The organism is Pseudomonas retamae (assembly GCF_043496865.1).
In the GTDB taxonomy this organism is placed as follows: Bacteria; Pseudomonadota; Gammaproteobacteria; order Pseudomonadales; family Pseudomonadaceae; genus Aquipseudomonas; species Aquipseudomonas retamae.
Genome location: NZ_JBIEIL010000001.1, coordinates 1 through 56,383, shown reverse-complemented (window position 1 = coordinate 56,383; position 56,383 = coordinate 1). Strand labels below are relative to the sequence as shown.

The window sequence follows — 56,383 nt, the reverse complement described above, 5'->3', positions numbered from 1 at the left end:
TGGCGCACAACGACGACGGCCCGGGCAAACCGGAAAGCATCGATGCGGTGATCGGCAAGCGACCGATCCTCGCTTTTGGCAATTCCGACGGCGACCTGCAGATGTTGCAGTGGACGGCCGCCGGGCCGGGCAAACGCTTCATGGGACTGGTGCATCACACCGACGCCAAACGCGAATGGGCCTATGACCGCCAATCCAGTATTGGCCGGCTCGACCTGGCCCTCGACGAAGCAAAATCCCGCGGCTGGACCGTGGTCGACATGGCCGCCGAATGGCGGCGTATCTACCCCTTCGAACCGCTGGCCACCGAGCAGGTGCAATAAAAGAAAGCGTGCTGCAGGACTGCAATAAACGTTTGTCGCAAAAACAACCACCCCCGCGAAAGGAGCAAGTCATATGACTCGCATACGCAAGTGGCTACCCAAGCTCGCCCTGGTGGCGACTTCGGTGATGGCGTTGTCGGCAACCGCCACAGCGGCTGAAAAACCCAACATTCTGGTGATCTTCGGCGATGACATCGGCCAGACCAACATCAGCGCCTATTCGATGGGCGTGGTCGGCTACAAGACCCCCAACATCGACCGTATCGCCAAAGAAGGCATGATCTTCACTGACTACTATGCGGAAAACAGCTGCACGGCCGGACGATCCTCGTTCATTACCGGGCAGACGCCATTGCGCACCGGCCTGTCGAAAGTCGGCATGCCCGGCGTGCCGGTCGGTTTGCAGGCCCGCGATGTGACCATTGCCCAGGCGCTCAAAGCCCAAGGCTATGCCACCGGCCAGTTCGGCAAGAACCACTTGGGTGATAAAGACGAATACTTGCCGACCAATCACGGCTTCGACGAGTTCTTCGGCAACCTGTATCACCTCAACGCCGAAGAAGAACCGGAGCGTCCGTACTGGCCCAAGGATGACGCCGAGTTCGTCAAGGCAGCCTCGCCACGCGGTGTGATCCACAGCTTTGCCGATGGCAAGATCGAAGACACCGGCGCGCTGAACAAAAAACGCATGGAGACCATCGACGACGAAACCACTGCGGCCGCGCAAGCCTTCATCGAGAAACAGGCGAAGGCGGACAAGCCGTTCTTCGTCTGGATGAACACCACACGGATGCACGCGTTCACCCACGTACGCGAGTCAATGCGAGGCCAGAGCGGCATGATCGGTAACGATTACGCTGACGGCATGCTTGAGCATGACGGCGACGTCGGCAAGCTGCTCAAGACCCTTGATGACCTGAAGATCACCGACAATACGATCGTGGTCTACACCACCGACAACGGCCCTAACCAATGGTCGTGGCCGGATGCCGCCACCACGCCGTTCCGCAACGAGAAGAACTCCAACTGGGAAGGCGCCTACCGGGTTCCAGCGATGATTCGCTGGCCGGGCAAAGTCAAACCGGGTGAAGTGTCGACGCAGATGGTCTCGGGCCTCGACTGGTTCCCGACCTTGCTCGCGGCGGTAGGTGATACCGACATCAAGGACCGTTTGCTCAAGGGCACGGACCTGGGCGGGAAAAACTACAAGGTGCATCTGGACGGCTTCAATCAGCTGGATTACCTGACCGGCAAAACCGACAAGAGCGCACGCAGCGAGTTCTACTACTTCAACGATGATGGCGAGTTGGTCGGCATGCGCTACAACGACTGGAAGATCGTGTTCTGCGAGCAACGTGCCCCTGGTGGTTTGCAGGTCTGGAGCGAACCGTTCGTGTGCCTGCGCGTACCGAAAATGTTCAACCTGCGCATGGACCCGTATGAGCGCGCCGACGTCGTGTCGGATCAGTACTACGACTTCCTCACCAAAAACGATTATCTGATCTTTGACGGTACCCGGCGTTCGGCGAAGTTCCTCCAGACCTTTGTCGATTATCCGCCGAGCCAGCGCCCGGCGAGTTTCAGCATCGACCAGATCCGTGCGGACGTAGACCGGCGTATCGAGGAGAAAATGAAGAAAGCCCAGTAAACCTGCTGCATCGCCGCCCGCCGGTATCGGTGGGCGGCCCTCATTGACTTGAGACCGTGTCGCCTCCTTCGCGGGCAAGCCCGCTCCCACAGGTATCTCTGTGGTTCACAAAACCGGTAATCACCGGAGTTCCTTGTGGGAGCGGGCTTGCCCGCGATGAGGCCGGCACTGTCATGATGATTTTCGAATCGAACCAAGGCCTCGCAATGTCCACACGTATCGCCAGCAAGCCCTCGGCCATATCCGACTCGCCCAGCACCTCTGTGACCCTGCTCATCCCTGCCCTTTTGCTGTGCATCTCCGGCGCCGCCGCGCTGGTTTATCAGGTGCTTTGGATCAAGCAGTTGTCGCTGGTGGTCGGGGTCGAGGTGTATGCGATCACCACCGGTATCAGCGCTTTTTTCGCCGGGCTGGCCATCGGCGGCTGGCTGTTCGGACGCTGGGCCGACCGTTTGGCGCAACCGCTGTTGCTGTACGCCGGCCTGGAAGTGCTGGTGGCGATATTGGCGGTTGGCACGACTGTCGCCATGAGTGTTGCAGCCAGTGCGTTTGCCTGGCTGCAAGCGCATGTCGGGCTATTCGCCTGGCTGCTGCCGTTCACACTGGTCGGCATTCCGGCCGTGTTGATGGGCGGCACTCTGCCAGTGCTGGTGCGCGCACTGGCGAGCAATCCGGGCAAGGCTGGCGGGCAGTTGTATGCCGCCAATACACTGGGGGCGATTGTCGGTACCTTGCTCGCAGGGTTCGTGCTGATCGCCAGTCTTGGCGTACGCGGCAGCGCCCTGTTTGCGGCGATGCTCAATCTGCTCGCTGCAGTCGGTGCGTTGTGGTTCGCCCGTCAGCATTCAGCGCCTGTAGCAGTGCCTGTCAGCCATCACCCGGAAAAAGCCCCGGATCGCAGCGCGCTGTGGCTGTATTCCATCGCCGGTGGCGTTGCGCTCGGTTATGAAGTGGTGTGGTCGCAATCGATCGTGCAGTTCATGAGCACCCGCACCTATGCCTTCGCCGTGGTGCTGGCGACCTATCTGGCCGGCTTGTTCATCGGCAGCGCCCTGCTCGCCCGCCGCGTCGAGCGCATTCGCGATCCGTGGGGCGTGTTCGGTCTGTTGATTGCCGGCGCCGGGCTGGTCGCGTTGCTGGAAATCGCCCTGCTCGGGCGCTGGCTGGTGCTGGCACAGAGTCAGGCAGAAACCTGGCTGCTAAGCATGGGGGCCAGCGAACTGGCCGGTATGAGTGCGCGCTTTGCCGTGGCGGCGCTGAGCATCGTGTTTGTGCCCACCCTGTTGCTGGGCGCGGCGTTTCCATTGGCGCTGCGTTTGAGCGTGGGCCAGCAACGCGTCGGCCGGGATGTTGGCGCGGTGGTGGCGTTCAATACGCTGGGCGGGATTGTCGGGGTGATGCTGTGTGGCTTTCTGCTGATTCCGTTGCTGGGATTGGTGCATACCTTGGGACTGCTGGCGATTATCGCCGCGCTCATCGGTTACGTTGCCGTGCGCAAAGGTCACCACGTCAAGAAGGGCCGGCGTCAGGCCGTGGTGGCATTGGGATTGGTTTCGCTGGCTGTGGCGCTGCTGACCCCGGTCGAAAAATTCGCCAGTCTGTTGCCGGGGGCGCGTAACGGCACCCTGGCGTTCTACGAAGAAGGTCGCGGCGGTACCGTCGCGGTCGTCGCTCAGGGGCGCGGCGCGAACACTTTTCACCGTTTGTACATTCAAGGCGTATCCAACACCGGCGACGCCATGCCGTCGCTGCGCTACATGCGCATTCAGGCGTTGCTGCCGCTACTGATTCACAACGGCGAGCCGCGCTCGACCCTGGTGATCGGTTTCGGCACGGGCATCACCGCCGGCGCCCTGCTGCGTTATCCGGGACTGCAACAACGGGTGGTTGCCGAACTACTGCCGTCAGTGGTCAAAGCCGCGCCACTGTTCAAAGGCAATTTCAACGCCGCCAGTGATCCGGGCGTAGATGTGCGCCTGCGCGACGGCCGCCAGGAACTGCTGCGCAGCGCGCAGCCCTACGACCTGATCACCCTCGAACCGCCACCGCCGTCAGCGGCCGGCGTGGTCAACCTGTATTCGCGCGATTTCTACCAACTGGCCGCCAGCCGTCTACAGAACCAGGGCATCGTCGCGCAATGGCTGCCCCTGCCCACGCAGAACATCGACGACTCGCGCTCGCTGGTGCGCAGCTTCCTCGACGTCTTCCCCTACGCGTCGCTGTGGACCAGCGAATTCCATGAAATGTTGCTGGTCGGATCGCTGCAACCGATGACTCTGGACGCAGCGAAAATCACTGCACGTTTCCAGCAAGACAGCGTACGCAGCACCTTGCAGGATGTCGGCATCGGCTCAGCCGCCGCGCTGCTCGCGACCTGGGTCACCGATCGCGCCGGGCTGGAACGTTTCGCCGCCGACGCCCCGGCCGTGACTGACGATCAACCACGCATCGAATACGCGCCCTGGGTGCGCAGTCAGGAAATTACCCGGGTGCTGCCGGCGTTACTTGATCTGTACCAGCCGCCACCACTGGTGAATGCCGACGCCGGATTCAATGAGCGACTGCAAGCGCACCGGCATCGCCTGATGCAGTTTTATCGGGCGAGCCTGCATGCCTATGACGGTGATCGCGATGCCTGGGCGCGGGACATTCGCGAGGTGATGCAGGGGGATGGTGGGAATCCTTATTTTCGCTGGTTTGTCGGACAGTGATGCGGCGCCTGTTGGCGATGGCGGTGGTACAGGCAAATGTTTGACTCAGTGTGAAAATCAAAAGCCCCTCACCCTAGCCCTCTCCCGGAGGGAGAGGGAACTGACCGAGGTGAATGTAAGATATACGCCGACCTGGGATATAGAGTCGTACGCAATTTTCAAAGCAAAAGCAGATCGGCTCCCTCTCCTTGGGGAGAGGGCTGGGGTGAGGGGCAACCCCACCACAAACCTAAAGCCAACCCCCCCGCTTCTAACCACTCAACAATGAGCGTTAGCTCGAGTGATCTTGATCTTGCCTAACCAGCGACATCGGAAGGCTGAGTGGAGGGATTGATCCGGGCGTGGGAGCGTAGCGACCGTACGACGAAGTCGTACACAGCGGAAGGAGGTGCAGCGAAGCAAACCGTAGCCGCTGCGCCCGGATCAGTCCCGGAGCGAAGGGACCCGAGCCTGCGAGGGCCGAACGCAGGAGCAAAGCCTTTTGGTTCCTTTTTGGCGTCTGAAAAAGGGACTCGCCGTAAGGGCGAAACCCTAAGCAGCCGTTACCGCAGCAACGGATATGTACCCGGTCAAAAACCAGATTGCCTGAAAGAAAGTCTTCGCGAGCAAGCTGGCTCCCACACTCAAATCCTCAGTGTTCACGAAACGGGAGCCAGCCTGCCGGCGAAAACACCTCAAACCTCAGCGCATCACTTGGCCTCAGCCTTGAGCTTCAGATAAGTCTGATGCATATCCACCGCCCAACCATCGATAACCTTCTTGACGTCATCAGCCTTCATCACCTGCGAAGAATTCTCCAACGGCGTCCCGGTACCCTTGCGCACCACCTGCGCGACCACCTTGTTGCTACTGCCATCAAGAAAAACCGCTTCGGTGGCCAACGTCGTTTCCTGATCACGAATACCACTGGCAGTGCTGACCGCCGCCGCAACCAGCGCAATCGGAATCACTTCATAGGCATGCAAACCTTCAGTCTTGCTGCTCACCGCCGTAATCGCCGGACGCACCACAATCACCCCCGGCCCAGGCCCGGTCGCCAGCGGCAACGACTTGCCGATTTCACGCTTGAGCGCCTGATCGTAATAACTGGTGATGCCATTGAGGGTCTGCTGCGGAATCTTCGCAGTCGGCTGCGGCTTGGGGTAGAGCTGACTCGGTTCGATGTACACGCTGGTGAACTTGTTGATATCGAGCTTAGGGTCCATCCAGCGCATCACTTCCGCACCGGATGGCGATTTGGCCTCCTTGAGCTGGCTGTAGTCCTTGAGAAACCCGGAGTATTCGTCGGGAGCGACGGTCTTGCTGGAACAACCCACCACACCGAGGGTGGCAATGCACAGCGTGCCCATCATCACTGCTAGCTTCATGCTGTAACTCCTGTCAGAAGGCCAAAAACTTTGCCTGGGGGAGTTACAGGTATAGCTAAATCCTCGGTAATTGCGCTGGCAAAGCACAAAATTCACACAAGGCTGCGCAACGGCTCACACGCCTTATTTGACAGACGCCGGCCATCCGGCAAAGCTGCAACAAGCTGGAACGCGCGCCCGACGGCAAATGCCCCTGGACTACGGAAGTCGCAATGCCCAAGCATAAAAACAACGCCGCACGACCCGACCCTGATTCGTCCCGTCCTTCGACCTCACGCTATCTGTTCCCCGTCGCCATCGGCGTGCTATTGGCCGCCGTCGCCGGCATCGGCTGGTTTCTGTTCAGCCCTGCTCCCGCGCCGGTAAAGCCCATGCCTGTCAGCGCGCCCGCCCCCGCCCAGCCGCAAGCGGTCGTGGCGAAAACCCCGGCGACCATGGTCGATGAACAACAATGCCAAGGCTGTCACAGCGAACAGGTCAAGGACTGGCAAGGTTCGCACCACCAGTTGGCGATGCAGACGGCAAATGCCGAAACCGTGCTTGGCGACTTCAACAACGTCACGTTCAAAGCGGAAAAAGAGACCACGCGCTTCTCCCGCAACGACAGCGGATTCTGGGTCAACACGCCGGGCATCGACGGCAAGAACGCGGACTTCAAAGTCGCCTACACCTTTGGCATCGCGCCGCTGCAGCAGTACCTGATCGAGGTAGGCGATGGCCGCTTGCAGGCACTCGGCGTGGCTTGGGATAGCGAAAAGCATCGCTGGTTTCATCTGTATCCCGGCCAGGGCGTCAACTTCAAGAACCCGCTGCACTGGAGCAAACCCAGCCAGAATGCCAACTTCATGTGCGTGGAGTGCCACACCACCGGTTTCAAGCGTAACTTCGAGGCAGCCAGCAACACCTTCAACAGTCAGTGGAACAGCCTCGGCGTCGGCTGCCAGGCGTGCCATGGTCCAGCGTCGAATCATGTGCAATGGGCGGGGCAAAAAACCGATCTGCTTCACCACGGCTTTGACGTGAACCTGGAAGACAAGAACGCCACCGTCGAGATCGAAACCTGTGCGCGTTGCCATGCCCGTCGGGCGCCGCTGGGTGATGGTTTCACGGTCGGCAAGCGCTTGATGGACGATTATCTGCCCAGCGTCCTCACCCGCGAACTGTACGAGCTGGACGGCAAGATCAAGGATGAGGTGTTCGAGCACGGGTCGTTTCTGCAAAGCAAGATGTTCGACAAGGGCGTGCGTTGCAGCAATTGCCACAACCCGCACAGCACCGAACTCAAGGCACCGGGCAACGCGGTGTGCCTGCAATGCCATAACCCCGCCGGCAAGACCTCGGTCGAAGGCGTCGACGGCAAAGGCCTGCAAGCAAAGAACTACGACTCCAGCGAACACACCCGCCATACCATGGGCCAGCCCGGTTCGCAGTGCGTGGATTGCCACATGCCCGGCAAGTTCTACATGGGCAACGACTTGCGGCATGACCACAGTTTCAGCATTCCCAACCCGGAACGCGCGCAGAAGCTCGGTACGCCGGACGCCTGCCTGACCTGCCACCAGGGCAAGGCCGGCGACAAGGTCACTGCGCAGTTCAAACTGTGGAGCGCCACCAGCGCAGCGCAAGCGCCGCGTTATGACGAGAGTCTGTGGCTGATCCGCAACGGCCAGCCCGGTGCCGCAGATGCGCTGTACACGCAGTTGCAGCGCAGCAACCTGCCGGCGATCCAGCGCGCGACGTTACTGGCGGAGCTGCCGCTGTATCCGAGTGAACAGGCGTTGAAACTGGCGACCCAGGACCTGCGCCATGCCGACCCGCAAGTGCGTGAAAGCGCAGTTCGAGCGATCAGCGCTTTCCTGCCGCCGGCAGAGCGTGCGCCGTTGCTTTCGCCGTTGTTGGGCGACCCGGTGAAAGCCGTGCGCATCGTCGCCGCGCGGGACCTGCTCGGCGCATCGCGCAACAATGGTCTGGGCTCAGCGCAAGCCAACTGGAACGCGGCGATTGCCGAATATGAAGCGGTGCAGAAGAGCCTGCTGGAACGTGCCGAGGCCAATCTGAATCTGGCGATGCTGTACCAGGCCAGCGGCCGCACCGCCGAAGTCGAAGGCTTGTTGCGCTCGGCGCTGCAACGCGACCCGGACTTCTATCCGGCACTGGTCACGCTGGTGCAATGGCTGGAGGCCAATGATCGGGCCAGCGAAGCGCAGAAACTGCTCGCCGACAGCCTCAAGCAACACCCGGATGCTGCATTGCTGCAACACACTCAGGGCTTGTCACTGATCCGCGCCGGCAAGACGGCCGAGGCCATGTCACCGCTGAAAAAAGCCGCACAACTGGAACCGCAGAACGCGCAGTACGGTTACGTGCTGGCGGTGGCGCTGCATGAGAGTGGCAAGGTCGATGAGGCGTGTGCGTTGCTGGAGGGGTTGCTCAAAGTACAGCCGGCGAATCGCAATGCGCGGTTGTCGCTGATTCAGTGGTACCTCGACAGCGGGCAGGAGCCGAAGGCGCAGGTGCTGTTGCAGGGGTGGAAGAGGATGAATATGGGGGATCCGGCGCTTAAGTGATCGGCTCGGGACTGTCCTGCCCTCACCCCAGCCCTCTCCCGGAGGGAGAGGGGGCCGACCGAGGGATATTCAAGAAATCCACTGACCTGAACTAACTGCATTGAATCCATAATCGACTGGATTTTCAGCGCGACGCAGCTCGCCAGACACCTCGGTCAGTCCCCTCTCCCTCCGGGAGAGGGTTAGGGTGAGGGTGCTTTTGATCTTCAACCCGATTATCACCAGGACGTCTCACCACTACGCATCGCAATCTCGCGCCGGCTATTGATCCGCATCGCCTTGATCAGCGACACCGTTCCCACCAGCAAAATCACCGCACCAAACAAAAAGTCAATGTTGTACAGGCGGAAGTCCTGCACCGGCCCAAGCAGCAGCCCACGCACCAGCGCTACGCCCACCAGCGTCGCAAGAAAGTCGATCCCCGGCAGGTCGCGATAGAACACCAGCATCAGCGGCAGACACAGCACCAGCAACAGCATCAACACCACGACTTTGAACGAATCCTTGCGCTCGACACTGAAGGCACACTCATGCGGACCGTAGGGTTTGTAATCCTCGTCGCGGATCATCGAAGTGTTCTCGTTGATGTAGTCGACGCGGTTGTACTTCTGGATCGGCGTGAAGGTATTGGACATCTCCATCAGCGTGGTGATGTTCTTGAAGCGCAGGTCGATGCGCTCGCTGCCCTTGAGGTAATACAGCACCGGTTTGTAGCCGTAGCGATAGGTGTCGAACGGAAACGCAGTGGCCTGGCCCTGCACGCCGATCGGGCGCGGTTCGAGTTCGGCGTAGGCGCTTTTGTTGCTCGCCGACAGGTTGCGGCTCAGCGGCTGCACCTTGACCTGTTCAAGGAAGATCGGCGTCGCGCCGTATGTCCACTGCAACGGCTCGAGGCGCAGGCGCAGTTCATTGCGGCTGAGATCATAGCGATTGAAAGTGCGTTCGGAGACCACCAGCGAACCGCTGAGCATGAACTCGCCGCGCAGGTTGTTGGTGACGCGCAGGGTCAGTTGATCCTTGCCCAGCGCCGCCGCTTCAGGGGACGGTGGCGCGCCGCACCACGCGGTGCTTTCGCCGACACCGCCGAGCTGGCCGTCGCGGTTTTCGTTGAACAGATAAACGTAACTGGCCCACAGCGTCAGCAGCAAAAGCAACGCCGTCAGACCGAGGATTTTTTTGCCCGGACTCACTGATCAGACTCCCTTCTTCGGTTCCATCGTCCAGCCGAAAACCCGCTGGCGAGCGCGACTCTACCAAAAGGCCATCAGTGACCCAAGGAAAAATGCCCAATCGCTGAGGATACTAAGGGTTTCCCCGGTCCCGGCATTTCGACTTGTAGGACTGAGCCTGCTCGCGATAGCGGTGCGTCAGGTTCAGATGTGTTGACTGGTACAGCGCTATCGCGAGCAGGCTCACTCCTACAATGGACCGTGGCAAGGAATAGAAACTACAGAGAAACCATATCAGCCCGCGTCAAACCGCCACAGCCCTGCCCCGGATCTGATCCGCACAAACCAGTCATCGCTGAGCCTGTTTTGTTTTCCGCGCAATTCCTACAGTGCAGCCCATGCCAGACCAGGAGGCCTGGCGCGACTTGGCAACCGTGGATGAACTGACCATGAGCACAGCAACAATCGGGCCGGCCTATAATTACAAGGTCGTGCGCCAATTCGTCATCGCGACGGTTTTCTGGGGGGTGATGGGCATGGCGATGGGCGTGTGGATCGCCTCGCAACTGGTCTGGCCCGAGATGAACCTGGACCTGCCGTGGACCACCTTCGGCCGCTTGCGCCCGCTGCACACCAGTCTGGTCATTTTTGGCTTCGCCGGCAGCGCGCAATTCGCCGCCAGTTATTACGCGGTGCAGCGCACCTGCCAAGTGAGGCTTTACTCAGATGCCCTCGCCGCTTTCACTTTCTGGGGCTGGCAATCGGTGATCGTGATCATGCTGGTCACCCTGCCGCTGGGCTACACCACCACCAAGGAATACGCCGAGATCGAATTTTCCGGCGCGGTGTGGATGGCCGTTGTCTGGGTGGCGTACGCCGTGGTGTTTTTCACCACCGTAGTGCGGCGCAAGACCAAACATATCTATGTCGGCAACTGGTTCTTCGGTGCGTTCATTGTGGTGATCGCCATGCTGCATGTGGTCAATCACCTGTCGATTCCGGTGGACTGGTTCAAGTCCTATCCGCTCTATTCCGGCGCCACCGACGCCATGGTGCAGTGGTGGTACGGACACAACGCCGTGGGCTTTTTCCTCACCACCGGGTTCCTCGGCATGATGTATTACTTCGTGCCGAAACAGGTCAACCGGCCGGTGTACTCGTATCGGTTGTCGATCGTGCATTTCTGGGCGCTGATCACCCTGTACATCTGGGCCGGCCCGCATCATTTGCACTACACCGCCCTGCCAGACTGGGCGCAGTCGCTGGGCATGGCCATGTCGCTGATCCTGCTGGCGCCAAGCTGGGGCGGGATGATCAACGGCATGATGACCCTGTCCGGCGCCTGGCATAAATTGCGCACCGACCCGATCCTGCGCTTTCTGGTGCTGTCGCTGGCGTTCTATGGCATGTCGACGTTTGAAGGACCGATGATGGCGATCAAGACCGTCAACGCCCTCTCCCACTACACCGACTGGACCATCGGCCATGTCCACGCCGGCGCGCTCGGCTGGGTGGCGATGATCACCTTCGGCGCGACTTACCACATGGTGCCGAAAGTCTTCGGCCGCGCGCAAATGCACAGCACGGCGCTGATCAACCTGCACTTCTGGCTCGCAACCATCGGCACGGTGCTGTACATCGCCTCGATGTGGGTCAACGGCATCACCCAAGGCCTGATGTGGCGCGCGATCAACGAGGACGGCACACTGACTTACTCCTTCGTCGAAGCGCTGCAAGCCAGTCATCCCGGGTTCATCGTGCGCTTCGCTGGTGGGGTGTTTTTCCTGACCGGGATGTTGCTGATGGCCTACAACGTCTGGCGCACGGTGCGGGTGGCGGATGTCGCACTGGCGCAGCGTGACGCGCAGATCGCCTGAGGTGCCAGTGATGGAAATGTTCTTCGATGGGTTGGGTGTGGTGTTTTTGTGGCTGGCGGTGGAGTACTGCTTGCGGCCGGAGACGGCGGACAGTCTGGATGAGGCGAGCATGGTGCCGTTTGCCGACGATCCGGAGGTGGCGCGGCGGGTGGAACTGGCGACCGGGAAACCGGTGAAGGCGGTGGCGCCTGAAGAGGTCAAGCCGGGCTGGGTCAACCTCGATATGTGAGGCGTGCCAATGGAGCTGCCCTCTGGTGGTTGATTGATCGTTCCCACGCTCTTCGTGGGAATGCAGCCCGGGACGCTCTGCGTCCCATGGAACGCGGAGCGTCCCTTGAGGCATTCCCACGCGGAGCGTGGGAACGATCAAACTCAGGCTTTGAACAGCACTCGATCAGCTCCCTTTCCCCCTCGCCCCCCTGGGGGAGAGGGCTGGGGTGAGGGGGTAGGCTCTTGATCTTAACCGCGATCCCGAGGAATCAGGCTTTGCAGTTGCTGAGCAAGAAAATTCGCATCAAACACAAACGTATCCGGATCCTTTAACCCGTTGGTCTTGCGCCACTGCCACTCGCCATTGGGCAGCCCCACCAGCGAAATGCTGCCATACCGCGCCGCTGTCAGCCCCATCACCGCCAGTGAAATCTGCCCACCGCTGCCCATCACATCCGGCACGAACTCCACCGGTTTGCCGGCAATCACAATGCTCAACTTTTCCGTCTTGAACGTCGACGTCTCCACCGGCACGCTCGGCCCGGACGCGACGTAAGCCTCGCGATTCACCTCCAGCAGATTCGGCGCCTGCACCGGTTCCAGCCATTGCTGGATATCACCAAACAGCGCGGTAATGCGCGTGGCCCACGCCGCCGATTGCGTCTCGAACAGTTGCTTCTTGTGCGCTTCACTGTCGGCGTAATGGCGAAGCATCTCGCCCAGTTGCTGTACATCGTCCATAGCGGTGTTCCTCGGAAAGGACCTGCGAACCTCGATAGTGGCAGATCGAAGCCTCGGCGTACGTTAAAGCTGTAGCGAGCGGAACACTTGCATGGAAAGTCAGCGGTACAGTCAGTCGGTGCTGGCATCGGCCCGCAAACAAATGGACACTCCAGTCAGACCCGAACCCTCGACACACCTCACTGCCCGAGGACATCCAATGCGCACCATCGGCCTGATCGGCGGCATGAGCTGGGAATCCAGCGCCGAATACTATCGCCTCATCAACCAACAGGTCCGCGATCGCCTCGGCCCTTTACGCTCGGCACAACTGCTGATGTACAGCGTCGACTTCGGCCCCGTCGAACAGGCCCAGCACGCCGGGCGCTGGGATGATGCCGCGGCCATTCTGGTCGACGCCGCGCGCAGGCTCGAGGCCGGTGGCGCCGATTGCGTGGTGCTGTGTACCAACACCATGCACAAGGTCGCCGAGCAGATTCAGGCGGCGATCCAAATTCCGTTTCTGCACATTGCCGAACCGGCCGCCCACGCGGCCTTGTCGATCGATGCGCGCACCGTCGGCCTGCTCGGCACGGCGTTTACCATGGAACAGGATTTTCTCAAGCAACGCCTGATTGCCCAGGGCTTGACAGTGCTGGTGCCGGACGAAGCCGAGCGCAAGGACGTACACCGGATCATCTACGACGAACTCTGCGTCGGGGTGATCAGCGATCAATCGCGGCAAATCTACCAGCGGGTGATCGAATCGCTGACCGCACGCGGCGCGCAGGCGATCATCCTCGGCTGCACCGAAATCGGCCTGCTGATCAAGCCCGAACACAGCGCCCTGCCCCTCCTCGACACCACCGAACTGCATGCACAGTCGGCGGTGGCGTTCGCCCTGGGCGACTGACTCAGGCTTTCGAGGAACCGCGCAGACGGGCCATGCTCAGGGTGTCGACCCACTGCCCGTCGCGCACTGCGTAATCACGAAACAGGCCTTCAGTCTCGAACCCGAACTTGCGGTAGAGACCGATGGCCGCTTCGTTATCGGCGTACACCGTCAGCTCAACGCGGTGCAGGTTCATCCAGTTGTCGGCCACTTCCAGCGCCGCCGCCAACAGTTTCGAGCCGACACCTTTGCCCTGCCACGCGACCGCAACGCCCATGCCGAAACTGCCAGCGTGTGCCCGACGCATCGGCGAATACGCCTCAAGTCCAAGACTGCCGACCACCACGCCCAGGTGCAGCGCCACCAGTTTCAGCGCGCGTGGGTTATCGGCCTGAAGCCGCTGGCGCCAGACTTCGATGGACTGAAACGGCATCTGCAACACCTGCCGCGCCACGGCCGGGTCGTTGTAGAGCGCGGTAATGCCTTCGAGGTGGGACTCGTTGGAGCGTACGAGGTGGATGGCGGGGGTTTGGTCTGACATGGGATCGGTCCGTGATCGAGGAGTGGCTGATCACTGTAAACCGGCCGGAATCTATCTGGCGAGTGCAAACATTGTGGGAGCGAGCCTGCTCGCGAAAGTGAATTCAGCCACACGCGCAGCAACTCGAACACCATTCGCGAGCAGGCTCGCTCGCACAACAATTTCGGCCAGTCCAGGTGACCGCTCATCGGAAACCAGGCCGTACCTGTCAGATCTGACAGGTGCGCAATGTCCAGATAAGCGCTTTGATAACTCCTGTCGCTCACCAGCAGGAAATCAGGCCATGACCTCCGAACCAAACAAACCTCTGCAGCTTTATGCTCCAAAAATCGATCTGCAAACCAAGGACATCGTCGGCGCGGACATAGGTGTACCGCTGCACGCGGTGATTATTTACCCGCCTGAACTGGTCTTCAAACGGGCGCGGGTCTCGATTGATCCAATTCAAGCCGGGACTGTGGAGAAATACGACGACTTGAGGCTATGGGCGACACTGGACTCTGCGTTTGTCGGCCCGGTCAGGGTTGCGGGCTCGCCCGGTTCGACGAAGGCGCCATGGTTATTGGATGCCACAATCATCACCGACGTAGATGCGACGATCGAGATGCATATCAAGGAAAGTCAGTTTGTCACCGGCACGGTGATTTATCTGTTCTATACCGTCGAGCGCAACAGCCAAAACGTTGGCACTTCTCTCCCGCTCAGTTATATCTACAACCGCATCCGCCCGGGGATGAAGGATGATCTGACCGTCCCGGGCGGCCACTCCAAACTGAAATTGATACTGCCGGACGAAATAAAAAACGGTGTCGGCCCAGGCTTCACCACGGCGAAAGTCGCCGTGCAATATCCTTATGCCCGGGCGTATGACCGTATTAGCTTCATGTGCAATGGCAAGATCCTGGAAGTCACCGTAAGCCCGACCGAAGCGCCTCAGCCACCCGATCACGGGTCCGAAACGCCGACCAGGGTTTATTTCGACGTAGACCGGGCCTTTCTGCTCTCTGCCAAGCAAGAGAATCACCAGCTGGCTTTTCTGTTTACCGTCTACGACCAGCTAAACAACTCCGCTGACCCCGACGCTCAGTGGTCCCCACCGCAGATCGTCGATGAAGATCTGGACGGCAACCGTCTTGCAAAACCCGTCCTGCGCGAAAAGTTGAAGGATCCAACCGATACACCGGAAATCGATCTTGGCAAACTCATGGACAAGCCGCTCCTCATCGTCATTGCGCCGACGGACATTCGCTTCGTCGCCGGCTACAAGGTCACCACGTTCTACACCGCAACCCACCCTGATCACCCCGACGTGTTTGATGAACAAAGCTGCACAGTTGTGGAAGACGAATTCGAGCTAAAACAGCTCATCGTAATCGAAGTGCCAAACCACAAGGTCAGCATTCCGGGCAGAACGGTCAGTGTGTTTTATGAATTGAGGAAGCCCGACAATGCGGACGGCTCCCCCGGTGCGCTGGTGGGTATATCCAACACAGCAACCGCACTGGTCATCGGTGCTGCCCTGGAACTGAAACCGCCGAGTGTGTTGCAGGCCACCGGCGCGACACTGGCGCCGCTCGACGCCCTGACCCGACTTACCGTCATCGTGCCAGCGGGCACTACCCAGCCTTCCGACCTGCTCAGCGTCAGCTGGACGGCCGCGCCCGGCACCCACGCCGAAGGCTCGCACACTTCCACGCCTCGGCCCATCAGCGAAACCGGTTTGAACATCGATATCCCGCCTGCGCTGTTGGCGTTTTGCCTGGGCAGCAGCGTAACGGTGAGCTACAGCATCATTCGTAGTGGTGGTGATCCGGTCCCGTCCCAGACTTTCACGCTGAACGTTCAAAATTTGCCGCCAGAAGAGCTTCGCGCGCCACGCTTGAAAGAAGCGGCGGATGCAGGTGAAGGACCAGACTTGAACCTCCTAGACGTGACGCCCGAGGGGAAAATGTGGTGTCCGGGCTTTTCCTTAATGGCTGTGGGGCAACCTGTCTGGTTGTTGTTTAAAGGCACTAACGCCAATGACACGCCTTATGAACGATATGTGTGGGATGGATCGTTTGCGTACGTGAATGCTGATTGGGTTAGGGAGGGTTTCTTTGAAGCGACTGCGCCTTATGAAAATTTGCAGGGGTTGAAGGATGGGACGTCACTGACCATTGAGATGAGTGTGGGGTTTGGGAAATGTCCGGATATTGAGCTGGCGAAACCATTTTTGATACGCAGCTATGACGTCGAAGCGCTCGTTGAATTCAGGCCAACGATTACTAGTTTATGCGACTCAAAGGGAATTGAAATTACCAACGGCGGGAAAACCAACGACACCTCCGTCACATTTAGTGGCAATGCAAGCATCAATCAGATGATCAATCTCTATGATGGTGAAGCCCCTCTAGGGCCCAATATAAAAGTCAATGAAAAGGGTCACTGGAGTCACACGATAAGCGAACTAACGCTTACAACATATAAAATTACCGCGATGGCTTTATATGGCAGTGGAATGTCATCCACTCCTCCATGGATCTTTGAAGTGATCGAAGCGTATGACGAAGAAAATTTTGACCAACTTCATGACCAACCCATTGGAGTTGGCAAAATAGAAACGCCCATACTCACCTTGGAGAGAGAATCGAATCGTCAACAAATGGAGATTCGCTCAGCGGACGCTCCTGAAACGGGTAAGATAAGCGGAAAAGTAATTTTTATGCGGCTAGGGGAGGAAGGGGCGAGCCCTTTGATTATAAATTTAAAAAAAAACTATACAAAAGTTACATTTTGGCTAAGCCGCAAAACGCCATCCGGCTTCGGCGACAACATGTACTTTAAAATGGGCACCTCTACGGTGCACACCGAAAGAATATACAAAAACGAGCAAGCAGACACTCCAGTTTTTGTCGAAATAACCTCACCTCGAGAATTCAATAAGATCATATATGAACAAGACTTTTACACATCGCTTCAGCTAGATCATTTCAGATTCTATAAATAGTTTAACTTACGCAAATTGCCAAACAATTAAAGGAGCCGGATTTACTCATCAGGGTTATTTAGCAACTCAACCAAGAATAGATACAATTACCTTCGCCTCCTGCGAACACGCAGTTGCGCATGCGACGGAAATGTTGTTGCGTGGTGGGTGCGATGTGAGGAATGTGTTGGGCGGCTGTTCGGGAGCTATCGCGATCAGGCTCACGCCGACATTTGGATTGGATGCATAAAGCGGGAGTATGGTTTTCCGGGCGGGCCTCATCGCTGGCAAGCCAGCTCCCACAGTTCTACAAGGTGTTCAGACTGTACGGATTCTTCACAAATCCGTGTGGGAGTGATCAGATTCCAATTTCCAGTCAGCTTTACCCTTCTGAGAGCTGGCTTGCCAGCGATGGCGTTGGGTCAGTGAGTGGCAATGCCAGCTGTCAGGCCACCTTCGCGAGCAGGCTCGCTCCCACAGGAGATTGACGTCAAGGCTGAAACCATTCGCGCCGTTCAGCAAACGTATGTTGAATAAGCTCGGTAATCGCCTGAACCTCAGGCAACTCCCCAGACTCAGCATTGACCGCGAGCCAAGCCTGCAATCGCATGGGCTCAACAAACAACCCAGGCAACGCAATCAACCCCCGATCAAACCGGCTCATATACGCCGGCAACAACCCAATGCACGCGCCGCAGCGAATCATCTCCAGCATCAATTCATACGACTGCATCTGCACCACCCCGGCCAGGCGCTGCTCAACCAGCTCATTCCACGGACGAAAGCTGTCAATCTGCCGATCATGCTGCCACTGCACCAGCATGAAATCGGCAAGATCGTCCGGCGTTTCCGGGCGCGCGGTCACGCGGGAATAGCGTTTGGCGATGTGCGGCAGGTAATCCAGACAGGCCAGCCGCTGCGGTTCGCAGGTGGCAAAGGTCGGGCCAGGATGCGGGGTTGAGCCGTGGGCGAGCCAGAGAACAATGTCGGCACTGACCGCGCGCAATGACAATTCGCTGTCCAGCGCGATGATTTCCAGACGCACACTGGCGTTGCGCCGCAGCAGCGCGATGAGGTCGCGGCCGAGAATGTCGTGGAGGATCGATTCGGCCACCGCGAGGCGAATCAGCGGCTGTTCGATTACGGGGAGTTTGCGTTCGTTGGCCAGGGTGATCAGTCGCGCCTGAAGCTGCTGGCCTTCGCGGGTCAGGCTGAGGGCGCTGCCCTGAAAGCTGAACAGGCTGTGCTGCAATTGTTGTTCGAGTTGCGCGAGCTGTTTGCGCAGCAGCGTCGAGCGCACATTGAGACTGCGCGCCGCTTGCATGAAACAGCCGCAACGGGCGCTGACGAGGAAATATTGTGCAACGTCGCTGTCGATGGCGGCGGCGTGGCTGAGCCAGGTTTCGGGCTTGTTGTCGGGCGAGCGGTAATCGCTGGTGCCGGCGCGTCCTGCGGGTTCGGTGAATGACATTGATGACTCCCTGTCGATCTATGTGTATGGATGTTCAACATTCCCCTGTGGGAGCGAGCCTGCTCGCGAAAGCGGTGGGTCAGTCAGTTACGTGTGGGATGTGCCGACGCCTTCGCGAGCAGGCTCGCTCCTAAAAGGGGAGACGGTGATACTCAGGTCAGCGTTTTTCCTCGAGGACTTTATTGAGTTCGGCGCCGTCGATGCTCAGCGTGGCGGTGTTGAGCATGCCGTCCAGGTACGCCTGGGCGACCTGCTCCTGGCGTTGCGCACGCAGGGCCTGGGTCAGTTGATCGCGCAATTCGTCCAGCGTCGCGGTGCGGGCCGGTTGTTGCTCGGTAAGTTTGATGACGTGGAAACCGGCGGCGCTTTGCACGGGATCGGAAACGGCACCGACTTTCAGCCGAGCGACGGCGCCGCGCACTTCCGGCACCAATTGCTGCATCGGTTGCAGCCCGCTATCACCGCCCCGCTCCGCCGTGACGCGATCCTGTGAATATTGCGTCGCCAGTGCGGCGAATTCCGCCGGTGAGGCCTGCGCTTTCTTGCTCAATTCAGAAGCTTGTTTGCGCACCGTTTCCAGCGTCGAAGCATCACTGGCGCCAAGGAAAATCTGACTGACCCGATACAGCGCCGGCGTCTGCCAGTTGGCCTTGCCCGCGTCGTAGGCCTGCTGAATTTCAGCCGCACTTGGATACTCCGCCGGCACCTGACTCACCGAGCGCAGATAATCGCGAAAGACAATCTGCTCAGTCGCCGCACGGGTCTGGCGCACGATATCCGGGCGCTGCGCCCAGCCCTGCGCGTCGGCCTGTTCCAGTACCGCTTTCTCGGCCAGCCGCGCACGAATCCAGCGCTCCAGCGCCTCGCGATTGCCGCGCAGTTGCTCGCGAGCTTCGGGCGCAACGGTCGCCAGCAACGCCTGAAGTTCCTCTGGGCTGACTTGCTGATTACCCAACCGCGCCACCGCAGGCCCCGCAGCAATCGCGGCGACAGGCGACGGTTGCTGGGCGGCAACCGGGTCAGAGCCCGGGCGCAGCACCAGCGCCACAGCCACCACCAACAGCGCCACCGCAGCGGCGCTGATCACCATGGCAGGCTTTTTCACAGCGCGACTTCCTCATGCTCGGCGACTGCCGCTTCGGTGGTCGCGGCCTGTGCGGCCTGACTGAAGTCACGCAGGTAGACGATGAATTCCTGCAACAGTCGATCCCACAATTCCAGGTTGCCGCGCAGATGATCGTTACTCACGCCGGCGGCCAGCACCACGTCCATTTCCATCACCAGAAACTCGCCCTGCAACGACAACCGCGCAAAGCGCCGGGTGGCGTTCCACTGCTCGGCCACACCCGGCGGCAACTCGCCTTGCACGCGCAGCGCACAGCTGAAGGTGAAGTCGACGTAGCTGCCCTGCTCCGCTGCCGGATTGCCGAACCGCACGGCGTAGCCGATGCCCTGGCTGGCGCTGAGCAACTGGACGATGCCGTTCTGCTCGGTCTGGTTGACGCGGTAACCGGCGGCTTGCAGCACCTCGGTCAGGGATTGTGGCGATACATGGCTGATCAATTGAGTCATGGCTTCTTCCTTGTCTGTCAGTGGGCGCGCGCGGCTTGCGGCGCGTCGAATTGGGTTTTGTAGAGTTCGTCGCCAAAGCCTTGAGCCAATTCATCGAACTTGACCCGCGCACTGCCCGCAAAGGGCTGGCGGATTTTCATCACCTCAGCGACGTCGATGTTTTCGTAGGCGGTGAGGATCTGCTTGGCGACGCCGTACATCTGCTGATTCTTGGCTGAACATTGCTGCACTTGTGTGTCACGTTCAGTCAATTGCGCCTCAAGCCTGGCGCGTTCCGCCTCTTTGCCCCGGGCCATGACCAACAAATCGTCGTAGGCCTTCTTGAATTTGCCGGTCTGCTCGACGCTGGCCGCCACTTGCGCCTGGGCCTGGCTGTGCAGGCTCTGTTGCTGGCCGGCGAGCTGTTCGGCAAGGCCTTGGGCCTTGGCCAGTTCCGCCGTCAGTTGCTTGATCTGTGCCTGCGCCGCCTTGGCTTCGTTCTGCGCCGCCAGTTGCGCGGCGCTGGCCTGGGCCTGCTGACTTTGCAGGGCCTGAAGCTGTTGAGTGGTGCTGCGCAATTGCGTGCGCAGGCGTTCTTCCATGCCTTCGGCATTTGCGCCAGTAGCGATCAACAGGCCGAGCCCGAGCAACACGAATCGCGATTTCATAAGCCTCTCCCGGCGCCTTAGAAGCGCGTGTTGATCTCAAGCTGCAAGACGTCAATGTCGTACGGCGCGCCGTACACCGCCTCGGTGCTCATCCAGCGACCGGTGGCATAAACGTTCTTCGCCAAGCCGTAGTTGCCGCCGAGGAAATAGCCCTTGGCGTTGGTGCCGCCAAGGTGGAACGACGAGTCGTTGAAGCCGTCCGGCAAGGCGTCCGGCTGGATGTATTTGTAGCCAGCGAACATGTTCCAGTCGCCCTGCTTTTTCAGATCCAGCGCGCTGCCGAGAGTGAACTGCACCATCCACGCGTTGGCGCCGCTGTCGATGTCGCCGTTGCTGTCGAGGTTGTTGACGATCTGCCCGGCCGAACGCCTGCGCATGTCGCCTTCGTTGTAGGCGAGGTTGTGGATGTAGTTGCCCTGGCTGCGCAGTTTGAAGTCTTCCGGCAGGTCGGCATCCCAGACCACGTTGAGATCGAGCAGATTGAATTCCGAGGCGAGGCCGACAAATTGCGGTTGCGGCGTGGTCGTCGGGTTGAGCGGGTTGGGCGTAATGTCGCGCAGCAGGAACACGCTGTTGCCCTTCTGCATGAACGCCGCACGGCTGCCGTCGCTATCACAGCCGGGCGCGCCGGCCCACGGTTCGCAAGGCGCCGAGCGCTGGCCTTCAATATCGTCGAAGCGGTAATAGGCCAATGCGCCCTTCAAGCGGTTGTTGCTGTTGATCGCCCATTTGGCGCCGATCTGCGCACCGTACAGCCACTTGTTGTCGCTCTCTTCCTTGTCGAAGCCATTGCTGCTGGCGGTGTCGTTGGTGTAGTCGACCGGGAACGCGCCTACGGTGCCGAACACGCCCCAGTCGCGGTTGAGCTTGTGATCGAACAGCGCTGCGACGCCGTCGAAATTGAGGTCATTGGAATAGAGCATGTCAGTGGACATGAACGGGTTGGCAAAGCGCCCGCCGGTCAGGGTCAGCTCATCGCTCGGTTTCCAGTTGAGGTAACCCTGATCGAGCCAGATGTCTTTCTTGGCGAAACCGCCGCCGAGGTTTTGCGTGGTCGAGACCGGGTTGTTGTCGGAGCCGGTGCCGATGCGAATGCCGGCGGTCCATTGCGGTGAGATCTCGGCTTTCATGCCCAGCCGCGCGCGAATGCGGAACTGGTTGGTGCGGTCTTCGCGGGTATTGAGCAACGGCGGCAGGCTGGTGCTGCTGTTGGGATTGACGTCGTACGGGCCGTTGTTGTTGAGCTTGGCGAAGTCGACGATCTCGTTGCTGTTGCTGTCCGAGTAGTAGCGCGATTCGTTGCGCAGGCGAATATCACCGTCGAAGCTGATGCGCGCAGCCCATTCCGGGAAGCTGTTGGGCGCGGCCCAGTTTTCCTGTTTCGCGGTGGCCATGACCTCGGCTTTGACCTGATCGCGGATCTGATCACGCACCGCCGCCGGCACATATTGCACCCGGACATCGCCCGGCGCCGCCACTGGCCCGGCCGCCACGGCGGTGGATGCCGCCGCCTGTTTGGCCTGAGCGGCTTCGTTCTGTGCCTGAGCGATCAAAGCATCGGCCTTGTCCTGTTTCAAAATGCCCTGCTCGACCAGCAAGCGGATCAGATTGATCGTGGCGTTCTCCGAGGGTGCCGGCGCGGCCACGGCCTGACCGACCAGGGTCGCGACGACCATGCCGACCGCCAGGGACAATCGATTCACATTGGAAATCATCTGCACACAACTCCTTTTGGCCAAGCTCGAGGGCTTGGCAATAAACAGGCTGGGTTAACCGGGGCGCCGTCCTTGCAGGGACAGGCGCACGGGCAAAGTGATCGAGGCCGGAGGCCGTTCGCTGAGGGCCGGCGCGCCACGCAGCGCGGCCAGCACCTGGGTATCGATTTGCGGGTTGCCGCTGGACTTGATCAGCTCGACGCGTGTGATCTCACCGACGCTGCTCAGCCACACATCCGCCTGCAGCGAAAACGCGAGGTTGCGCAGCTCGGGGTTCTCTCGCAGCAAGCGCTGGAAGGTGAACGCGAGGAACTGGCTGTACGTGCCGGTGCCCAAACGCCCGCCGCCGGCCCCGGCCATGCCGCCGCCCTTGCCCGCGCCGATGTTGAAGGCGTCATTGCCGCTTTGCGCATCGCCGTCCATTTGCATCGGGTTGGCCAGATCGTCCGCCGGCGATGGCGGCGCTTCTTCCTCGGGCTTGACCTCTTGCGGCTCGGGCGTTGGCTCCGGCTCGACGACTTTTTCTTCCACCGGGGTTTCCGGCTCCGGCGGTTTCTCCGGCGGAGGTGGCGGTGGTGGCAACGGAATGATCGTCGGCACCTTCGGCGCTTCGCGGCGCACGCCGGCCATGTCGTTGGCCCACTGCCAGAGGAACCACGCAGCCACTGCAGCAATGAGCAGACCAGCGCCCCACTTGGCATAACGCAGCGGCGACTTCTTCACCGGCAATGGCTCGATCGGAAGTTGTGCAGTCATGACTCAGCCCTGACTCGGTTTGCCGGTGACGAGACCGACCTGGGACAGTTCCAGCCGGCGCAACAGATCCAGCACCTCGATGACTTTCTGGTACTGCACCGTCGCATCGCCGCGCACGATCACCGGGAAATCCGGGCTCTGCGCTTTCTCGATACGCAGGCGCTCTTCCAGCTCGGCGAGGGTCACCGGGTAGGCATCAAGAAACACCTGACCGCCATCATTCACCGAAATCGCCTTGGTCTTGGCCTCCGACAGCGACACCGAGGCGCTGGCCTTGGGCAGGTTGATCTGAATCCCGGAGACCTGCGCGGTGGCGGTGAGGATGAACATCACCAACACCACCATCAGCACGTCGACCAGCGGCGTGATGTTGATGCTGTCCACTGCGGCATCTTCGTCATCGTCATGGGAGGCATTTACGGACGCCATGTCAGTGCTCCTCAGGCCGGTACGGAATGGTTGGCGTGATGGCCGCGCGCATGCGTGGATTCACTGAACTGGCTCTCGCCGTGCATCTCCGCCAGACGGGTGATGAACTCGTCGACGAACACGCGCATGTCGGCGCTGACTTCCTTGTTGCGGGTGATCAGGCGGTTGTAGCCAAACAGCGCCGGAATCGCGACGAACAGGCCCATGGCCGTGGCCAACAGCGCGGCAGCCATGCCCGGTGCGATGGCATTGATGTTGACGTCGCCGGCCATCGCCGTGCCGAGGAACACCACCATGATCCCCAGCACGGTGCCGAGCAGGCCGATGTACGGGCCGCCAGCGATGGCGTTGGACAGGGTCGAGAGTTTCGAACTCAGTTGCTGGTTTTCGCGGGTACGCACGCCGTCCATCGAGCAGCGGATGGCTTCGATGGTCGCGGCAGACACCGACGAGGTGTCGGCGCCCTGCTCGCGGCGGGTGCGGATTTCTTTGACCGCCACCAGATACAGGCGCCACAGCGACGAATGTTGCAGGCGCTGAGCGAGTTGCGCGTCGTCGGCGAACATTTCCAGGCGCGTGCCGACCTTGGCGAAATGCGTGCGAAAGTCTTCGTTGGCTGCGGTAACGCGGCTAAGGGTGCGGTTCTTGCGCAGCATGATGATCCACGACTGGAACATCATCAGCACCAGCACGGCGATGATCACCCAGGCGTCCACCGGCACCGCATTGAGCAGGAAACCGAGGCTGCCGAAACCGAAACCGGACTGTTCTTCATCGACGCCGTACGCCACCAGTTTCGACTCGGCGCCCTGCGAAGTGGCGTCGGCCAACAGCAGCGCGGCGGGACGGGCGACCTTCGACAGGCGCAGCTCATCGATAGCGCCCACGAACGGCTGGAACGGCCCTTCGTGAAGATCCGCGCCGATAGCCATGACCGAATTGAACGCCGGCATCGCCTGGGCCAACACGGCGCTTTCGCGACCATTGATGTACAGGGTGACTTTCGAACCTTCGGCAGTCAGCGCGACGTGTTGCCATTGCGCCGGGGTCAGTGCTTGCGTGGCAGCGGCGCGCTGGCCGTCGATTTCCACGAACGGCAGGCCTTGGCTGATACCAATCAGCAGGCTTTGCGTGCCTTCGCGGCGAGCCAGAATCAGTTGCTCGCCACTGGCCTGATCCACACGCAGCCAGGCGCTGAAAGTGAACGCACTGCCGGCGTTGTGCTGCAGCGACGGACTGCCCGGCAGCAGCAACGGCTGCCCGCTGAACTGCAAGGCACGCCCGACCACACCATCAATCGCCGCACCGGTCGCGCTCTGCGCGGTGTTGCCGTAAGCAGTAGTGTCCTTGGCCGGCGTGCCGGTGGCGCCGTCGAAATGGTAAAGCGCGGTGTAATTCGGGTCGAAGGTCAGTTGGCCATTGCCGGTCGCCGGCGCCTTCTGATTGCCGTAGTACATCCAGATGTCCTGACGCTGCCCGCCCTCGACATTCGGCACGTCGACCCAGATCAGCGCCATGCCCATCAGCGCATCGAAGCTTTCGATCTGATGGTTGAGCACGGTTTTGTCGTCGGCGGCGACAAAGCGCAGGTCCGAGCCGTCCTCCTTCACGCCGTCGAAGCTGAAGTTGCCGGTGTGCAAACGCACCAGCAGCGCCGTGCGACCGAGCGCCTGATTGATCGCCGCGCCCTGCGGCGTGGTGTCGATGGCGATCTGTTTGCGGTAATGCCAGTCGTCCTGCCACCAGGCCTGAGCCGTGGCCGGGAGCACGAAGCCCAGGCAGATCAACAGGGAAAGAATGAGGCGCTGCATGAAAAGTGCTCCTGGTTAGAAAGTGGCCTGAAGGTTGAAGTGCAGGCGCGATTCCTGTTTCGAGGTGTTCGGCCCTTCGAGTAGCGGGTAGCCCCAGTCGAGGCTGCCGGACAGCCATTTACTGAGGCTGGCGCGGGTGCCGAGGCCGACACTGGCCAGGGCGTAATTGGCGTCCTGATCTGGCAGCTCATCGCGCAGATAGAGTTGGGCGCCTTCGGCGAAGGCGTAGAAGCGCCAGTCCTGCATCCAGGTGCCAGCGAACTTCGCCAGCGACGGCGTGCGCAGTTCCTGACTGAGCAGGTAACCGTCATCAGCGGTGCGTTCGGCAGCCAGATAGCCGCGCACCGAAGTCGCGCCGCCGGCGGAGAATTGTTCGTTGGAAACCAGTGGGCCCGAGGCCAGTTGGAACGCCGCTTTGGTCGCGCTCTGCCAATCGCTGTCGAAAGTCCAGGTGTAGTTGGTATCGCCCTTGAGCACGGCGAAACTCGGTTTGGCGCGGTAGCGTTTGTAGTCGAAATCTTCGTCGGAACTGCCGTAGCCGAAAATGCTGCGCGTGGCCGCGACCAGACTCAAACCGAGGCCGAGCTGGCTTTTGTCGCTGTAGCGATAGCCGTTGTAGGCGAAGGTGAACGGGGCGTATTGCAGCGGGACTTTGTCGCTCTCGCCGGACAGGGTCAGGCGCTCGTCGAAGTCCTTGAAGTCGATACCGGCCGACAGCGAGTTCGACCAGTTGCCGCTCGACGGCAGCGTATAAATCGCCGAGACGCCGTAGCTGTGGCCCTTGCCTAGCACGTTGCTGCCACCGATGGTGGCGACATTGCTGTCGGACTGGTAACCGGAAAACTGCACACTCCAGCGCTCGGTCAGCGGCGCGGTGTAGGAGCCCGACCAGACCTTGGCGTTGTCGGTCTCCTGCGGCGCGGTAAAGAACGTCAGGTTGACGCTGTGGCCGAGTTGCCATAGGTTGTTGTAGCCGAGGCTGGTGACGGTGCGCAGCTTTTCGGTGTCGGCGCTGTAGTCGTTGTTGAGGCCGACGCTGGCGGTCCACGGGTTCTGATCCTCGACCTGCAGATCGACGTCCATGGTGCCGGGGCGCTGACCTTCGCGCACCAGCGGCATCACTTGTCGCCCAGGCGTTTTGTTGAGCTGCGCCAGTTCGCCCTGGACCTTGGCGAAATCCGGCACCTCGCCTTCCTTCAGCGCCGGTACGTTGTCGCGAATGTCCAGCGGCGAATAGTGCTTGGCGCCGACCACGCGCACCCGGCCGACCTTGGTTTCGCTGACCTGCAGATAGACGATGCCGTCAGCCACGGCTTGCTCCGGCAGCTCGACGAACACCGATTGATAACCGCGTTCCTGATAAGCCTTCTGCAACGCGTCGCGGGCGCCTTCAATATCGCTGAGGGCTTTTTGCGGGCCGAGAAACGGATACACCGCTTCCTCAATCGCCCGTGCATCAAGCACGGTGTTGCCACGCACGAAGTATTCGTTGACGTCGACCAGACGCGGCGCTGCGGCGTTGGCTGCGCCCTCTTCGGCCAGCACCGGCTGCACGCCCGCCGTCACCAGCAGCCAGCCGCACAGCGCCAGCCGTGACTTGAAAATCGGTTCCACACTACCCCCTGAATTCGCGATGATCCGTTGGCGCATCAGCTCCCGGTGGGTTGCCGCTGTTAGTTGCCGACGTGCGGGGCGCAGGCGTGTTTGCCCAGCCAGGTGTGCAAGAGCGCAAAGTTCAAGGAGAACTCGGGCATTTGCAGCAAGGCACCGCAGAACACTTCGCCGATGATTTTCTGAATGAGCAGCACCGCGCGCGGCTCGTTGAGCAGCGTGGCGATGTCGCGACTGAGGGCGTTGAAGCTCCAGACCTTTTGGTTCAAGCCGAGGCCGACGAACCAGCGGAACAGCAGGTTGTAATTAAGCTGTTCGTAGAGCTGCTGTTCGCTGGGCACCGAATACAGCAGTTGCAAAAGCAGGATGTGCATCACCGTTTGCGCCGGAATCAACATGCCCGGCTCGGCATTCAGGTCGTGCAGGAGTTCGCGGTGGGCATCGAGCAAATCGTCGATCTGCGGGCGCAGCAAGACCAGCGAATGCCCCGGCGGAATGTAACTCGACACCTCTTTCAAAGCGCCTTGCCAGTCATCCTGCGAAACGATCCAGACCCACGGCGCGCCGTAGCGATACACCGACACCGGCTTCTTGCGCGCAGCCTCGACGATCTTCGACAAGCGCTGATCGAGTTCCTGCATGCCCACTTTCGAGTAGCGTTCCATAGTCCCCATTGCCTCACTCCCGGCGTCCCGCCTCGGCTTGCAAAGTGCACCCCAAAGGGCCCCTCAAGCGCGTTACATAGGCATGACCGGACTGGCTATGTGCTACCGAACTTTTGTCATGAAAGCTTCATTAAGGGAGATGGGTTGGCGGGGGATTTCAGGTGTATGAAAACCAATGTGGGCTCACAAATCGGCTCCCTCTCCAGGGGGAGAGGCTGGGGTGAGGGGCAGCCACACCACAAATCCAGAGCCAACCGCCCTGCTCTTCACCACTCAACAATGAGCGTTAGCTCGCGTGCTTTTTGATCTTGATCTTGCGTCACCGGCGACGTCGGAAGGCTGAGTGGAGGGATTGATCCGGGCGTGGGAGCGCAGCGACCGTCTGGCGCAGCCAGACACAGCGGAAGAAGGTGCAGCGAAGCAAACCGTAGCCGCTGCGCCCGGATCGGTCCCGGAGTGAAGGGACCCGAGCCTGCGAGGGCCGTACGTAGGAGCAAGCGTTTTTTGCTTACTTTTTTTGGCGTTTGAAAAAAAGTGAGTCGCCGTCAGGCGAAACCATAAGCCGCCGTTACCGCAGCAACGGATATGTACCCAGACCAAAAACTCAACGCCTGAAAGAAAGCTATCGCCAGCAGGCTGGCTCCCACAATGGAACCGAGTCCATCAGCCAGAGCCGGGCCCCTCTGCCCTGCGCCTGCACGTGACATTTGCATGACATTCGCGGGTTTAAATTGCGCCGCATTCAGGCGTATAACCAATACAGACTTTTTAGATCTGCATGCAGACATCAACACGGGGTAGCGACATGACCACAGCAAACATCCTTGGCAACCTGTTCCCTTCTGTCAGCGACATCCCGGAAAAATACCGTCTCGACGCTCAGGTCGAGCAGCGCGAATACCTCGTCGACGGTGAACTGCGCCGCTGGGACGGCCCGCTCGCGCAAGTGCGCAGCCCGGTCTATCTGCAGGGTGCCAACGGTGACGAACAAGTGATTCTCGGCAGCACACCGCTGCTCGACGCTGAAACCGCCCTCACCGCCCTCGATGCTGCCGTTCGCGCCTACGACCGCGGTCAGGGCCTTTGGCCAACCATGCGCGTGGCCGAGCGCATCCAGCATGTCGAAGCGTTCCTGCGGCGCATGCGCGAACAACGCGAAGCCGTGGTGAAACTGCTGATGTGGGAAATCGGCAAGAACCTCAAGGACTCTGAGAAAGAGTTCGACCGCACCTGCGATTACATCGTCGACACCATCAACGCGCTCAAGGAACTCGACCGCCGTTCCAGCCGTTTCGAACTGGAACAGGACACCCTCGGCCAGATCCGCCGCGTACCTCTTGGCGTCGCACTGTGCATGGGCCCTTACAACTATCCACTGAACGAGACGTTCACTACGCTGATACCGGCGCTGATCATGGGCAACACCGTGGTGTTCAAACCGGCCAAGCTCGGCGTGCTGCTGATCCGCCCGTTGCTCGAAGCGTTCCGCGACAGTTTCCCCACTGGCGTGATCAACGTGATCTACGGCAGCGGCCGTGAAACCGTCAGTGCGCTGATGGCCAGCGGCAAGATCGACATCTTCGCTTTCATCGGCACCAACAAGGCCGCCAGCGACCTGAAAAAACTCCACCCAAAACCGCACCGCTTGCGTGCCGCGCTGGGTCTGGACGCGAAGAACCCGGGGATCGTCCTGCCGGAAGTCGATCTGGATAACGCCGTCAGCGAAGCGCTCACCGGCTCGCTGTCGTTCAACGGCCAACGCTGCACCGCGCTGAAAATCCTCTTCGTTCACGAAGACGTGGTCGACAGTTTCATCGAAAAGTTCAACGCAAAACTGGCCACCCTGAAACCGGGCATGCCGTGGGACAGCGGCGTGGCGCTGACGCCGCTGCCGGAGTCGGGCAAGGTCGATTATCTGCACGGGCTGGTCGCCGATGCGCGCAGCAAGGGCGCCGAAGTGGTCAACCCGAATGGCGGTGAAGCCCGCGCGTCGTTCTTCTACCCGGCCGTGCTGTACCCGGTAAACCCGCAGATGCGCGTCTATCAGGAAGAGCAGTTCGGCCCCGTGGTGCCGATCGTGCCGTATCGTCACCTCGATACCGTAATCGACTATGTGCTGGAGTCGGATTTCGGCCAGCAGTTGAGCATCTTCGGCACCAACCCGGTGGCGGTCGGTCGGCTAGTGGACACCTTCGCCAACCAGGTCGGGCGGATCAACCTCAACGCCCAATGCCAGCGCGGCCCGGACACCTACCCGTTCAACGGCCGCAAGAATTCTGCCGAAGGCACCCTGTCGGTCCATGATGCGTTGCGGGTGTTTTCGATCCGTACGCTGGTGGCGACCAAGTTCCAGGACAGCAACAAGGACCTGATCAGCGAGATCATTCGCGGGCGTGATTCGAGTTTCCTGACCACCGATTACATCTTCTGATCCACGTCATCGGCGCCTGAGCCAAAGTCGTCAAGCGCCCGGCCCATCAGTGTCTACACTGATGCCAGCACTGTGCTGGATGCCGGGAGCTTGACCATGCTCGATTACTTCGCGTTAGGCGTGTTGGTGTTCGTTGGGCTCGTGCTGTTTTACGGGATCATCGTCTTGCACGACATCCCCTATGAAATCGCCGTGCACCGCAACCACCCGCACCAGGATGCGATCCATGCCACGGGCTGGGTCAGTCTGTTCACCCTGCATGCGCTCTGGCCGTTTTTGTGGATCTGGGCCATGGCCTATCGCGAAGATCGCGGCTGGGGTTTTGGTGACGGCCAGTCCGTGCAAAACCATGTCATCCGCCTGGAGCAGGAGGTGGTCGAACTGCAAAGTCGCCTTGAACGACTCGAAGCGCTGACGACCACTGCCCCGCCCGCCCCGCATAACCGGGAGGGCTGAGCCTCATGGACCTGCTGCTGATCCTCACGTACGCCGCGTTCTGCGTCGCCCTGTTCAAGATCTTTCGCATCCCGCTGAACAAATGGACCGTGCCGACGGCCGTGCTGGGCGGCATCCTGCTGATCGGCGCATTGATCTTCACCATGAACTACAACCACCCGTACTCGGAGGTGGCGCGCACTTACTTCGTTTCAGTGCCGGTGATTCCAGTCGTCAGCGGCCAGGTGATCGACGTACCGGTGAAGGGTAACGAGCCGCTGGAAAAAGGCGATGTGCTGTTTCGCATCGACCCCACGCCGTTTGCAAACCGGGTGAAATCGCTGAAAGCACAGTTGGTCGCGGCCAAAGGTGATCGCTACCGCATCACCGAATTGATCCGGCGCAACTTCGGCACCCAGCGTGAACTGGATGCCGCCATTGCTCGCACCGATGACTTGCAGGCGCAACTGGATAACGCGCAGTTCGAACTGGACAACACCACCGTCCGCGCGCCGAGCAAAGGCTTTGTCACCCATGTTTCGTTACGCCCGGGGATGATGGCGAGCAAGTTGCCGTTGCGTCCGTCGATGGTGTTCATTCCCGAGGAAGGCCAGTATTTTGCCGCGTGGATGCGCCAGAACAGTCTGCTGCGCCTGACCGTCGGCGACGAGGCGGAAGTGGCGTTCGACGGCATTCCCGGCAAGGTTTTCGCCGGGAGGGTGAAAAATGTCATCGGCGTGATTGCCGAAGGTCAGGTGCAACCGTCCGGCACTTTGATCGGCTATACCGGTTCACCGCCGGCTGGACGGGTGCCGGTGATCATTGAAATCACCGATCCGGCCTTCGCTCAGTACAGCAAACAGATGCCGGGCGGTGCTTACGGGCAAGCCGCGGTGTACAGTCAGCACTTCCACCATATCGGTGCAATGCGCAAAATCCTCCTGCGTATGGCAGCATGGATGAATTACATTTTCCCGTTCCACTGATCTGAACCGAGATGACGAGAGGCTTGCACTGAGTACTTACAGCACCCATCGACTTCCGCCCTTGTTACGCCGGGTCTTGCGCCCCTTGCTGGATCCGTATCGCCGTTACCGCCACGCCCGCCTGATCCACGCGGTGCGCGTAGCCCTCGGTTTGCTGGCAACGATCCTGCTGACCACCGGCATCAATCTGCCCCACGGCGAATGGGCCTCGGTGACCATGCTGGTGGTCATCGGCGGGCTGCAGCACCACGGCAATATCGGCAAGAAAGCCGCCGAGCGCGCCACCGGCACGCTGATCGGCGCCGCGGTCGGCCTGGCGCTGGTGGCGCAGCACGCTTGGCTGGGGATGCCGTGGCTGACCTATTTTGCGATGGCCGTGGTCTGCGGATTTTTCTCCTATCACGCCATCGGCAAGGGCGGCTACACCGCACTGCTCTCGGCGATCACCGTGTTCATCGTTGCCGGGCATGGCGACAACCCGATCACCGATGGTTTGTGGCGCGGCGTCGATATTCTCATTGGCATTGCCCTCGCCCTGGCTTTCTCATTCGCCCTGCCGCTGTACGCGGTGTATTCGTGGCGCTACAACCTCGCCGATGCGCTGCGCGATTGCGCCACCGTGTATGGACGAATCATCAGCGGCCAGCCAGTCAGTGCCGACGAGCATGTGCGTTTGATGAGCCGACTCGGCGCGGTGATGGTGCAGTTGCGCTCGCTGATGCCGTCGGTGTCCAAGGAAGTGAGGATTTCCATGACCGAACTCGATGCGATCCAGCGCAACCTGCGCATGTGCATCAGCACCCTGGAAATCCTCGGCAATACCCGTCCGGATGCCAACGATCCAGAGGCGATGGCGCATTTGCAATCGGCGCTGAAGGCCGAGCATCGGCAGATTCGCGTTCAACTGATCGGTATGGCCCGCGCCTTGAAAAGCGGCGCGACTAGTCGCCTCGACAGGCCGCTGGAGTTGCCGGAGGCCAACCTCGAGGCGCCGGTCTACAGCGCACTGGACGGTTATCGCTTGTTGACCCGGCAACTGGCGGCCAACATCGCTGAGATGCGCCAGCGCCTGGCAAAATCCGCCCCGCGCTGGAACATCTGAGTTTTATTGCGCGGCCAGTCGCCGCGCTTTGAACCCCCAGCCTTGCTGCATGCCGGCGGCGGCCAGCAGAATCGCCGCGACGCCCACCCATTGCAGGATTTCCAGGCGATGGGCAAAGGCGAACCAGTCCACGAAGATCGCCGCGATCGGGTAGATAAACGACAGTGCGCCAGTCAATGCCGTCGGCAACTTCTGAATTGCACCGTACAACAGCACATACATCAAACCGGTATGGACGATGCCCAGCGTCACCAGACTGGCCCAGGCGCTGGGCGCTTGCGGCAATGCGCTGAAATGCGCGAACGGCGCCAGCAGCAGAACCCCGGTGCAGACCTGAATCAGCGCGATCAGATGCGGCGGCGTGCCAGTCAGACGCTTGATGATCAGCGCAGCAATCGCATACAGAAACGCCGCGCCCAAGGCCAATGCGATGCCCAGCAGATAGTCATTGCCACTCTCGCCTTGCGTGCCGTGGGCACTGACGATGGCCAGCATGCCCATGAACGCAATCGCCAGCCAGAACAGCTTTTGCACGGTGATCTTTTCGCCGAGAAACAACGCCGCCAGGCCCACGAGCATGAACGGCTGCACGTTATAAACTGCAGTGCCAATGGCAATCGACGCGCGAGAATAGGAGGCAAACAACAGCACCCAGTTGCCGACGATCGCCATGCCACTGAGCACGGCAAGCAAAAACGTAGCGCGGGTCAGAATACCCGGACGCAGAAAACCGAACGCTGCGCAGATCAACAGCAAGGTGCCGGCGCCGAACACGCAACGCCAGAACACCACGTCGAGCACCGGTTGCCCGGAGACCAATACAAACCAGCCGATGGTCCCGGATATCAGCATGGCGGCGGTCATTTCCAGCGAGCCGCGACGCAGGGTTTTGTCCATGTTCATTCTCCCGAAGGGTTGGCGAAAGCAAGGCAAAAGTATGCCAAGCACGCCGGGCGCTGCTCCAGCGCAAAAGACAGGCTAAACTGCGAATCTGCCTTTTTATCAAGGGTCATTCATTGAAATGGCCTAATAGCGGAGTTGGCCTATGACTGACGATATCGATCAGATCCTTATCAGCGCCTTGATGGAAGACTCGCGCCGCTCGCTCAAGGCATTGGCGCAAATCAGCGGATTGTCCTCGCCCAGCGTCGCCGAGCGCTTGCGCCGCCTCGAAGAACGCGGTGTGCTCAAAGGCTATACCGTGGACATCGACCCGAAACACTTTGGCTACCAGTTGCAGGCGATCGTCCGGGTGCGGCCTCTGCCGGGGCAGTTGCAGGAGGTGGAGCGACAGATTCTGTCGATCCCTGAATTCACCGAGTGCGACAAGGTGACCGGCGAAGACTGCTTTATCGCGCGCCTGCATGTGCGCTCGATGGAACAGCTGGATACCCTGCTCGATCGGCTCAATACCTTGGCGGAAACCAACACCGCGATCGTCAAGAAAACTCCGGTCAAGCGCCGCTTGCCGCCGATGGCCTAGATGTTTTTTGCCAATATTCGGCGTAGATTGGTGTGTTTCCCTGCTAAGGACTGGCGCTATGAAAATTCAGGCAATGCTGCTGGCAACCATGCTGCTCGGCGGTTGTGGCACGATTCAGACGGTGGCACGTAACGATCAGGCTGCCGTAGACGGGCTTAAGGAACAAAAAAGTTATTGCGGCGCGGTGCCGAGAATCTACAGCGGCCTCGCCTATGACTTCTGCACGCTCAACGCTCCCTTGGCTTCGGGCATTGACCCTGATGAGCATCGCAACGCGGCCATCCCGGTGGTACTGGTGGACGCCGTGGTCTCCGGCGCGCTCGATACCCTGCTGCTGCCCTACACGATTTACCGCCAGCAAGTGGATGGCAGCATCGTCATCAACTGAGCCGGCACTTTCCTGCAGACAATAAAAAACCCGCCGAAGCGGGTTTTTTATTGCAGCCATTACGATCAGTCGTCGCGGCTCATGATGCCGAAGATCTGCAGCAGGCTGACGAACAGGTTGTAGATCGATACATACAGGCTGATGGTCGCCATGATGTAGTTGCGCTCGCCGCCGTGGATGATCGCGCTGGTCTGGAACAGGATGCACACCGACGAGAACAGCACGAAACCTGCGCTGATCGCCAGTTGCAGACCGCTGATCTGGAAGAAGAAGCTCGCCAGCGTGGCACCCAGCAACACGAAGAAACCGGCGGTGATGAAACCACCGAGGAAGCTCATGTCCTTGCGAGTGATCAGCACGTAGGCCGACAGACCACCGAACACCAGTGCGGTCATCGCGAACGCCGAGCTGACCACTTCAGCGCCGCCCTGCATGCCCAGGTAACGGTTGAGAATCGGGCCGAGCAGGAAACCCATGAAACCGGTCAATGCGAAGGCAGATACCAGGCCCCACGCGGAGTCACGGAGTTTGTTGGTGAGGAAGAACAGCCCGTAAAAGCCGATCAGCACCACGAAGATATTCGGGTAGCCGACTCGCATCTGCTGCGCGACGAAAGCCATCACGCCGCTGAATGCGAGGGTGAGCGCCAGTAGGCCGTAAGTGTTGCGCAGGACGCGGCTAACCTCTAGCTGCTCAGCCTGCACGCTGTTATTAACTGCGTAATCCTGTTCGCGCATGGCGACACTCCTGTTGGTTTGAAACGTTCAGTCGCAAAGATCATAACAGACGCTCTGTAACAAGCCATGCAGAGAGTTTGACAGTGTGTTTCATTCAGGTATTATGGCGCCCGCAACGCAACGGAGGTGTGGCCGAGTGGTTTAAGGCAACGGTCTTGAAAACCGTCGACTGTAACAGGTCCATGAGTTCGAATCCCATCGCCTCCGCCATCTTATGTACGACAAAGCCCTGATTATTCAGGGTTTTGTCGTTTCTGGCATTCAGGAAATTGGCACCTCTCTCTTTGGATCGTTTCCGCATCTTTTCGGGCATTTCCGCAACCCTACCCTTCTGACACCGTTAAGTGCTCAACAAAACTAAGCACAGCGCGACGGTAGCATTGAATGCTCAGTAGACCGCTTTCGTCCATTAGCTGCCGCTCACGAACACCTGCTTTCGGCCAATAGCTGCCATTCGCGAAAGGCTGCCTTCGGCCAGGAGCAGCCATTTAGCACCAGGCCAGAAAAGGAGCCTCAGGATTACAGCCGTGCCACGAGACATCTTGAGTTGGCGCTGCTATCTGTTATCAGAACTGCGCCATGGCTAAAGAGGAACACATTCAATTCTGGAAAAACTTCCATTGGCTGACAGCTCGATGCGGTTGAAAATCTGAGGAAGAATGCCACCCGACAGGTACATAATGAGCGTCCTGGCACCTAAGGCGTCAGTTGGCAAACACACTCCAGATTCACTCCATCAGGGCCCAGTACATAGGCCGCGTAATAATCGGAGTGGTACTGAGGCCTGATCCCTGGTGCGCCATTGTCCTGTCCGCCAACGGCGATGGCAGCCGCATGGAATGCGTCGACGGCCCCATGACTCTGCGCCAGCAGCGCGATATGAGTCCCGTAGCTGGGAACTGGTGCATCGTGCAGCCACAGGAATGGCTTGCCTGCGGAGCCGAACCCCAGTCTGCGAGGCGTCGAATGCGGATGGTCCGTTTCGATGCTCATTAGCAATGTGATCCCTAACGGCTCGAGCGACCGCTCGTAAAAGGCGCGAGCGTGCAAAATGTCCGAGACACCAATGCCCACATGATCGATTAGTGATCCAGCAAACTTACTCATTTGGTAACTCCTTGCATCCCCGATTCACTCGGCAGGATGGTTGCGCTCGTCAGATATAAGCGAATGATATTTCCCGTTGCGGATTGCCAGTTAAGGCATTGTCGTCGTTCAGCGGAAGGTCAGCATTTGGCGAGTCGACCGATCCATGTACGTTCAAACCTGAGAAGCTCCACCGTCGGCGAACAGCTCGGCACCGTTGACATAGCTCGACGCCTCGCTCGCCAGAAAGAGCGCAGCTTGGCCGATCTCGTGTGCCTGGCCGATCCGGCCGAGGGTGCTCTTCTCATTTAGCAAGTCGATTACCTGTGGCGCGTTTTCACCAAGCACGGCCCGTAGGGACGGGGTGTCCACCGGCCCGGGGCTGAGTAAGTTAATGCGTACACCCGATCCTTTGATGTCGAGAATCCAGCTCTTCACCAACGCGCGTAGTGCGGCCTTGGTTGCTCCGTACACGCTCATACCAGGTCCAGGGTTGATCGAAGAAGTCGAGCCGATAATGACAACGCTGCTCCCCTCGCTCATCAGCGGTAACGCCCTCTGAACCGTAAAGGTGGTGCCTTTGACATTGGTCGCGAACACCCGATCGAAGCCCGCTTCGGTGATTGCACCTAGAGGCTCGATTTCACCCATCCCGGCGTTAGCGATCAATACATCGATACGACCGTGGACCGCACCGATATGCTTGAACAGTTCCCCTAGGGAGGCTGGGTCCGAGATATCAGTCCGCACCGCAGAAACATTCCCACCGAGGCGACTTGCTGCTTCGTCTAGCTGAGGCTGGCGGCGCCCGGTGATGATCAGATCCGCACCCTGGCTGACGAATGCTTCGGCGATTGCGAAGCCGAGGCCCGAAGAACCGCCAGTAACCAGCACAACCTTGCTTTGGAATTGCATGGGATGAACCTCAATTGTCGAATATGTAGTGAACACTACATAAAGAGGGTGTCCTCTGCAAGTTATTTAGTGACTACTAAATAGAAGGCACAACCGAAGCGGTTGAACTTGCATGTAGCGATCACTACAGTGGCGTATCACCTAGAGAAATAGCTATGAACGAAAAACCCAGACAGCGCCGTTCCGCCTTTGACCGGGAGCAAGGGATAGCCATCGCACAAGCACTGTTTCACCAGCGTGGATACGACGCTGTCAGCCTGACCGACCTGACCGAGGCAATGAATATCAAGCCGCCGAGCTTTTACGCCGCCTATGGAAGCAAGGCCGAACTGTTCGAACGAGCAATGCATCGCTATGCCGCGGAAAACGCGCTGCCAATGGACAGACTGCTGGCACCGGATCGACCTCCCGCCGAAGCGCTAACCTCGCTGCTGATTGCCGCTGCGCAGCAGTACGGGCGAGATAGCGCTTTGCGTGGTTGCCTGATCACCGAAGGCCTGCGTGCGAACGATCCGGTCGCTCGAAACATGGCGGAGAAATTCGGTGACGCTGGAATCCAGGCGATCCGCCGGTATCTGGACCAAGTCTGCCCGGACGCTGCGCAGACCCGGGCTGACTACATCCTGGTCACCCTGCGGGGGCTGTCTGCAGCGGCATGCAGTGGGATGTCCAGCGAGCGCTTGGTGAACGTCGCACGGATTGCCGGCAGGTTGCTTGCCCATGAGTTCGAGGCAGACGACAGCGCAGTGGAATCCTGAGTAAACAACATCTGTATTATCGTCCGATCAATCAGTAATCAGTGATGGTCGTACCGCCGATGCTCTCGGCGAATGAGCCCCCCAGCAGCTTTGCCGGTGTCTCAAAACCCGGTCGTCGCACGCCGTTCAATACTTGGCGTGCCGCCTCCATGGCAGCAATCGGCGTATAGGTGTAACCGTTGACGGTTTCGATCACTGAACGTGCCACAGTGCCGTCAGCGCCAGTCACCTCGGCCACTGCCCGAGCGCGATGAGCTTCGCGCTGTTGCGCGTTCGGCCCCTCGGGAATTTTTGAAAGATCTCCGTCAGGTAATGGATCACCGGAAAAATGTACAAACATTGCAATATTGGGAATGCCGGTGGAGTGCCAGCCGGTGACCAGATCACCGAACGACAAAGGTACGCACAGCTCCTGGCCGTCGCCAAAATCGAAGTGTCGCGGTTGCGCATCGGGAGTTGAAAGAAGCGCTCCATCAATCCGGGCCAGCAGCCCCGCTCCAACAATTTCGCTAACACTCAGTGCTGACCCACGTGACATGGAACCCGCGACCTGTAGTGCAATGTTCAACGACTGCGGATATTTCACCCGACGAGCGACATGCACCGCCAGGCAGTCGGTCGGCACTACATCCCAACCGACGCCAGGTAGGAGCATGACCCTTGCCCCTACCGCCTCATCGCCCAATTGCTCGGCCAACCGATATACGTTGATCTCGGCCGTGATATCCAGATAATCGACTCCAGCCTTGATACAGAGCCACATCAAGGCGTCAGCTGTCCGCGCGAAGGGGCCGGCAAAGTTCACCAGCACGCCAATGCCTTCCAGGCATTGTGTCGTCGGGGCATGAGGGGAAAACACACGATAAGGAACGTCCAACTGTGCAGCCAGAGCGCGCAGCTTGTCGTGGCTGCGCCCGGCGATGACAACGTCCAGTCCCTGCGCCACTGCATAGTCTGTCGCCATGCGCCCGACATAGCCGGTTGCGCCATAAATCATCAATTTCTTCATTGTGCGTGCTGCCAGTTCTTGTAAACGAATTCCAGGCTGTATCCGTCAGGATCCAGAACATTGGCCGCGTAGTAGTTGGGGTCGTAGTGCAGACGCGCCCCCGGTGCGCCTTGATCAACGGCGCCCTGAGCCAACGCTGCCGCATAGGCCGCCGCAACCTGAGCTTTACTGTCTGCGACGAAACCGACATGTACCGCTCGGCCTTCGACTTCACCCTGACGCAGCCAGAAAAACATCCGGCCCTTGGCGCCGAAACCTTTCAGGTCCGGATGCCCAGGCGGACCGTCCTTGCCATCGTAGTCCAAGCGCGCGGTGATACCCAGCGGCGCCAACGTAGCTTCGTAGAAACGGATAGAGCGCTCAATGTCACTCACAGACAGAAAAATATGATCCAGCATGGCAACGTCTCCCGATCGTTCAGATGATGTAGCCGCCCGCGACTTCGATGGTCTGGGCATTGATCCAGGCCCCGTCTTGGGACAGCAACATGGCAATGACGCGGGCCACATCTTCGGGCTCACCGACTCTGCCTAGCGCCGTTTGCTCAGCCAGCATCGCCTCAAACTCATCATTGAGCCCGCCACCTAACTCGGTTCGAATCGCCCCAGGTGAAACCGCATTGACACGTATGCGCCGATCACCGAACTCTTTGGCCATGTAGCGCGTGAGCACTTCCAGTCCACCTTTGAACGCCGCATACGGCGCCACCCCGGCGGTGGCCACGCGTGTGGTAGCGCTGGTCAGATTGACGATGCTGGCGTTCTCCTCCAGTAATGGCAGCAAGGTCTGCGTCAGGAAGAAAGGGCCTTTCAGATGGACTTTGAAAAGACCATCAAACTGAGCCTCGCTGACCGACGCCAGCGGGTTGAACAGGCCGTAGCCGGCGTTATTAACCAAACCTGAGAGAGTGCTTGTGCCCCATGTCTCCCGGAGCACTAACAGGATGGCATCGCGGAACCCTTTGAAACTTTCCACATCCGCCACGTCGAGATTAAGCGCAACGCCCTTGCCGCCCGCTCGTTCAATGCGTCGCACCACATCATCCGCATCTTCCGGATGCTGGTTGTACGTAAGAATGACACCCATACCGCACCGGGCGGCGTGTTCTGCTGCACTCGCACCGATCCCTCGACTGCCTCCGGTAATGACGATAACGCCCATGACGTACTCCTTGACTGATTGAATGAGCCTCCACATTAAGGGCGCTGGTCACTGCGGACGCAGCCGTTCCTACTCGAAATCTGCCTGTTTCTACTTTTTGGTTGCGTTGCTCCTGCTGTGACATTCAGCATGGCCAGCATGAACGAACAACTTAACGAACTCCGCATCCTCGCCGCCAAGGCCGAAAACCGCCGCACAGAGACGGGCATTCCCCGCGTCGCTATGGTCCAAGGCAAAATCCCCGAGCATATGTTGGCGGCAGTCTATGACCCGATGATCAACTTGATTCTGCAGGGCAGCAAAACCATGACCGTGGGCGACCGCACGCTGCGATACGACCCTGCGACCTATTTCGTCATGTCGATTCAGTTGCCTGCTGTGGGCGCGGTGCACCCTGCGGCATCGGGCGAACCCTATCTGGCCGTAAGCCTCACGCTTGATCCCACCGTGTTATCAACCTTGCTGGCTGACCTGCCCAAACCTGTCGGCCGCCATGAAAGCGACCCGGGCTTTTCGGTGGCGGCCGTTACGACCGAATTAATGGACGCATGGGTGCGCATGTTGCGATTGATGGGCAACTCGGAAGCTATCGCAGCCCTGGCGCCTGCTTATGAACGCGAGATACTGTTTCGCGTGCTGCAAGGCCCCCACGGCTGGATGCTGCGAGAGATCGCAGCGCCCGATACCGCCATGGCCAGAGTGAACACAGCCATTCAATGGATCCGTCGAGATTTTGCGGAGCCGATCAGGGTGGAAAGCTTGGCTCAGAAAGCGGCAATGAGCGTCTCGGCCTTCCATCGCCACTTCAAAGCGGTGACGACGTTGAGTCCATTGCAGTATCAAAAACGAGTGCGCTTACTTAAGGCGCGGATGCTCATGGTAGCCAGCGGCAAGAGCGTCATGGCGGCAGCTTTCGAGGTGGGCTACGAAAGCCCAACGCAGTTTAGTCGAGACTATACGAAGGTATTTGGGCTTTCACCTGCGAAGGATGCAGGAAGAATTCTCGGAAAAACGAAGGTTCCAGAATCTAACAGGCGCAGGAATTTGGCCTCCTTCAAGACTTAGATAGCAAGCAACTGGGACGGGGTGTAATCGACCAATTTCTGGCGAATGCGAATGACTGGCTTCGCCCAGAAGCCACAAGTCTTAAAGGTCCGCTTATGGCCGAAAGCTGCCAGTGGTAAGTTATCGTGATGAATTACGGTTGCAGGAGTTCTGGAGTTCGAATCTCTCCTTCATCGCCACATTCAGTAAACACAACCCCCTGATTTTAATAGAGAAATTCCGGGGATTGTGGTTTTTGGCGTCTGAAAAAAGGCCATATGGGACTGAGATGGGACTGGTGCGCTATTTTGGTGCGCAAGTGGCGGTCGCTGAATGGTGGCTCACCTTCGCCAGCGATACGATGAGCTAGGCTTTTGCGAACCGCACTTCAAGGACGACTTCCTTGCCATCTGATTCCAACATTGCCGCAGCAGATGCTCTGACATTGCTTCTACATAACCAGCATGCCCTAGCGGGGGCGATCGAGGAGGTCACCAAATGGCTTTCAGAAAATGGTGTAGAGGATGTTACCGATAACGCGCTCGTGGCCATCGAAACCCTCGACACAAATGCCAAAGCGATCACTGAAGCAATTACCCGACTACGGCAGTCTTAGGGGGGCCGCCATTACGCACCATGAAGGATTGGCACAACATGGAAGGCTATATTCGGTTCGACCGTTTTATTGATTTGGAAACCCCATCGAGTAACTTCTCGCCCTTCACGAAAGGCAGAAAACGGCCACAAGATGGCCGAAACGTTCTGGAATATCTCTCCGCGCAGCGCCCTAGCAGAGTGCCCCGAGTACGCCATCGAGTATCAAGATCTTGCTGTTCTTGGTGCCAAAGAATAACTTCCGCTTATATATTGCTCACGAAAGAAAGATTTTATTCTATTGTGTTTAATTGTAGATGAAAGTATAGTTCATAATATAGCTGCCTATTTTATTCGTGCGGGCACTCACCCATACGAGCTGCATTCCCTGATGTATATTTTTATCCAAATCCATTTTGTTCGTGCAAAGCTCAATCCAGCGGTTCGTACTTTGATCTTCGATCCATAGACCTGCCTCGCAACGACCAAATTTCCCCCTGGACGGTCCGGGGTATCTCAGCTCATATGAAGATTTATAACTAACAATCTCGCCAGGCAAAAGATAGGCCGCGGTGGCATAACCATTCAGAGATAGAATAAATCCTAAGCAGAACCATCCAGTGAAAGAGTTTAGAGCCTGTATTGCTGTCTTGCGCCCAGGCCGCTTGTAGAATGTTCGAATTGCAGCGGTAAGCCCAGTAATGGAGCTGATCAGCAGGTATGTACTCCATTCGGGGATCTCAGGCATCAATGCTGTTCTTGCTGAAATTTTAGAAGCCCAACCTACATAATAAAGCGATGCGCCAAAAAGCAAAAACACTACCACTGTCAGAACTATTCTTTTTGATTTGCTTTCGGGTGAACTAGGTTCCATAAGCAGCTCTTGGGGGGGAAGCAGCAATTGTCGGAGGCAAAAATTCAAGTGGTGACATCAGCGGGGGAAGGAAGAATCTCATAAGTCAACCTTGCCTCATAAAACACCGTTCGCCACTCTAGAAACCCCGGACGGTATTCGCACAGAAGACGAACGATCTGCCCATCCTCTCCGATATAGACTTCTTCAACCAAAGCGATATCTCCTGGCGCTGCCTCGCGAGAGTTAATCCAATCAGTTAAAACTATTTTTGCTTGGTCAGCGCTGATTAGTTTTATGAGATCGCCTTTAGACAGTGCCATGTCCCTTCGCCTGGATTTTTACTGATAACAAGTACATGAGACTATCGGTTTTTTAAGACAAAGTCCTTTCTTTTAGTCCGAAGGCTTCCTTTAGACAATGTCCGCTTCTGGCCGAAAGCAGCCGTTCACGAACGACTACCTTCGGCCAAAAGTAGCCCTGATGGCGGGCTATAACTCTCTGATGCTCAGAATAAACGGGGGATGACAGCGGGGTGGAAAAATAGGCTGTAAGTCGACGCTGCCTCATAACACCACCCACGATAGAGAAGCCGTCGGGCTTTCTACTTCAGGCTAACGAAAGACCATTCAACGCCACAGGTGAGAATTGGCGGTATCTGCTTCTCCCTTAATAATACTGGCCTACGGCGAGCAAGCTTTCGAGACCCGTCTAATCGTAACCCCTATCCTCCGAATTTGACCGGTTGAGGAAGGAGCTCTCGGCTGAAGAGGGATTGCGACGGCGAAAAGTCCGTATTCCAGGCGAACGCAGTGGCGCTCGAACAATTTCGGTCGGTACCCAGGTGACGGTTAGCGGTGAGAGAGCCACTGCGATGGCGAACGCATTCAGTCCCCCTGTGCCGATAACATCAGAGCAGATAGCTCTTTTTTCGCCATTGAAGGTACATGCGGCAAGATTATCAAAGAGCATCCGAGTGCGAGCTTTATCCGACTGTTGTAAAGGTTGCCTGGACTGAGCCTGCAAGAGAGATTGGAAATCTGCTCCATCACTCGTTGCCCGCATCCTGGGTTCTGATGTTGGCCAGTCGAATGGTGCTGGCGGTACTGCAGAAATACCGGTCATCGGCATGCCTCATATCACGCTTGGTGTCATGAATCTCGCCAGTGTTCCTGGCTTGACAGTTCCGTTCTTTGCTTCATCAGATCCCGCTGAACCAGTTGTAGCCCTGGTCTTCCCAATACCCGCCCGGGTTGTCGTTGCTGACGAAAATCTCGACAACATGCTTGGGGTTTTTGAAGCCCAGTTTGGTGGGGACCCGAACCCTCAGCGGATAGCCGTACTCGGGCGGCAGCGCCACGTCAGCGTAATCCAGTGCCAACAGCGTCTGCGGGTGCAAGGCAGTCGGCATGTCCAGACTGGAGTAGTAACGATCGGCACATTTGAAACCGACAAATTTCGCTGTGGTGTCGGCGCCGATGTGTTCCAGGAAGGTTTTCAGCGGTACACCTCCCCATTGCCCGATCGCGCTCCAGCCCTCAACACAGATCAGCCGAGTGATATCGCTGCGTTGCGGTAGCTTGCGCAAGCTTTCGAGTGTCCACGGCGCCTTGTCCCTGATCCGGCCGGAGACGGCGAGCGAGTAACTGGTCAGGTCTACTTCAGGGATATCGTCCTGACCATAGAAAGCGTTGAACGGAAACGGCTTTGTGATCTGCGCGCGGGCGAAGGTCGGCGCCAGTTTCCGTCCACTGAACAGCCACGCCTGGACCCGGTCGTTCCAACGCGACATGGCCCAAAGCACTTTGTCGACCTGATCGCCGTCCTGCAGGTTGCAACCGGTCAGCATCGACATCGCGCCCACCGTGAGGCCGGCCCGAAGAAAATTCCGGCGCTGAATGTTTTCCAGTTCAAGCTGTTGCGCAGGTTCAATCCTGACGCGCTGACGCATTATTTTTGTAAATTCAGTCATGACCCATTTTTCTCGTTATCAGGCGTCCGCACTCCACCCGTGATCATTGGCAACAGGGTTTTTGGTACCAGAATCACCAAGACCAGGTGAATCACCACAAACGCTGCAATCATCGCCATGGCCGCAAAATGTACGTAACGAGCAACGTCATAGCCGCCCAGTAACTCGACCAGCTCTTGAAGTTGAACCGGTTTCCAGATCGCTACACCCGAGATCACGATCAGTACACCTGCCGCCAGCACGATCCAGTACATCAGGCGCTGTACTGCGTTATAGACACCCTTTTCATGCACCAGCCGAAAGCGCAAGGCATCGGTCAGATCATGCTTCAATGCGGCAATGCCGATGGGCAGCAGCTCACGTTTGAAATGGCGACTGGCCAACCCGTACAGCACATAGATTGCGCCGTTGATCAGCAGCAGCCACATGAATGCGAAGTGCCAGGCCAGCGCCCCGCCCAGCCATCCGCCCACGGTCAGCGCCGCCGCAAATCTGAAGCCGAACAGTGGCGAGGCGTTGTAAATGGCCCAGCCGCTCATGAACATGCAGACCATGCAGGCAGCGTTGAGCCAGTGGGTGAGGCGAACCGGCCAGGGATGCAGCTTTTTCTGTCTCACGTGTTTCCCCTTGCAAGCCTTCCGTTTAGCGGAGCGTTGCCAGACGGCAACGCTCAAGCTTTCTCAGATGATTACATCGGTGGCTGGAAGCCATCCTTGCCGACTGCAATGCCGCGTGCGGTGCCATCTGCAGCGGGGAACAAGACGATTTTCGTTCCTTTAACCAGCTCATCGGCTTTGCCTGGCTCGACGTAGGCGATAGGCACGTCATCCGGCACGACGATTTGTTTCTCGCCGCCCTGGTAGTTGACGGTCAACGTGCGGCCGTCGGTTTTGGACAGTTTGCCCACGGTGCCGTTGGTCATGGTGCCAGTGCTACCGTCTGCGTTCTGCCAACCGTAATGACCTTCGCCGCTGCCCTTGAGCCTGGCGTCGAATACCGTGACCTCAAGCGCCTTCAAGGTTCCGTTGGCCTGCGGGATGGCCGCCGAGCCGATGAAGCTGTCGGATTTGATCGAGTCGATATTGGCCTTCGATACCCGGCTGATACCGGTCTTGTCAGTCAGTCCGATCGTCTGCTGGGCGCCAGAGCGGACAGTGAAGGTCAGCGTGTTGTTGCTGACGCTTTCCACCGTACCGCGCAGTGGTTTGATGACCGGCATGTCGGCGGCGGTGGCAATGACGGCAGCGCTGAGCATCACCAAACCGAACGTGGTAGACAGGGCGTTTTTGAGTTGCATGGCGACGATTCCTCATGGGTTGATGTGTCGCCATCCTCAACCGCAGACTGGGACGTCACGATGACCGTCGAATGACATTTTTGTCATTCGCCAACCCTGACCATGAATGACAGAAATGTAACCGACTGCGCCCGCTCATCCCGTTACACTGCACAGCCGAGATACCGATGTCGCGGACTGAATCCCGTCATGAAGAAACCCGAGCGCGCCTGACGATGCATATCCTGCTGATCGAAGATGACACCAAAACAGGTGAGTACCTGAAAAAGGGGCTCGGTGAGTCCGGTTACAACGTCGACTGGACCCAGCATGGCGCCGACGGCCTGCACATGGCCTTGCATACGACCTATGACCTGATCGTGCTGGACGTGATGTTGCCCGGGATTGACGGGTTTCAGATCATCGAGCTGTTGCGCGCCAGACAAGACGTACCCGTGCTGTTCCTTACCGCGCGCGACCAGTTGCAAGACCGCATTCGCGGTCTGGAACTGGGCGCCGATGATTACCTGATCAAACCTTTTTCGTTTACCGAACTGCTGTTGCGCATCCGCACTATTCTGCGCCGCGGTGTCGTGCGCGAAGCCGACCATTTCCACCTTGCCGATCTCGAACTGGATCTGGTCCGGCGCCGCGTGACCCGCCAACAACAGGTGATCGTGCTGACCAACAAGGAGTTCGCCCTGCTCCATCTGTTTCTGCGTCGAGCCGGCGATGTGTTGTCCAGGACACAAATCGCTTCGGAAGTCTGGGACATGAATTTCGACAGCGATACCAACGTGGTGGACGTCGCTGTCAAGCGCCTGCGCAACAAGGTCGACCAGCCCTACCCGATCAAGCTGATCCATACCATTCGCGGTATCGGCTATGTCTGCGAGGTGAGGCCATGCGGTCCCGACGCCAACCCTCGCTGACGCTGCGATCGACCGTGGCGTTTGCCATGGTCGCGATGCTGGCCGTGGCCGGCGCGGGCTTCTATCTGTATCAGACGATGAAAGCCTCGGTATTGATCTACAGCGATCACGCGGTGATGGGCCGTCTGGAGCATTTTCGCAAGCTCCTGCATTACGAACTCGCCATCGAAAAGCTGCGCGACAGCCCGCAGATTTTCAAGAACATGCTCGACAGCGAAGACGACATCTTCATCATTGAAGAGCCGGGGCAGCCACCGGTCATCCAGGTCAATCCACTCAACGTCACGTTGCCTGAACTGCCGGTGATCGGCCAGGACACAAAGCTGAGCGTCAGTGATCTGCGCAGCGGCGTGACCGACTCGGGAACAAGGCTGCGCGCCGCCTCCGTAGTCACGACGTCGGGTGGCCGTGTAGTCCGACTGACGGCCGCACACCTTATGGGCAAGGAAATGGCGATGCTTGCAGCGTATCGCGAGCGCATCTACCTGGCCGTGGCCCTTGCCTTTCTGGCAACCGCGTTGCTGGGTTATCTGTCATTGCGTCGCGGGCTGCGTCCGCTGCGCAAAATGGCCGCCCATGCCGCAGCCATAACGCCTGAGCGTCTGCACAGCCGCATGGACAGCGCCGATACGCCGGTTGAATTGCAACAGCTGAGTGACGCCTATAACGCGATGCTTGATCGTCTTGCTCAGGGTTATCAGCGACTGACGCAATTTTCCGCCGACCTTGCCCATGAAATCCGCACGCCGGTCGGGTCGTTGATGGGACATTGTCAGGTTGCCCTTCGCCAACGCCGTAGCGAGGACGAATATCAGGCGCTGATCGCTTCGAACCTTGAAGAACTCGAACGGATCTCGCGCATCGTCGAAAGCATTCTGTTTCTGGCGCGCGCCGATGAAGCGCAAGCCGTAGTGGAGCGCCAGCAACTGTCGCTGCATGACGAATCACAGCGCATCGCTGAGTATTTTGAGGGCTTGGCTGAAGAACGGCGAATGAGCTTCCAAATAACGGGCGATAGCATCGTGCTCGCTGACCCCTTGCTGCTGCGCAGGGCGTTGAGCAACCTGGTGGCGAACGCTGTTCGCTACGCTTACGAGGGCACCGAGATTCTGATACGGGTATTGGAAACCCACGGAGGTGCCCGGATTGAAGTGGAGAACCAAGGGCCGGTGCTGGGCGACGAAACCCTGGGCAAACTCTTCGACCGCTTTTACCGTGGCGATGCGTCTCGGCACCAGAATTCCGACTCCTACGGGCTTGGCCTCGCCATTGTCGTGGCCATCATGCAACTGCATGGCGGCCACGTGGGTGTCGAACAGCCAAGGGCCGGGACTATTCGTTTTTCGCTGTCGTTCCCTTGAGCTGCTCGAACGGTGCAAACTGTTCTTCGCCCGCTGCGGGTACCCAATCTTTTAACGGCGTCAGGAAATGCATTTCAAAACGACGTGACAGGAACGACCACTTTCCGTCCCGACGTTCAAACCTGTCGTGGTAAAGACCGCTGACTTGCACCGGGCCTTTTTCAATGTCATGAAACAGGCAATCCGCAGCTACCGTGCCCACTGCGCTGTCACCCTCGATTTCAATAAGCGGGTTGGCCATCCAGTGGTGCATATGGGGCATCTGGCGCCAGCTGTTTTGCGCCATCGCCAGGATTTCGTCACGGTTTCCAGCCTGGCCAAAACCCGGTAGATCCAGTGTCGACTCTTCGTGCCAGATTGAGCTAAGAAGCGAGGCGTCGATGCGGTCGAAAGCATTGGCGTAGGCGCTGATCAGCGACTCGATGGCGGCGCGACTTTCCAGGGCGTCCAGTCGGGCTGTCAGTTGTTCATTGTTCATGATGAGGTTTCCTGCAGGGGCTGCGCATAAGCGAGGAAGGCAGCCCTGCGCGAGGGCTGCGCTACGGTTGAGCACGTGGTCAGATCTGCGACAGACCACCGTCGACCATCAGCTCCACACCGTTGACATATTTCGCATCGGCAGACGCAAGAAACAGCGCCGACGAGGCGATTTCCTCAGGCTCGGCCATGTACCCCAATGGCGTGATCTGCGCGACGTGCTGACGCAGCGCGGCGACGTCGCTTTCGCTCATCTTCAAGCCGTTATCCATCAGCGGTGTGCGGGTGAAGCCAGGGCTCAGGACATTCGCTCTAATCTTGCGACCTTTGAGTTCGTTGGCCCACGTCCTGGCAAAGGAACGTACCGCGGCTTTGGACGCGTTGTAGAGGCTCAGTCCTTCCATGCCATTGCTGGAACAGATAGAGGCCGTCAGTACGATCGAAGCGCCATTTTTCAACAATGGCATCAACGTCTGTACAGTAAAAAAGACTCCCTTTACGTTGATGTCGAACATGTTGAAATAGGCGGCCTCGGTGGTCTCGCCCAGCGGGTTCTTTTCACAAATACCCGCATTGGCAAACACTGAGTCCAGTTGATCGTCGTGCGCCTCAATCGTCGCCTTGAGCTCGTCCAGATCAACCTGGCGCGCGACATCGGAAATGACCGCGACCGCCCTGTCGCCAAGCTTGGCCACCGCAGCCTCCAGCGTGGCTGCAGAACGCCCGGTGATGTAAACGCGCCTGGCGCCCTCGGCAATCAAACCCTGTGCAATCGCAAATCCGATCCCGGTGGACGCGCCGGTGACGACTGCGACCTGATCAGCGAATTTACCTGACATAACTGACTCCTCGATTTCGGTTGTGTGGCTCGACTGGAACCACAGTGCGGCCATTGTGCGAGGAGGCAGGGGCGCAGCGGCACTGCCATAAATGAACATTGGCCGTTCATTTATGTGAGGCGTCAGCCAGGGTTTGATCGTTTAGATTGAAGTCAGCTGATTCAAAGCATGACCCGCAATCGAAAATATTCTGGAGCCGAAGGGTTTCAGAAAGGAGACCTTATGCCTGAGAAAATATTAGCCCTTCCGGAACAGCGGCGCTGGCTGATGTTCGCCATCCTGTTGGTCGGTGCATTCTTGCCGCCGCTGGATTTCTTCATCGTGAACGTAGCGCTGCCTTCGATTCAGCAATCGCTAGGCACGGCCTCCTCTGCTGAACAGTTGATCATCTCTTCTTACGCGGCGCTGTATGCCGTGACACTGATCACCGGCGGACGGCTTGGTGACATCTTTGGCCGCATGAGAATGTTCTTCGTTGGCCTGATTGGCTTTGCCGCCGCCTCACTGATCTGCGGTGTCGCCGAGTCACCCTGGGTGTTGATCGCCGGACGCTCGCTGCAAGGCGTGACGGCCGCTGTCATGGCGCCGCAGGCACTCGCTTCAGTGCAGGCGATATTCCCTGAGTCGGAAAAACCCTTGGCGTTGAGCCTGTACGGTGCGGTGTTTGGTTTGGCGTCGGTAGTCGGCCAGGCACTTGGCGGGATTCTGATCTCGCTCAACCTGATGAACCTGGGCTGGCGGACGATATTTCTGGTGAATTTACCGATTGCGTTGCTGGTCATTCTGATCGCCATCCCCGTGGTCAAGGAAACCCGAGCACCCCAGACCAGCAAGCTGGATCTGGGTGGAACGCTGTTGTCGATGGTGACGCTTGCGGCGCTGATCGTTCCGCTGATCGAGGGACGTGAAGCGGGCTGGCCGTTGTGGGCCTGGCTGTCGCTGGCGGCGACGCCACTGCTTGCCTGGCTGTTCTGGCGCTACGAAGCCCGTTTGTATCAAGCGCAAGGCGCGCCGTTGCTGAACCCTGCTGCACTGCGTGCGCCCGGGCTGGGCCGGGCATTGTTCGTCGCACTGACCTTCTACGCAATCGGTGTGTTCTTCCTGCTGTTTTCCATCTATTTACAGGGCGCGCTGCATACGAGCCCACTCAGTGCAGGTCTGGTCTTCCTTCCATTCGGCGCAGGTTTTTTGCTCGGGCCGCTCACCACCCATCTGTTCCGGCGTTTGCTGGGGTCTTATGTGAATCCCTTCGGAATGTCACTCGAAGTGCTGGGGTTCGTGCTATTCGCCTGGCTCGTGGCGCACACACCGACGGCCGTCACGCCCTCTGCGCTGTCCCTTGCCGTGATTCTCTTTCTGATCGGCTTCGGACAAGGACTGGCCCTTCCGACATTGATGCGCATGATCACAGGACGCGTGGCACCGGCGTATTCCGGCATGATTGCGGGCATCACCAGTTCCACCCTGCAAATCAGCACGGCACTGAGCGTGGCGATCATCGGTGGCATTTTTTACACGCTTCTGGGCAAGGACACGGACGCGGCGGCCATCACCCACGCCTTCACCGTCGCCATACTGTGCATCGCTGCCTGTCTGGCCGTAGGCGCAGGACTGAGCCTGAGTCTGGCGCGCCAACCTGCTGCAGAGCTGCAAACGGCGGCCATGCACCCGGCAGAGTGAATCAACCGCCTGCCCGAGTGCCAATCATGACGGAGGCCAGGTCGGCAAGCGCGCGCAGACTGTCCATCTGGCGCATGTCCTGGTGGTAGCCCATCCAAATGTCGCGGCCTGGTGGCGGTTCATCTGAATCGATCAGACGCAGCGCCGTCAACTGGTCGCCCAAAGCGCGGGGCAATACCGCGACGCCCTGCCCCTGCGCACACATTTGCGCCTGGACTGTGCGGCTGCTACTGGTAAACACGGTACGCGCCAGAGGGTAACGCTGCTGCAGCCACTGCACATCGGGATAATGAGACTGGGCAACACTCATGGTGATCAGACCCAGCCCGGCGCCCTGTGGCTCAGGGTCAGCAGATCCAACGGCTGCGTATAACCCGTAAGTCAGGGAGATCAGCTTGCGGTGCACGATATCGGGTTCGGTGAACGGAACGATTCGAAACGCGATGTCGGCGTCGCGGCGAGCCAGATCAAACAATCGGTGCCCGGCAATGACCTCGGGCACGATTAATGGATAACGAAGGCGCAGTTCTCTCAGCACCGGGGCCAGGACATAACAGGCGAACCAGTCAGCGCAGGAAATGCGCAGCACACCTTCGGGCTGGGCGCTGTCCCCCGCGAGGCGCCTTTCGATGGCCAACGCACTTTGCTCCATTTCCTGCGCGAGGCTGAGGAGCTTCTCCCCGCTGTCGGTCAACACGAGACCTTGGTTGGTACGCAGGAAAACGGGTTGGCCACTGAACTGTTCCAGCACCTGCAAGCGCCGCCCCACGGTCGGATGGCTGACCCCCAACAGTTTGGCGGCAGCCCCCAATGACCCGCTGCGGGCAATCGCGAGAAAGACCCGCACATCACTCCAGTCCATGCTCTGCCCCCGTACAAAAATGAACAGTGAGAGTGCAGCAATGGCAGTGCCGTAGCAATCCCGTGCCCGACATACTTGTCTGCATTCACCGTCGTCGAATACCAACCGGAGACTGCAAATGAAGATTGGTTTTATCGGAGTGGGAAGCATGGGCAGAGCGATCATTCCACTGCTCGTCCGCGCTGGCCATCACGTCTCGGCATGGAACCGCAGTCACGCGGCGTTCAAGGATCTCGAAGGCATCAGCGTTATCGAAACGCCGGCCTCGGCGTTCCAGCAAGAGGTAGTCATCACTCTTCTGGCCGATGATGCCGCCGTCAGGCAAGTGCTGCTCTCCAGCGCTGTTCTGGAAACTGCAGACAAAGCTTGCGTGCATGTCGTGATGTCGACCTTGTCGCCTTCGCTGATGTTGGAGTTGCAGCGCGAACATGAAGCCGTCGGCATGCCATTGATCGCGGCGCCGGTCTTCGGCGTGCCCGCCGTGGCGGCCAAGGGCGAGTTGAATATCCTGGTGGCCGGATCGCAGGCTGCTGTCTCGACCGTCCAACCGCTGTTCGACCTGCTCGGGAAAAAAACCTGGTATCTGGGCGACCAACCTGAACGGGGCTGTATCGCGAAAATCGCCGGCAACATGATGATCACCCAAGCCATCCAGTCGCTGGGCGAAGCCAGCGGACTCGTTCAACGCCACGGACTGAGCCCTTCGATTTTCATCAAGCTCATGACCCAGACCCTGTTCGCCTGCCCCAGTTATCAGCGTTATGGACAGAACATCGTCAGCAGCAATTTTGAACCGGGTTTCAAACTGTCTCTTGGTCTCAAGGATATGAATCTTGCGATCGATGCGGGTCGTATCAAGGGGCTGGAATTGCCAGCGGCGGACGCCGTGCGATTGAAAATGACGTCGGCGGTAGCCAGGGGCGATGGCGACAAGGACTGGTCGGTTTTCGCTCAGCAGACGAATCATTGAGAAGCTCTTTCGAACACCTGCCACGAGGTCATTCATGGAAAACTCCGACATCGCGCGTCAACTCTCAACATTCAGGAAAACCATCGACAATATCGACGCCGCGCTCATCCACCTGCTCGCGGAACGGTTTCGCTGTACCGATGAGGTCGGATTGCTCAAAGCCCGATATCAGTTGCCTGCGGTAGACGAGGCCAGAGAGCAGCAGCAATACCAGCGTCTGGCAGCACTTGCTCAGGAGGCTGAGCTGGATACGGCCATCGTGCAGAGGCTGATGCAGTTGGTCATTGGCGAAGTGGTCGAGCGCCACAGGCAGATCGCCGCCAGGCATGCCCCGACACCCGCCAATAACCTTACCCCTCGGGCCTGACCCCGGCGCCACTTATCGAAGCAATCAGACAAACGAGCAGAACCGCATGAAATGGCCAACGATCGAGCAAATTCGCAGCTTTACCGATTTACCCTCTGGCTACAGTTGGGATTACCTGAAACGTGAGGAGATCAATGTCGCGACAGATTTTTTCCGGACATGGTTTCCCTCCATTTCGGTGGGGTTGGCAAGCCCGTTTCTGGACCAGCAGTTCTACGCAGACAACGTGGTGCTCGAAGACGATCCGGAGCGAGGGATATTCGCTACCGTCGTCCGCCAGAACGATGAGATTGTCGCTATCGCCACGTGGGAAAAAATTGACGGTGCTGAAGCTATTTTCGGGCGGGTGGGCGCGGTAGCCAAACCGCATAGAAAAGCCAGACTGGCCGTCGCGGCCCAGGACCTGGGAGAAAAAATCGGCATGTTCATGGGCGCGGGGCTGATCTATGGCATGGCAACAACCCGCACGCCGTATATGCAACAAGCGCTGGAGCAAGCCGGTTACAAAGCGGTAGGAATAATGCCAGGTCTCGACCGGGAAGAAACAGCACCTGGAGTCGTGCGCAGGATTTACGAAGTCATCTATGTAAAACGGCTCGCACCACACGCCGACTTTCTCATTCCTTCCGTTCAGAATCTTACCCCTACAGTAGCGCGACTTTACGAAGACATATTTCAAGGTGATGACGACACGAACTGACGAGCCAGCCTGATAAAGGACCAACCATCGAAATGCTTCTGATCAGTAACTTTTACAGATACGCCTTTTGCATCGATCAAGGTAGCCACATTAGGTAATGAGTTCAAAAAGACTCAGTAGCGGCTTAAAGCATCTGTCGTGTTGATTGATAGATGACAAGTGAACTTAGTGGACGCCGCTCTGGCCCCTGAGTTAGCTTTCGTAACCGTTCTAACTTGGGGCTGCGCAATCATGACTGATCGTCTGATAATTGTTCCAGATGGCATGAGATTGATCTACGAGCGTGCTGGTTATGCACCAGCAGTAAAGGTAGGAAAAACTCTCTACTGCGCGGGTCAGGTAGGCAGGACGCCGGAATTATCCGGAACCTGAGCAGCAGTTTTTAGCAGCATGGGACAATCTCCGGGTCGTCTTGGAGGCAGGTGGCTGTAAATTTGAAGATGTCGTAGAAATGACAACTTACCACGTCGACATGCACCGTCACATGCCAATTTTCAGACGCGTAAAGGATAAAGTCTTTCCGAGAAGCACTTGTGCATGGACCTGCATTGGTGTCAGTGAATTGGCTCGACCTGGCCTTCTCGTGGAGATCAAGTGCGTCGCAGTAGAGCGATAACCTTCTGACAAGCACCTGCATATCCAGATCTTAAAATGGGTGACTACGCATGCGGTGGTAGATTCAAAATAACACACGCCTGCTGCATCGGTAGGCGCGTGAGAACACTTTACGCCGACGGCTAATACTGACTGGAAGCATGCGCCAATCAATTCCGATGCGAGCAGAAAAATGCCTATCAGCGGATATCCTTAGCACTCGCTCAACGCAAATCCAGAGTCATCGCTGGACACTTGAGCCGCTTCGTTAAGTCGTTGGCGCAGCGCAGCCGTTAGCTGCCTCTCCACCTCCCACGGATCGGACATCGCAGCGAGCTGCGGTGCTAATTGTCCTATGAATCGCGCAGGATCAGGTAGCCGGAAGAACGCGGCAAAGCGTGGCCCCATGGTGTCGTTGCTAGCTAACCGCCGTATTTCCTGACGCTCCTCCCACTCATGCCTCAAGTTTCTTGCCCTGTCTAAAAGCTGATTTGGACTACATTCATAACGCTTGCATAGCCACTCTTGCTGGAGCCTTAAACGCTCGGTGCGGGAAGTGTTTGGGCCAGCCCCCAATCTTTCCGCACGGATCTGAGAATACACCTCCGCCATACGTGCCGCGCAGATCATGGTGATTAGCATTATGGGAAATAAAATAGGTATGTAGTGGGAGAGCGTGATTCCGGGTAATGCTATTAGTGCCCATAAAAGTGCTATGAGACAGGCAGCAATCCAGACCAGGCAACTGCGTGTGTCTCGTCTGCGCCAAGCAGCCTTGAAGGGAACTCGCTCAAAAAGCTGAAAGTGGTCTTCTAGATCAGTGTGGAGCTGGCTGATGCTCATGATACGCCTCGCGACTCAGGCAAAATCATGAGCTTATCGGCTTGGTCGACCGCGCGACAGCCTCTATTAAATGTGGGCGGGACTCATCACCTATCACAATTGGCGTTCGCCATCGACCTTACAGGTCAGCCTACGGACCAGTACTAAAAGAAATCTGCTGGACTCATCTTTTCGTCATACGAAGTAGCGCCTAGCCAGGCGTCTCAAACCTGCCTTTCGACGGCAAACGCCTGAAATCGCTTTGTAGAGCGCTCACCGATATCGCAACGCCATCATGCGCAAGAAGTTGCGCAGTCGGTCGTAATATTTCAGGGGGTAAATCCTCTGCAGATCAAACCGGGCAAGGCCTGCAGCCAAGTGCGCAAGAAGTTGCGCAGTACTGCGCAACTTCTTGCGCACTTTCTTCTGATTTCCACGCTGAAAATCGCACCAAGAGCTCGCCAACCACCGCTGCGCTCCCGCCCCCCCGGGCACTTCAGCAAACCTGGCACGCTCCTTGACAACAGTCAGGCACCCACCGGGCGATTTCGCCTCCCGGGCACCTTAAATTTATCCGCAAGGAGAGCACCCCATGGCAACACCAGCGTACATGTCGGTTACCGGCGAAAAACAAGGCCTGATCACTGCAGGCGCATTCACCGCTGACTCCGTAGGCAACACCTACCAGGAAGGCCACGAAGACCAGGTCATGGTTCAGGCTTTCACCCACGACGTGATCATTCCGCGTGACCCGCAATCCGGTCAGCCAACCGGTCAGCGCGTGCACAAGCCAGTTGTGATCACCAAGGTCTACGACAAGGCTTCGCCACTGCTGCAAGCAGCACTGACTTCCGGCGAGCGCATGAGCGAAATCGTTAT

54 protein-coding genes, 1 tRNA gene and 1 pseudogene (1 of these 56 cut by a window edge) are annotated in these 56,383 nt (G+C 58.7%); 26 read left to right on the top strand and 30 right to left on the bottom strand.

Going from position 1 to position 56,383, the window contains the following annotated elements; genetic code table 11:
• The 3 genes from ACGSLL_RS00280 to ACGSLL_RS00270 form a co-directional block, all read left to right on the top strand.
• Positions 1 to 323 carry the 3' end of an HAD family hydrolase gene (locus tag ACGSLL_RS00280; RefSeq protein WP_394501998.1) on the top strand. It extends 700 nt beyond the left edge of the window, so 323 of the gene's 1,023 nt are visible here — the last part of the coding sequence; its start codon lies off the left edge, out of view; its stop codon occupies positions 321 to 323.
• Positions 324 to 396: 73 nt separating this feature from the next.
• On the top strand, positions 397 to 1,971 hold the full coding sequence (locus tag ACGSLL_RS00275; RefSeq protein ID WP_394501996.1) for an arylsulfatase: 1,575 nt from the start codon (positions 397 to 399) through the stop codon (positions 1,969 to 1,971).
• 206 nt (positions 1,972 to 2,177) lie between these two features.
• Positions 2,178 to 4,682, top strand: a complete 2,505-nt coding sequence (locus ACGSLL_RS00270) for a fused MFS/spermidine synthase (RefSeq protein WP_394501994.1) — start codon at positions 2,178 to 2,180, stop codon at positions 4,680 to 4,682.
• Positions 4,683 to 5,371: 689 nt separating this feature from the next.
• Here the strand turns inward: ACGSLL_RS00270 and ACGSLL_RS00265 are convergent.
• Complete coding sequence (locus ACGSLL_RS00265) at positions 5,372 to 6,049, bottom strand: DUF3313 domain-containing protein (protein WP_208940996.1); 678 nt, start codon at positions 6,047 to 6,049, stop codon at positions 5,372 to 5,374.
• A 212-nt stretch (positions 6,050 to 6,261) separates the two neighbouring features.
• Here ACGSLL_RS00265 and ACGSLL_RS00260 point away from each other — a divergent pair, with 212 nt between their 5' ends.
• Positions 6,262 to 8,616 carry a tetratricopeptide repeat protein gene (locus ACGSLL_RS00260; protein ID WP_394501992.1) on the top strand — a complete coding sequence of 785 codons (2,355 nt, stop codon included), beginning with the start codon at positions 6,262 to 6,264 and terminating at the stop codon, positions 8,614 to 8,616.
• 218 nt (positions 8,617 to 8,834) lie between these two features.
• Here ACGSLL_RS00260 and ACGSLL_RS00255 read toward each other — a convergent pair whose 3' ends face one another.
• Positions 8,835 to 9,806, bottom strand: coding sequence for a hypothetical protein (locus ACGSLL_RS00255; protein ID WP_394501990.1), 972 nt, complete (start codon positions 9,804 to 9,806; stop codon positions 8,835 to 8,837).
• A gap of 428 nt (positions 9,807 to 10,234) precedes the next feature.
• On the opposite strand from ACGSLL_RS00255, the gene ccoN reads away from it, so the two are divergent.
• Positions 10,235 to 11,662 carry a cytochrome-c oxidase, cbb3-type subunit I gene (ccoN, locus tag ACGSLL_RS00250; RefSeq protein WP_394501988.1) on the top strand — a complete coding sequence of 476 codons (1,428 nt, stop codon included), beginning with the start codon at positions 10,235 to 10,237 and terminating at the stop codon, positions 11,660 to 11,662.
• Between the two features lie 10 nt (positions 11,663 to 11,672).
• Entirely contained in the window at positions 11,673 to 11,891 is a 219-nt protein-coding gene (locus ACGSLL_RS00245; protein ID WP_394501986.1) for a cbb3-type cytochrome c oxidase subunit 3, read from the top strand.
• 230 nt (positions 11,892 to 12,121) lie between these two features.
• Here ACGSLL_RS00245 and ACGSLL_RS00240 read toward each other — a convergent pair whose 3' ends face one another.
• Positions 12,122 to 12,613 carry a hypothetical protein gene (locus tag ACGSLL_RS00240; protein ID WP_394501984.1) on the bottom strand — a complete coding sequence of 164 codons (492 nt, stop codon included), beginning with the start codon at positions 12,611 to 12,613 and terminating at the stop codon, positions 12,122 to 12,124.
• A gap of 199 nt (positions 12,614 to 12,812) precedes the next feature.
• Here ACGSLL_RS00240 and ACGSLL_RS00235 point away from each other — a divergent pair, with 199 nt between their 5' ends.
• A complete protein-coding gene (locus ACGSLL_RS00235) occupies positions 12,813 to 13,505 on the top strand; it encodes an aspartate/glutamate racemase family protein (protein ID WP_394501982.1) in 693 nt (230 codons plus the stop codon).
• 1 nt (position 13,506) lies between these two features.
• Here ACGSLL_RS00235 and ACGSLL_RS00230 read toward each other — a convergent pair whose 3' ends face one another.
• Positions 13,507 to 14,025, bottom strand: a complete 519-nt coding sequence (locus tag ACGSLL_RS00230) for a GNAT family N-acetyltransferase (RefSeq protein ID WP_394501980.1) — start codon at positions 14,023 to 14,025, stop codon at positions 13,507 to 13,509.
• A 283-nt stretch (positions 14,026 to 14,308) separates the two neighbouring features.
• Here ACGSLL_RS00230 and ACGSLL_RS00225 point away from each other — a divergent pair, with 283 nt between their 5' ends.
• Entirely contained in the window at positions 14,309 to 17,014 is a 2,706-nt protein-coding gene (locus ACGSLL_RS00225; RefSeq protein ID WP_394501977.1) for a hypothetical protein, read from the top strand.
• Between the two features lie 469 nt (positions 17,015 to 17,483).
• On the opposite strand, the gene ACGSLL_RS00220 is transcribed toward ACGSLL_RS00225, so the two are convergent.
• The 10 genes from ACGSLL_RS00220 to ACGSLL_RS00175 all read right to left on the bottom strand — a co-directional run bounded on the left by ACGSLL_RS00220 (position 17,484) and on the right by ACGSLL_RS00175 (position 27,679).
• Positions 17,484 to 18,464, bottom strand: coding sequence for a LysR substrate-binding domain-containing protein (locus ACGSLL_RS00220; RefSeq protein ID WP_394501975.1), 981 nt, complete (start codon positions 18,462 to 18,464; stop codon positions 17,484 to 17,486).
• A gap of 157 nt (positions 18,465 to 18,621) precedes the next feature.
• The gene (locus ACGSLL_RS00215; protein ID WP_394501973.1) at positions 18,622 to 19,569 is read right to left on the bottom strand and encodes a peptidylprolyl isomerase; all 948 of its coding nucleotides are present in this window, start codon (positions 19,567 to 19,569) and stop codon (positions 18,622 to 18,624) included.
• Entirely contained in the window at positions 19,566 to 20,036 is a 471-nt protein-coding gene (locus ACGSLL_RS00210) for a YbjN domain-containing protein (protein ID WP_394501971.1), read from the bottom strand. Before ACGSLL_RS00210 ends, ACGSLL_RS00215 begins: the two co-directional genes overlap by 4 nt.
• Positions 20,037 to 20,053: 17 nt before the next feature.
• Positions 20,054 to 20,683, bottom strand: coding sequence for a DNA repair protein (locus tag ACGSLL_RS00205; RefSeq protein ID WP_394501969.1), 630 nt, complete (start codon positions 20,681 to 20,683; stop codon positions 20,054 to 20,056).
• 17 nt (positions 20,684 to 20,700) lie between these two features.
• Entirely contained in the window at positions 20,701 to 22,398 is a 1,698-nt protein-coding gene (locus tag ACGSLL_RS00200; RefSeq protein ID WP_394501967.1) for a putative porin, read from the bottom strand.
• 54 nt (positions 22,399 to 22,452) lie between these two features.
• The gene (locus tag ACGSLL_RS00195) at positions 22,453 to 23,154 is read right to left on the bottom strand and encodes an energy transducer TonB family protein (protein WP_394501965.1); all 702 of its coding nucleotides are present in this window, start codon (positions 23,152 to 23,154) and stop codon (positions 22,453 to 22,455) included.
• A gap of 3 nt (positions 23,155 to 23,157) precedes the next feature.
• Positions 23,158 to 23,583, bottom strand: a complete 426-nt coding sequence (locus tag ACGSLL_RS00190) for an ExbD/TolR family protein (protein WP_007915482.1) — start codon at positions 23,581 to 23,583, stop codon at positions 23,158 to 23,160.
• Between the two features lie 11 nt (positions 23,584 to 23,594).
• The gene (locus ACGSLL_RS00185) at positions 23,595 to 25,394 is read right to left on the bottom strand and encodes a DUF2341 domain-containing protein (protein ID WP_394501961.1); all 1,800 of its coding nucleotides are present in this window, start codon (positions 25,392 to 25,394) and stop codon (positions 23,595 to 23,597) included.
• 15 nt (positions 25,395 to 25,409) lie between these two features.
• Positions 25,410 to 27,008: a ShlB/FhaC/HecB family hemolysin secretion/activation protein gene (locus ACGSLL_RS00180; protein WP_394501959.1), complete on the bottom strand. Its 1,599-nt coding sequence runs from the start codon at positions 27,006 to 27,008 to the stop codon at positions 25,410 to 25,412.
• 59 nt (positions 27,009 to 27,067) lie between these two features.
• Complete coding sequence (locus ACGSLL_RS00175) at positions 27,068 to 27,679, bottom strand: transposase (protein ID WP_394501957.1); 612 nt, start codon at positions 27,677 to 27,679, stop codon at positions 27,068 to 27,070.
• Between the two features lie 796 nt (positions 27,680 to 28,475).
• Between ACGSLL_RS00175 and ACGSLL_RS00170 the strand changes: the two genes are divergently transcribed.
• From ACGSLL_RS00170 to ACGSLL_RS00155, 4 genes are all read left to right on the top strand, one after another.
• The gene (locus ACGSLL_RS00170; protein WP_394501955.1) at positions 28,476 to 30,101 is read left to right on the top strand and encodes an NADP-dependent glyceraldehyde-3-phosphate dehydrogenase; all 1,626 of its coding nucleotides are present in this window, start codon (positions 28,476 to 28,478) and stop codon (positions 30,099 to 30,101) included.
• Positions 30,102 to 30,197: 96 nt separating this feature from the next.
• Positions 30,198 to 30,557 (top strand): DUF3302 domain-containing protein, encoded by a 360-nt coding sequence (locus ACGSLL_RS00165; protein WP_394501952.1) that lies wholly within the window; start codon positions 30,198 to 30,200, stop codon positions 30,555 to 30,557.
• Positions 30,558 to 30,562: 5 nt separating this feature from the next.
• Entirely contained in the window at positions 30,563 to 31,522 is a 960-nt protein-coding gene (locus tag ACGSLL_RS00160; RefSeq protein WP_394501950.1) for an HlyD family secretion protein, read from the top strand.
• 61 nt (positions 31,523 to 31,583) lie between these two features.
• Positions 31,584 to 32,624 carry an FUSC family protein gene (locus ACGSLL_RS00155; protein ID WP_394501948.1) on the top strand — a complete coding sequence of 347 codons (1,041 nt, stop codon included), beginning with the start codon at positions 31,584 to 31,586 and terminating at the stop codon, positions 32,622 to 32,624.
• A 3-nt stretch (positions 32,625 to 32,627) separates the two neighbouring features.
• Here the strand turns inward: ACGSLL_RS00155 and ACGSLL_RS00150 are convergent, their stop codons facing one another.
• Complete coding sequence (locus ACGSLL_RS00150) at positions 32,628 to 33,521, bottom strand: DMT family transporter (RefSeq protein ID WP_394501946.1); 894 nt, start codon at positions 33,519 to 33,521, stop codon at positions 32,628 to 32,630.
• Positions 33,522 to 33,669: 148 nt separating this feature from the next.
• Between ACGSLL_RS00150 and ACGSLL_RS00145 the strand changes: the two genes are divergently transcribed.
• Positions 33,670 to 34,107: an Lrp/AsnC family transcriptional regulator gene (locus ACGSLL_RS00145; protein WP_394501944.1), complete on the top strand. Its 438-nt coding sequence runs from the start codon at positions 33,670 to 33,672 to the stop codon at positions 34,105 to 34,107.
• A 58-nt stretch (positions 34,108 to 34,165) separates the two neighbouring features.
• Complete coding sequence (locus tag ACGSLL_RS00140; protein WP_394501942.1) at positions 34,166 to 34,495, top strand: YceK/YidQ family lipoprotein; 330 nt, start codon at positions 34,166 to 34,168, stop codon at positions 34,493 to 34,495.
• Between the two features lie 65 nt (positions 34,496 to 34,560).
• Here ACGSLL_RS00140 and ACGSLL_RS00135 read toward each other — a convergent pair whose 3' ends face one another.
• Positions 34,561 to 35,232, bottom strand: coding sequence for a Bax inhibitor-1/YccA family protein (locus ACGSLL_RS00135; RefSeq protein ID WP_126363874.1), 672 nt, complete (start codon positions 35,230 to 35,232; stop codon positions 34,561 to 34,563).
• Positions 35,233 to 35,354: 122 nt separating this feature from the next.
• On the opposite strand from ACGSLL_RS00135, the gene ACGSLL_RS00130 reads away from it, so the two are divergent.
• A tRNA-Ser gene (locus ACGSLL_RS00130) sits at positions 35,355 to 35,442 on the top strand.
• 486 nt (positions 35,443 to 35,928) lie between these two features.
• On the opposite strand, the gene ACGSLL_RS00125 is transcribed toward ACGSLL_RS00130, so the two are convergent.
• Together ACGSLL_RS00125 and ACGSLL_RS00120 are read right to left on the bottom strand one after the other, a co-directional pair.
• A complete protein-coding gene (locus ACGSLL_RS00125; RefSeq protein WP_394501939.1) occupies positions 35,929 to 36,339 on the bottom strand; it encodes a VOC family protein in 411 nt (136 codons plus the stop codon).
• Between the two features lie 153 nt (positions 36,340 to 36,492).
• A complete protein-coding gene (locus ACGSLL_RS00120) occupies positions 36,493 to 37,233 on the bottom strand; it encodes an SDR family NAD(P)-dependent oxidoreductase (protein ID WP_394501937.1) in 741 nt (246 codons plus the stop codon).
• Between the two features lie 155 nt (positions 37,234 to 37,388).
• On the opposite strand from ACGSLL_RS00120, the gene ACGSLL_RS00115 reads away from it, so the two are divergent.
• On the top strand, positions 37,389 to 37,991 hold the full coding sequence (locus ACGSLL_RS00115) for a TetR/AcrR family transcriptional regulator (RefSeq protein WP_394501935.1): 603 nt from the start codon (positions 37,389 to 37,391) through the stop codon (positions 37,989 to 37,991).
• Positions 37,992 to 38,022: 31 nt separating this feature from the next.
• On the opposite strand, the gene ACGSLL_RS00110 is transcribed toward ACGSLL_RS00115, so the two are convergent.
• The 3 genes from ACGSLL_RS00110 to ACGSLL_RS00100 are packed head-to-tail and all read right to left on the bottom strand — an operon-like array spanning position 38,023 to position 40,161.
• Complete coding sequence (locus ACGSLL_RS00110; RefSeq protein ID WP_264364698.1) at positions 38,023 to 39,000, bottom strand: saccharopine dehydrogenase family protein; 978 nt, start codon at positions 38,998 to 39,000, stop codon at positions 38,023 to 38,025.
• Positions 38,997 to 39,398: a VOC family protein gene (locus ACGSLL_RS00105; protein ID WP_133337999.1), complete on the bottom strand. Its 402-nt coding sequence runs from the start codon at positions 39,396 to 39,398 to the stop codon at positions 38,997 to 38,999. The genes ACGSLL_RS00110 and ACGSLL_RS00105 overlap by 4 nt, the downstream gene beginning before the upstream one ends.
• A gap of 19 nt (positions 39,399 to 39,417) precedes the next feature.
• Complete coding sequence (locus ACGSLL_RS00100) at positions 39,418 to 40,161, bottom strand: SDR family NAD(P)-dependent oxidoreductase (protein WP_394501932.1); 744 nt, start codon at positions 40,159 to 40,161, stop codon at positions 39,418 to 39,420.
• 138 nt (positions 40,162 to 40,299) lie between these two features.
• On the opposite strand from ACGSLL_RS00100, the gene ACGSLL_RS00095 reads away from it, so the two are divergent.
• Together ACGSLL_RS00095 and ACGSLL_RS00090 are read left to right on the top strand one after the other, a co-directional pair.
• Entirely contained in the window at positions 40,300 to 41,226 is a 927-nt protein-coding gene (locus ACGSLL_RS00095; protein WP_394501930.1) for an AraC family transcriptional regulator, read from the top strand.
• Between the two features lie 382 nt (positions 41,227 to 41,608).
• The gene (locus ACGSLL_RS00090; RefSeq protein ID WP_122507006.1) at positions 41,609 to 41,821 is read left to right on the top strand and encodes a hypothetical protein; all 213 of its coding nucleotides are present in this window, start codon (positions 41,609 to 41,611) and stop codon (positions 41,819 to 41,821) included.
• A 285-nt stretch (positions 41,822 to 42,106) separates the two neighbouring features.
• Here ACGSLL_RS00090 and ACGSLL_RS00085 read toward each other — a convergent pair whose 3' ends face one another.
• From ACGSLL_RS00085 to ACGSLL_RS00065, 5 genes are all read right to left on the bottom strand, one after another.
• The gene (locus ACGSLL_RS00085; RefSeq protein ID WP_394501927.1) at positions 42,107 to 42,673 is read right to left on the bottom strand and encodes a hypothetical protein; all 567 of its coding nucleotides are present in this window, start codon (positions 42,671 to 42,673) and stop codon (positions 42,107 to 42,109) included.
• A 44-nt stretch (positions 42,674 to 42,717) separates the two neighbouring features.
• Positions 42,718 to 42,975 (bottom strand): hypothetical protein, encoded by a 258-nt coding sequence (locus ACGSLL_RS00080; RefSeq protein WP_394501925.1) that lies wholly within the window; start codon positions 42,973 to 42,975, stop codon positions 42,718 to 42,720.
• Between the two features lie 878 nt (positions 42,976 to 43,853).
• Positions 43,854 to 44,624 carry a molybdopterin-dependent oxidoreductase gene (locus ACGSLL_RS00075; RefSeq protein WP_212616203.1) on the bottom strand — a complete coding sequence of 257 codons (771 nt, stop codon included), beginning with the start codon at positions 44,622 to 44,624 and terminating at the stop codon, positions 43,854 to 43,856.
• Complete coding sequence (locus tag ACGSLL_RS00070; protein WP_125926835.1) at positions 44,621 to 45,241, bottom strand: cytochrome b/b6 domain-containing protein; 621 nt, start codon at positions 45,239 to 45,241, stop codon at positions 44,621 to 44,623. Before ACGSLL_RS00070 ends, ACGSLL_RS00075 begins: the two co-directional genes overlap by 4 nt.
• A gap of 71 nt (positions 45,242 to 45,312) precedes the next feature.
• The gene (locus tag ACGSLL_RS00065) at positions 45,313 to 45,921 is read right to left on the bottom strand and encodes a hypothetical protein (RefSeq protein WP_394501923.1); all 609 of its coding nucleotides are present in this window, start codon (positions 45,919 to 45,921) and stop codon (positions 45,313 to 45,315) included.
• Positions 45,922 to 46,136: 215 nt separating this feature from the next.
• On the opposite strand from ACGSLL_RS00065, the gene ACGSLL_RS00060 reads away from it, so the two are divergent.
• Positions 46,137 to 46,832 carry a heavy metal response regulator transcription factor gene (locus ACGSLL_RS00060; RefSeq protein WP_039760267.1) on the top strand — a complete coding sequence of 232 codons (696 nt, stop codon included), beginning with the start codon at positions 46,137 to 46,139 and terminating at the stop codon, positions 46,830 to 46,832.
• Complete coding sequence (locus ACGSLL_RS00055) at positions 46,805 to 48,193, top strand: heavy metal sensor histidine kinase (protein ID WP_394501921.1); 1,389 nt, start codon at positions 46,805 to 46,807, stop codon at positions 48,191 to 48,193. Before ACGSLL_RS00060 ends, ACGSLL_RS00055 begins: the two co-directional genes overlap by 28 nt.
• On the opposite strand, the gene ACGSLL_RS00050 is transcribed toward ACGSLL_RS00055, so the two are convergent.
• Both ACGSLL_RS00050 and ACGSLL_RS00045 read right to left on the bottom strand, forming a co-directional pair.
• Positions 48,165 to 48,671, bottom strand: a complete 507-nt coding sequence (locus ACGSLL_RS00050) for a nuclear transport factor 2 family protein (protein ID WP_394501919.1) — start codon at positions 48,669 to 48,671, stop codon at positions 48,165 to 48,167. The genes ACGSLL_RS00055 and ACGSLL_RS00050 overlap by 29 nt on opposite strands.
• Before the next feature lie 79 nt (positions 48,672 to 48,750).
• On the bottom strand, positions 48,751 to 49,509 hold the full coding sequence (locus ACGSLL_RS00045) for an SDR family oxidoreductase (RefSeq protein WP_394501917.1): 759 nt from the start codon (positions 49,507 to 49,509) through the stop codon (positions 48,751 to 48,753).
• Positions 49,510 to 49,677: 168 nt separating this feature from the next.
• Here ACGSLL_RS00045 and ACGSLL_RS00040 point away from each other — a divergent pair, with 168 nt between their 5' ends.
• The gene (locus tag ACGSLL_RS00040; protein ID WP_394501915.1) at positions 49,678 to 51,189 is read left to right on the top strand and encodes an MFS transporter; all 1,512 of its coding nucleotides are present in this window, start codon (positions 49,678 to 49,680) and stop codon (positions 51,187 to 51,189) included.
• A gap of 1 nt (position 51,190) precedes the next feature.
• On the opposite strand, the gene ACGSLL_RS00035 is transcribed toward ACGSLL_RS00040, so the two are convergent.
• Positions 51,191 to 52,051, bottom strand: coding sequence for a LysR family transcriptional regulator (locus ACGSLL_RS00035; RefSeq protein ID WP_394501913.1), 861 nt, complete (start codon positions 52,049 to 52,051; stop codon positions 51,191 to 51,193).
• A 118-nt stretch (positions 52,052 to 52,169) separates the two neighbouring features.
• Here ACGSLL_RS00035 and ACGSLL_RS00030 point away from each other — a divergent pair, with 118 nt between their 5' ends.
• From ACGSLL_RS00030 to ACGSLL_RS00015, 4 genes and pseudogenes are all read left to right on the top strand, one after another.
• Positions 52,170 to 53,021 (top strand): NAD(P)-dependent oxidoreductase, encoded by an 852-nt coding sequence (locus tag ACGSLL_RS00030; RefSeq protein WP_394501911.1) that lies wholly within the window; start codon positions 52,170 to 52,172, stop codon positions 53,019 to 53,021.
• Between the two features lie 34 nt (positions 53,022 to 53,055).
• On the top strand, positions 53,056 to 53,388 hold the full coding sequence (locus ACGSLL_RS00025) for a chorismate mutase (RefSeq protein WP_394501909.1): 333 nt from the start codon (positions 53,056 to 53,058) through the stop codon (positions 53,386 to 53,388).
• Between the two features lie 46 nt (positions 53,389 to 53,434).
• Positions 53,435 to 54,088 carry a hypothetical protein gene (locus ACGSLL_RS00020; protein ID WP_394501907.1) on the top strand — a complete coding sequence of 218 codons (654 nt, stop codon included), beginning with the start codon at positions 53,435 to 53,437 and terminating at the stop codon, positions 54,086 to 54,088.
• 231 nt (positions 54,089 to 54,319) lie between these two features.
• Positions 54,320 to 54,704: pseudogene (locus ACGSLL_RS00015) on the top strand (RidA family protein).
• Positions 54,705 to 54,895: 191 nt separating this feature from the next.
• Here the strand turns inward: ACGSLL_RS00015 and ACGSLL_RS00010 are convergent.
• Positions 54,896 to 55,525, bottom strand: coding sequence for a hypothetical protein (locus ACGSLL_RS00010; protein WP_394501905.1), 630 nt, complete (start codon positions 55,523 to 55,525; stop codon positions 54,896 to 54,898).
• Positions 55,526 to 56,096: 571 nt separating this feature from the next.
• Here ACGSLL_RS00010 and tssD point away from each other — a divergent pair.
• Positions 56,097 to 56,383, top strand: a 287-nt coding sequence (gene tssD, locus ACGSLL_RS00005) for a type VI secretion system tube protein TssD (RefSeq protein WP_394501903.1), incomplete at its 3' end; no start/stop codon positions are given.

Coding starts and splice junctions, on each gene's coding strand:
- ACGSLL_RS00065 (WP_394501923.1), bottom strand. CDS start 45,921: ATGCAACTCAAAAACGCCCTGTCTACCACGTTCGGTTTGGTGATGCTC.
- ACGSLL_RS00260 (WP_394501992.1), top strand. CDS start 6,262: ATGCCCAAGCATAAAAACAACGCCGCACGACCCGACCCTGATTCGTCC.
- ACGSLL_RS00085 (WP_394501927.1), bottom strand. CDS start 42,673: ATGGAACCTAGTTCACCCGAAAGCAAATCAAAAAGAATAGTTCTGACA.
- ACGSLL_RS00045 (WP_394501917.1), bottom strand. CDS start 49,509: ATGTCAGGTAAATTCGCTGATCAGGTCGCAGTCGTCACCGGCGCGTCC.
- ACGSLL_RS00140 (WP_394501942.1), top strand. CDS start 34,166: ATGAAAATTCAGGCAATGCTGCTGGCAACCATGCTGCTCGGCGGTTGT.
- ccoN (WP_394501988.1), top strand. CDS start 10,235: ATGAGCACAGCAACAATCGGGCCGGCCTATAATTACAAGGTCGTGCGC.
- ACGSLL_RS00120 (WP_394501937.1), bottom strand. CDS start 37,233: ATGCAATTCCAAAGCAAGGTTGTGCTGGTTACTGGCGGTTCTTCGGGC.
- ACGSLL_RS00060 (WP_039760267.1), top strand. CDS start 46,137: ATGCATATCCTGCTGATCGAAGATGACACCAAAACAGGTGAGTACCTG.
- ACGSLL_RS00095 (WP_394501930.1), top strand. CDS start 40,300: ATGAACGAACAACTTAACGAACTCCGCATCCTCGCCGCCAAGGCCGAA.
- ACGSLL_RS00220 (WP_394501975.1), bottom strand. CDS start 18,464: ATGTCATTCACCGAACCCGCAGGACGCGCCGGCACCAGCGATTACCGC.
- ACGSLL_RS00135 (WP_126363874.1), bottom strand. CDS start 35,232: ATGCGCGAACAGGATTACGCAGTTAATAACAGCGTGCAGGCTGAGCAG.
- ACGSLL_RS00055 (WP_394501921.1), top strand. CDS start 46,805: ATGCGGTCCCGACGCCAACCCTCGCTGACGCTGCGATCGACCGTGGCG.
- ACGSLL_RS00150 (WP_394501946.1), bottom strand. CDS start 33,521: ATGGACAAAACCCTGCGTCGCGGCTCGCTGGAAATGACCGCCGCCATG.
- ACGSLL_RS00080 (WP_394501925.1), bottom strand. CDS start 42,975: ATGGCACTGTCTAAAGGCGATCTCATAAAACTAATCAGCGCTGACCAA.
- ACGSLL_RS00125 (WP_394501939.1), bottom strand. CDS start 36,339: ATGAGTAAGTTTGCTGGATCACTAATCGATCATGTGGGCATTGGTGTC.
- ACGSLL_RS00050 (WP_394501919.1), bottom strand. CDS start 48,671: ATGAACAATGAACAACTGACAGCCCGACTGGACGCCCTGGAAAGTCGC.
- ACGSLL_RS00040 (WP_394501915.1), top strand. CDS start 49,678: ATGACCCGCAATCGAAAATATTCTGGAGCCGAAGGGTTTCAGAAAGGA.
- ACGSLL_RS00200 (WP_394501967.1), bottom strand. CDS start 22,398: ATGATTTCCAATGTGAATCGATTGTCCCTGGCGGTCGGCATGGTCGTC.
- ACGSLL_RS00010 (WP_394501905.1), bottom strand. CDS start 55,525: ATGAGCATCAGCCAGCTCCACACTGATCTAGAAGACCACTTTCAGCTT.
- ACGSLL_RS00190 (WP_007915482.1), bottom strand. CDS start 23,583: ATGGCGTCCGTAAATGCCTCCCATGACGATGACGAAGATGCCGCAGTG.
- ACGSLL_RS00035 (WP_394501913.1), bottom strand. CDS start 52,051: ATGGACTGGAGTGATGTGCGGGTCTTTCTCGCGATTGCCCGCAGCGGG.
- ACGSLL_RS00020 (WP_394501907.1), top strand. CDS start 53,435: ATGAAATGGCCAACGATCGAGCAAATTCGCAGCTTTACCGATTTACCC.
- ACGSLL_RS00025 (WP_394501909.1), top strand. CDS start 53,056: ATGGAAAACTCCGACATCGCGCGTCAACTCTCAACATTCAGGAAAACC.
- ACGSLL_RS00170 (WP_394501955.1), top strand. CDS start 28,476: ATGACCACAGCAAACATCCTTGGCAACCTGTTCCCTTCTGTCAGCGAC.
- ACGSLL_RS00030 (WP_394501911.1), top strand. CDS start 52,170: ATGAAGATTGGTTTTATCGGAGTGGGAAGCATGGGCAGAGCGATCATT.
- ACGSLL_RS00110 (WP_264364698.1), bottom strand. CDS start 39,000: ATGAAGAAATTGATGATTTATGGCGCAACCGGCTATGTCGGGCGCATG.
- ACGSLL_RS00185 (WP_394501961.1), bottom strand. CDS start 25,394: ATGCAGCGCCTCATTCTTTCCCTGTTGATCTGCCTGGGCTTCGTGCTC.
- ACGSLL_RS00075 (WP_212616203.1), bottom strand. CDS start 44,624: ATGACTGAATTTACAAAAATAATGCGTCAGCGCGTCAGGATTGAACCT.
- ACGSLL_RS00225 (WP_394501977.1), top strand. CDS start 14,309: ATGACCTCCGAACCAAACAAACCTCTGCAGCTTTATGCTCCAAAAATC.
- ACGSLL_RS00270 (WP_394501994.1), top strand. CDS start 2,178: ATGTCCACACGTATCGCCAGCAAGCCCTCGGCCATATCCGACTCGCCC.
- ACGSLL_RS00205 (WP_394501969.1), bottom strand. CDS start 20,683: ATGAAATCGCGATTCGTGTTGCTCGGGCTCGGCCTGTTGATCGCTACT.
- ACGSLL_RS00145 (WP_394501944.1), top strand. CDS start 33,670: ATGACTGACGATATCGATCAGATCCTTATCAGCGCCTTGATGGAAGAC.
- ACGSLL_RS00100 (WP_394501932.1), bottom strand. CDS start 40,161: ATGGGCGTTATCGTCATTACCGGAGGCAGTCGAGGGATCGGTGCGAGT.
- ACGSLL_RS00210 (WP_394501971.1), bottom strand. CDS start 20,036: ATGACTCAATTGATCAGCCATGTATCGCCACAATCCCTGACCGAGGTG.
- ACGSLL_RS00195 (WP_394501965.1), bottom strand. CDS start 23,154: ATGACTGCACAACTTCCGATCGAGCCATTGCCGGTGAAGAAGTCGCCG.
- ACGSLL_RS00275 (WP_394501996.1), top strand. CDS start 397: ATGACTCGCATACGCAAGTGGCTACCCAAGCTCGCCCTGGTGGCGACT.
- ACGSLL_RS00265 (WP_208940996.1), bottom strand. CDS start 6,049: ATGAAGCTAGCAGTGATGATGGGCACGCTGTGCATTGCCACCCTCGGT.
- ACGSLL_RS00235 (WP_394501982.1), top strand. CDS start 12,813: ATGCGCACCATCGGCCTGATCGGCGGCATGAGCTGGGAATCCAGCGCC.
- ACGSLL_RS00175 (WP_394501957.1), bottom strand. CDS start 27,679: ATGGGGACTATGGAACGCTACTCGAAAGTGGGCATGCAGGAACTCGAT.
- ACGSLL_RS00230 (WP_394501980.1), bottom strand. CDS start 14,025: ATGTCAGACCAAACCCCCGCCATCCACCTCGTACGCTCCAACGAGTCC.
- ACGSLL_RS00160 (WP_394501950.1), top strand. CDS start 30,563: ATGGACCTGCTGCTGATCCTCACGTACGCCGCGTTCTGCGTCGCCCTG.
- ACGSLL_RS00245 (WP_394501986.1), top strand. CDS start 11,673: ATGGAAATGTTCTTCGATGGGTTGGGTGTGGTGTTTTTGTGGCTGGCG.
- ACGSLL_RS00105 (WP_133337999.1), bottom strand. CDS start 39,398: ATGCTGGATCATATTTTTCTGTCTGTGAGTGACATTGAGCGCTCTATC.
- ACGSLL_RS00240 (WP_394501984.1), bottom strand. CDS start 12,613: ATGGACGATGTACAGCAACTGGGCGAGATGCTTCGCCATTACGCCGAC.
- ACGSLL_RS00165 (WP_394501952.1), top strand. CDS start 30,198: ATGCTCGATTACTTCGCGTTAGGCGTGTTGGTGTTCGTTGGGCTCGTG.
- ACGSLL_RS00115 (WP_394501935.1), top strand. CDS start 37,389: ATGAACGAAAAACCCAGACAGCGCCGTTCCGCCTTTGACCGGGAGCAA.